We start from the raw sequence: 56,135 nt of genomic DNA, 5'->3' as shown, positions 1-56,135 counted from the left end.
CCGCGTCGCGGGGCCGGCACGACGTTTTCCACACCCCGCACGCCGAGCAAAGTCGACGGGAGGGGCAGGGGAAGCCGACCCTGGGCATCCGTTGCCAGGGTATGGAACTCGTCGTCGACCAGCAACAGGGCCGGGTCGGCGAGCTGCAACTGCGCGGCGAGCTCGCGTGGTGCGAGCCGCCACGACAGCGGAACGAGCACGAGGCCGGCCTGCGCGCAGGCGAAGAACAACACGACCTGGTCTGAGCTGTTGCCGGTGATGGTCGCCACCCGATCGCCGACGCCGTAGCCGGCGGCCCGAAAAGCCGCGGCGAGGTCGCTGGCCCGGTCGTCGAGGTCGCGGTAGCGCAGTGTGACGCCGCGATCGTCGACGGCGACTCGTTCGGGCGTGGCCCTGGCGCGGTCGCGGGTCCATCGGCCCAGCGTGTGCAGGCCATCATCGGTCATGTCGTCTCCTCTGAGTCAAGCATGCGCTCCCGACCTCGAGCCCGAGGCCGTTGCGGCCGGCCGTTGCGCCGGGTCAGCCCAGCCAGCCCACCCGGAAGAAACAACACCACGAGAATAAACAGTGTTCCGAGAATGAACAACGGCTGCGACAAAGGAATCCGCAGAACGTCGGGCAGGCCGGCGATAAATTCCGAACCGGCCAGGGCGGTCAGCCGCTGGTCGAGAAGCGTGTAGACCAGCGCGCCGAGGACGGCGCCCCAGCGCAGCCCGACGCCGCCGAGCACGACGATCACCAGCAGGGTCAGCGTGAAGTCGGGCGTGGCGACGCGCGGCGAGACCCCGCTCTGCAGCAACAGAAACGCGGCTCCAGCGAGGGCGGCGAGCGCCCCGGCAATGCTGAAGATCAGCAGCCGCACAAAATAGGGACGGATACCGATGACCCGTACCCGGAGTTCGTTTTCGCGAGTCGCGGCCACAACATGGCCCGCGCGGGATTTCTCCACCCACAACACCACGAGGTAGACCGTGACCAGAACAGCGAGCGACAGCCAGTACAGGTTGCGGGTGTTGAGTACGCCGACCAGTGCGTCTGGCACATGCGAGACGTCGAGGGTGAGCCCCTCGTCGCCGCCGGTCTGCCCGCCCGGATTGCGCCGTACCACGACCGAGCCGGCCTGCGCGAAGGCGAGCGTGACCATGGCAAAGGAGATGCCGGTGACCCGCAGGCTGACCGAACCCACGAGTGCGGCCAACACGAAGCCGATCAGCACCGTGATCAGAATCGACGCTACGAACGTCGCACCGGCTGGCAACCAACTCGGTGAGAAGTTGCGCAGCACGATGCCCAGGCCGTAGGCGCCGGCCGCGAAGAAGAGAGCGTGCCCGAACGAGAGCATGCCGGCCAGGCCGAACAAGAGGTGGTAGCTGAGCGCTAGAGCCGCGATGAGCATGGCGTAGGCGAGCAGTTGCAGGGTACCGGGCGTGTAGGTCGCGCCCGGAAAGACACCGGGAATCGTGATGTTCAGAAGCGGCAGCAGCACCATGAGCAGCACCAGCGCCGCGCTGGCCGTGATTTTGGTCATTGGTCTGGCCCGGAAGGCGCTCATGCTTTCGCTCCCATCAGTCCGCGCGGACGCAATAACAGCACCGCGGCCAGGGCCAGCACCACGGCCAGGTCGCCGGTTCCGCCCAGATAAAAGTTCGCGAACTGCTGCAGCACTGCCACCAGAACGGATGCGATGGCCGCCCCGGCCAGAGACCCTAACCCTCCGATGACCGTCACGATGAAGGCGAAGATCAGCAGGGACCCGCCGATGTGCGCCGAAACGTAGCCATAGTAGATCGAGGCGAGCACCCCGCCGAGTCCGGCGGCGGCACCACCGATCGCGAACACCAGGGTGAAGGCGCGGCGCACATCGATGCCGAGCGCGGTGACCATGAGACGGTTCTCGACGCCGGCCCGAATGATCAGGCCGTACCGGGTGAACTTGAGGAACAGCACGATCGCCACGAGCACCAGCACCGCCACCAGAATGAGCATGAAGCGGTTGTTCGGAATGCGCGCGCCGAGAATCTCGGTGGTCTGCCCGAGCCAGGACGGGCTCGTCACGTAGGTCGGGTCGGTGCCCCAGATTCCCTCGAACAGAGCTACAGAGGCCAGCGCGAGGCCGACCGTCACGAGTACCTGTTCGATGTGCCGGTTGTACAGCCGCCGGATCAGGAAGAATTCGGTCGCGGCGGCGACGAGCGCCCCGACCACGGCGCCGGTCAGCATGGCAGCGACCAGTGCCCACCACGACCCGTCACTGAGCCGACGGGCTACCTCCCAGCCGATGAAGGCGCCGATGGTCAGAAAGGAGCCGTGAGCGAAGTTGAGCACGCCCATCAGGCCGTAGATGAGGGAGAGCCCGGAGGCGACCAGAAAGTACAGAGCCCCGAGGCCGAGGCCGGTGATCAGCAGCAGAACGATGGTGCTCATGCCGGCACCTGCTCCGTGTTGCTGTGGTCGGTGCTGCTGTGGTCCGCGCCGCTGTGCACGCCCAGGTAACGCTGGATGCGTTCGGGGTCATCGAGCAATTCTGCGGCTTCGCCGGTGAAGACGACGCGGCCGCCGGAGAGCACGACCACCCGGTCGGCGAGTTGGCGAATCACCTGCAGGTTCTGTTCGACCAGAAGGATCGGCACTGTTTTGGCGGCGGCCAGTAGTGCCTGGGTGACCTCGGTGACGATTTTCGGCGAGAGTCCCTTGGTGGGTTCGTCGACCAGCAACAGCCGGTTTTGGTTGAGCAGGGCTCGGGCGAGCGACACCATCTGCTGCTGCCCTCCGGAGAGGGTACCGGCGAGTTGGGCGTGGCGTTGCACGAGGTCGGGAAAGAGTTCCTCGACCAGGGCGCGGTTCGGGTGGGCGGAGCGTTCGGCCAGTTTCAGGTTTTCGGCGACGCTGAGCTTGCCGAACACCTCGCGGTCTTCGGGCACGTAGCCGACGCCGAGCTGCACGACCTTGTGGGTGGGCAGCCGGTCGACGCGGCGCCCGGCGAGGGTGATCGCGCCGGTGCGGTCGTTCAGGCCGAGGATCGATTTGATGGTGCTGGTTTTGCCGACGCCGTTCCGGCCGAGCAGAGCGGTGACGCCGGTGTCTGGTACGTCGAACGAGACGTCTTCGACGACCTGCTGGCCCTCGATGCCTCCGTACAGGTTGCGCACGGTGAGGATATTGGTTCTTGATGTGGTGCTCATACCGGGTCTCCGAGGTAGGCGGACTGAACCGTGGGATTCTTCATCACGGCGTCGGGGGTGTCGCAGGCGAGCAGCTCGCCGTGGTGCATGACCGCAACGCGGTCGACCAGGCCGAGCACGACCTCCATGTGGTGCTCGACCATGAGCACCGTGCGGCCACCGTGGTGCAACGCGCGAATGACCTCCATCAGGCCGGGCACGTCGCCGGAGCCAACGCCGGCCATCGGCTCGTCGAGCAGGATGACGCTCGGGTCCATCGCGAGCAGCATGGCGATCTCCAGCTTGCGCTTGTCACCGTGGGAGAGGCCACCGGCTTTGGCTTCGGCAAGATCAGCCAGCCCCACCTCGTCGAGACGATCGGCGGCAAGCCGGGTGGCGGCATCCGTCCCCTTCGGAAACCGGGTGACCAGACTGCCGCCGCCGGCCTTGGCCTGTGCGGCCAGCCGCACGTTTTCGGTGGCGCTCAGCCCGTTGAACAGGCTCGAGGTTTGAAAGGTGCGACCGAGGCCGGCCCGTGCCCTGACGTGGATCGGTTCCCGGGTCATGGTGCGGCCGTTCAGTCGCACCACGCCTTCCGTGGCAAACAGCACACCGGAAATCAGGTTGAACAGGGTTGTCTTACCGGCCCCGTTGGGGCCGATCACACCGAGCATCTCGCCCCGCGGGATCGACAGCGACACATCGTTGAGGATGCGTGCACCGCCGATCTGCAGGCCCAGATGCTCGATGCTGAGCACGGGCTGGTCCGGCATCGCGATCTACTTTGCTGCGACGATGGGCGGCGCGACGGTCTTGGCGTCGACAGTCTCAATCAGTTCCGGCGCCCAGGTACCGTCGGTGCCTTCCTTAAGCGTGGCCTGGAACATCGGCTGCAGCACGGCGTGGTCTTCTGCACGAATGGTGATCGAACCCTTGACCGAGTCGAACGTGTAGCCCTCGAGCGAGGCGATCATGTCATCGACGTTGTCACCACCGCCCTCGCGAACGGCCTGAACGAGCATCTGCGCGGCCACGAAACCGTCGGGCGAGAACAGGTCTGCCTGTGCGTCGTTGGCTTTCAGGTAGCTGATCATGGCTTTGCTCTGCTCGTTGTCGGTGGCCGACGCAAAGTAGTGCGAGAGAAAGCTGATCTTGCCGCTCGCGGCACCGTACGCGCCGTAGGTCGAGACATCACCGAGGCCGGTGACAACCGGAACAGCATCGAACACGCCCTGCTGCTGCAGCGCGGTCCACATGGCACCGGTGCTGGCGCCGGCCCAGGCCACGAAGACGAGGTCTGGTGAGGCGTCGAGCAATTGCTGCGCGAAGGGGGTGAATTCGGTTGCGTCTTCGGCGACAAGTACACCATCGACGGTCGCGCCCTTGGCCCCGAGCACGGCCTTGACGCCGGCCAGGTTGCCCTGACCGAAGGCGTTGTCCTGGGCGAAGACGACGATCTTCTTGCCGCTCGGGTCGCCGATGAACGTTCCTGCCGTCGCAACGTCTTCATAGGTCTGGCGGCCGGATCGGAAGGTGTACTGGTTGAGGCCGGTGATGGCATCGGCGGCTGCCGGGCCCGAGATGTAGAGAATCTTGTTCTGCGCGGCCTGCTCGGCCAGGGTGACGGCGATTCCGGACACGACGGTGCCGGCCATAATCTGGTATCCCTGCCCGATCAGGTCTTTGGCGACCGAGACCGCGGTGTCGGGGTTGCCCTGGTCGTCTTTCCAGGTGATGTCCAGTTCGCGGCCGTCGACAGCGCCGGTGCCGTCGGTGGCGTAGTCGAGGCCGGCCTTGAACCCGGCGGTGTACGCGGCGCCGTAGGCGGCGAGCGGGCCGGTCGCTGAGGTGATCATGCCCACCTGCACCGCGAGCTTCGTGGTGGAATTATCGGTGGCTGCGCCGCCGGTCGTGGCCGTGGGGGCGCATCCGACCAGGGTCAGGGCGGCGACGGCGAGAATTGCCGGGGCCAGGAACATCTTTGTTACCCGCATGAAATTTGCCTCTCGTTCTACAAACCTGACAGGTGGTTCAGGTATCAGGAATCTATGGGCGATCGACGGTACTGTCAAGAGGCAGGAGTGAACCGATACCCAGACGTGGCCAATATGCTGGGGTGGCACGCATCAATTTTTTGACAAAGGAGTCCCGATGACCGAAACCGACGTCGTAATCCTGGCCGGATCACGCACCCCGCAGGGTCGCGTGAACGGGCAACTCTCGTCCCTCACCGCCGTCGACCTCGGCGCCGCCGCCATTGCCGGTGCCCTCGCCCGCGCTGGAGTGGCACCGGAGCAGGTCGACTTCGTGCTCATGGGTCAGGTCCTGCAAGCCGGGTGTGGGCAGAACCCGGCCCGGCAGTCCAGCGTGGCTGCAGGCATCCCATGGAATGTGCCGGCGATGACACTCAACAAGGTCTGTCTGTCCGGCCTCGCCGCGGTCATTGATGCCGCCCGCCTGGTGCGGCTCGGCGAAGCGGATGTCGTCGTGGCCGGTGGTCAGGAATCCATGTCCCGCGCGCCCCACCTGCTGCCTGGCTCCCGCCAGGGCTGGAATTACGGAACCGTGTCAGCGCTCGACCACGCCGCTCACGACGGACTCACCGACGCCTTCGATGGCCTCTCGATGGGGCTCTCCACCGAGCGCGCGAACGTTGAACTCGGACAGACCCGCCTCGAGCAGGACGAAATCGCCGCTGCCTCGCACCAGCGCGCTGCTGCCGCAGCCGCGAGTGATGTGTTCAGCGACGAGATCACTCCGATCAGCGTGCCGCAGCGGAAGGGCGAGCCGCTCCTGATCAGCACCGATGAGGGCGTTCGCGCCGAAAGCACGACCGAGACGCTCGGCCGCCTGCGCCCGGCATTCGACCCGGCGGGGAGCATCACTGCCGGCAATGCAGCCCCTCTCAGTGACGGCGCGAGCGCTGTCGTAGTGACCAGTCGCGCCTGGGCCGAGAAGCACGGCCTGCCTTGGCTCGCCGTGATCAACGCGAGCGGCCAGGTGGCCGGCCCCGACAACTCCCTGCACTCCCAGCCGGCCAATGCCATCGCGCACGCCCTCAAGCGCGAGGGCTGGACCGCCGCCGATCTCGACCTGGTCGAGATCAACGAGGCGTTCGCCTCGGTCGTGGCCCAGTCGTCGAAAGTGCTCGGCGTGTCGGCCGATGTCGTGAACATTCACGGTGGCGGCATCGCCATCGGCCACCCGATTGGGTCGAGCGGCGGGCGCATTGCACTGCACGCTGCCCTCGAACTGGCCCGGCGTGGCACCGGCAAAGCCGCCGTCGCGCTGTGCGGCGGCGGCGGCCAGGGTGAGGCGCTGCTGCTGTCCCGGTAACGGCTTCTAGGCGGGCGGTGCCTGACTGTCCGGGCGGTTGGCGCGCAGCACTTCGAGGCGGGCGCGGTACTCGACCTCGTCGATGTCGCCCTGGGCGAAGCGTTCGGCCAGGGTCTTCTCAGCGCTCGTGGCATCCGCCTGGCCTTGCCCGCCCGGGTGTCCGTGACCCTCCCGCATACCGCGACGCCAGCGCCGTCCGAAGATGGCGAACAGTACGGCGACGACGATGATCCAGAACAACGGGATCAGCAGGAACCACCAGCCGAACCCGAACCCGCCGTTCATCATTCCGCCATGGCCGTAGCTGTCGCCGTCGCCGGGACGTGCGGCGAGCTTGCTCATGATGCGGCCGGCGCCGACCCGTCGTCGGTGACCGTGAGCAGGTCGTCGCTGCTCTCGCGCGCCAACACAACGGATGCCTCCCCGATGCGCACGCGTTCCCGCTGTTCGGCCGACATACCACGGGCGTCCCCGTGCGCCGCAGCTCGGCAAAACGCTCCCGACGCGAGCGGATGGCCTCCCCGATTCCCATGAACACGGCCAGCGCCAGGGTGGTTCCGGCGATCCGCAGCGGATGCAGCCCCACCCCGAACGCGCCCGCGAGCACCAGCACCAGAACCAGAACCAGAACCAGAACCCAGGCCGCTGCGACGGAGCTGTACATCCAGACGCGCACGCCCCGCACGATGCCGAGAACGATCGCGAAAATCAGGGCAACATAGGGCAGGCCGATGTCGGAACGCACGAGGGTGAATGCACCGCCGCGGCGGCGACGACGGCCACGACCGGGCCGGGAAACCGCCGGGCGCCGATCAGGGCGAGCGGGCCGATCAGGGCCAAAACGACGGCGAGAAACCACCCGATCAGGGCCAGGCTTGGCCGGTCAGAATCCGGGAGTGGTCCGGGTCCGCGCATCATGTCAAACCGGTCGAAGCCGCCCCGGCCCCGGCCAGGCCAGCACGGCCACCGCCGGCACCTGGATCAGAAAGAAGATCACCACGAGCAACCACAATCGAACGGGCCGCGGCATGCCGTACCCGTTCCCGCTGTACTCCCCGTGTGGTGGCATGGCTTGATGCTACTTCCGTGCGCCGGGCGCCGCATCCGCCCGCGGAAGTACCTGCCGGCTACCCGAAGAAGTTGATGGGCTTGACGATGTCGGCGTAGATGAGCAACAGGCTCATCCCGCCGAGCAGAACCACGACCGCCAGCGTGAGCGGCATGAGCTTGGCCATGTCGACCGGTCCGGGGTCGGGCCGCTTGAACAGCTTCGCGAAGAATCGACGGATGCCTTCCCACAGTGCACCGGCGACGTGGCCGCCGTCGAGTGGCAGCAAGGGCACCAGGTTGAACACGAACAGGGCGATATTGAGCGATCCGAGCAGCTGCAGCATGCTGGCGACCTTCGTGGCGACCGGAATGGTGTCCATGCTCGCCAGTTCGCCGGCTACCCGGCCAACACCCACCACGCTGATCGGTCCGTTCAGGTCGCGCTCCCCCGGGCCGAACGCGGCCTTGGCCACGGCCACGAGCCGGTCGGGCAGGTTGAGAATCACGTGCGCGACGGCGGAGATGTTTTCGCCCACCAGGGGCAGCACTGCTGTCGCAGGCTGGGGCACCAGTTCGCTCGCCGCTCCGATGCCGACGAACCCGACCTCCTCGGTAATGGCAGCGCCGGAGGCGTCCGTTTTGATTTTGTTGTCGGCGGTATACACGTAGCGTTCGGTGAGTTTGGGGGTGAGCGAGAGGTCGACGTCGGCGCCGTCACGCTCGACCACCGCGGCGAGAGTGCGCCCGGGCGCCGAGCGGATGACCTCGGTCGACTGCTCCCAGCTCGTAATGGCTGTTCCGCCGATGCTGACCAATCGGTCACCAGGCTTCAACCCGGCAGCGGCACCGGGCGAGGCTTCATCGGTTGACTCGCAGGTCTGCCGGTCGCTCGAGGCGGGGAGCACGCACTGGCTCACGCTGCCGATGGTCGTGCTGATCTGCGGGCTGCCGAATCCCATGACCAGAATGGAGAACATCACGATGGCGATGAGTAGGTTCATGGTGGGCCCACCGAGCATGATGATCACGCGTTTGTAGACCGACAGCTGATAGAACGCGCGGTGCTCTTCACCATCGCCAATGGTCTCCGCGCTGGCCTTGCGGGCATCGTCGACCAGGGTGGACAGGGCGCTGGTCTTCTTCTCAGGTTCGCCCTCCTGAACCATCTGGTCGAAGAACCCGGTAGTGGTGGTGCGGGGAGCTCCGCCCTTTTTCGACGGTGGAAACATGCCGATCATGGCGATATAGCCACCGAGGGGCAGCGCCTTGACGCCGTACTCGGTCTCACCCTTGGTGCGCGACCAGAGCGTCGGGCCGAAGCCGATCATGTACTGGGTTACCTTGACGCCAAACAGCTTGGCGGGCACGAGGTGGCCGATTTCGTGCAGGCCGATAGACACGGCGAGTCCCACGACCACGATCGCGACGCCCAGTATGAACAGCAGTACGGTTTCCACTGTCGTAGAGTAACCGCACCAAGCTGCAAAGGGGCTGGCTGTGCGGCCGAACCTCCCTTTTAGGGTGCGCATGTGCTTTGCTAGAGGGTGGACGCACCAGGAGGTCCCCCTGTCTTACGAACCCATTCCCATCCAGCAGCTACCGACCCCCGGCCCGGTGGGCAGCCTACTTGGCGACCGTTTTCTGATCGAGACCCTTATCGGCACCGGCGGGATGGCATCCGTTTATCGGGCAACGGATACCGCGCTCGGCCGTACAGTGGCCGTCAAACTCTTTCGCGCTGATGGTGGCGCCGCAGAGCCGGAGCGTCAGAGCGGCGAGATCGCCCTGCTGGCGAGCCTGAACCATTTCGCCCTGGTCACCCTGTTCGACGCCGGCACCGCCACCGTCGACGGCGTGCCGCGCACCTTCATCGTGATGGAACTCGTGGACGGCCCCGATCTGCGCGCCCGCATCGCGAGCGGCCCGCTGCCAAGCCTCGAGGTGGCCGTGATGGGTGCCGATCTGGCCGAGGCGCTGCACTACGTGCACGAGCAGGGCATCATCCACCGCGACGTCAAGCCAGCCAACGTACTGCTGTCGCCCTCCGGCTTTCCCGGGCGCAGCATGCACGCCAAGCTCGCCGATTTCGGCATTGCCCGGCTGCTCGATGAGTCAAGGCTCACCGCGACCGGTTCGCTGCTCGGCACCGCGAGCTACCTGAGCCCCGAGCAGGCGCTCGGAGCTTTGATCGGTGCACCAACGGATGTCTATTCCCTCGGTCTCGTGCTGCTCGAATGCCTCACCGGGGTGCGCGCCTACCCCGGAACCGCCGTGGAGTCGGCGATGGCCAGGCTGCAACGCCAGCCGGAGATTCCGAGCACGCTCGGCCGGGACTGGACCGAGGTACTCGCAGCCATGACCGCCCGCGACACCGGCGACCGGCCCACCGCTTCCGAGGCGTCCCTGCTGCTCCGCGCGCTCGCGACCGGAGCCGAAGACCAGGCCGTGGCCACGCTGCTGCTACCCGCTCGCGCAGTTGAGGCGGCTGCGACCGAGGTGCTGCGTGCCGATCCGGCCCCCACGCCCAAACCCGCAACTGCGGCCATCTCCAGGAAGCAGACGGGGACCACGCCTGCACCGCGCCGCAACCGGGTCATCCTCTGGATCGTCCTGGCGGCCCTGGTGGTCACCGCGATCGTGCTCGGTGCGTTGTTTCTGGGCAGCGGAGACGATCCGCCAGCGGTTCCGCCGAGTTATCCGGCGGTCGACGGCACCCTCGGCACGCACCTCGAACAGCTCCAGGAAAGCGTGAACCCGTGATGCGCAAACGACTGACCCTCGCGCTCGTTTCCGGATTGCTTCTGCTCCTGCCGCTGGCCGGTTGCGCGGCTGAGCCGGTCGAACTTCAGGCCGCCACGGCCGAAAATCTGCAGTCTGCGATGCTCGGCATCACCGAGGCGGCGGCCGGCGGCGACTTCACCGAAGCCCAGTCGCTCCTCACCGCGATGCAGGGTAATTTGCGCACCGCGGCCGCCGCCGGCCAGGTCAGCGCCGAACGGTCGGCGTCGATTCAGACCGCGATCAACCTGGTCAGCACCGATCTGACGGTTGAGATCGAAGCTGCTGCTATCGCTGCTGAAGCCGCAGCCGAAGCGGCGGCCCTCGCCGAGGAACAGAATGCCAAGGACGCCGCCGAAGACGCGCGCGACGCGGAGAAAAAGGCCGCCGAGGATGCCAAGGACGCACGCGAAGAGTGCCTGGACGACAAGGACCGGGTCAAAGCGGGCGAGTGTAATTAGGCCGTCAGCCTGCCGCGATGAGCTGATCGGCGGCGGCACGCGCCCAACGTTCAGCCTCGGCGAGTGACTCGAGGGTGAGCTCGGAATCGTACTCGTGGCTCTCGACCACGCGCAGCACCGTGTCGACGATGTTCAAAAAGCCGATGCGCCCGGAGTGAAAAGCGGCGACGGCCTGCTCGTTGGCCGCGTTGAACACGGCCGGATAGGTGCCGCCTAGTCGGCCGACCTTCTTGGCGAGTTCGACCGCGGGAAAAGCCGTGTCGTCGAGGGGCTCGAAGGTCCAGCTCTGCGGTAAGGTCCAGTCGATCGGAGCGCCGACCGCAGCCACGCGGTTCGGCCAGTCCAGCCCGAGTGAGATCGGCAGTCGCATGTCGGGCGGGCTGGCCTGGGCGATGGTCGATCCGTCCACGAATTCGACCATAGAGTGCACCACGGATTGCGGGTGCACGACGGCGTCGATGCGGTCATATTCCACGTCGAACAGAAGGTGCGCCTCGATGATCTCGAGTCCCTTGTTCACGAGGGTGGCCGAGTTGGTGGTGACCACCAGGCCCATGTTCCAGGTCGGGTGGGCCAGGGCCTGCGCGGGCGTCACGCCGGCAAGCTGTTCCCTGGTGTAACCGCGAAACGGCCCACCGGATGCCGTCAGCACGAGTCGACGCACCTCGTGCTGGGTTCCCGAGCGCAATGCCTGCGCGATGGCGGAGTGTTCGGAGTCGACCGGAACGATCTGGCCTGGTGCAGCAAGATTCTTCACGAGTTCGCCGCCGACGATCAGCGACTCTTTGTTGGCCAGAGCCAGGGTGCGACCAGCTTTCAGCGCGGCCAGGGTCGGCCCCAAGCCGACCGAACCGGTGATGCCGTTGAGCACGACGTCGACGTCGACGTCCCGCACGAGCTGCTCCGCAGCATCCGCTCCCAGGGCGGTGTGCTCGACCTGAAAGTCCAGGGCCTGCGCATCGAGCAGTTCTCGGTTGCTTCCGGCCGCGAGGCCGACCACCTCAAACCGCTCCGGATTGGCACGAATGACGTCGAGCGCCTGGGTTCCGATCGAGCCAGTGGACCCGAGAATGATTACTCTGCGCATACCTCCATGCTAGGTGCCGGGCGCGGCGTATGTTCGATGCTGGCCAGTGGTGGCGTAGTGTCGACGGGTGACTGGTGCCGATGCAGAACCCAAAGACAACGCCGAAACCATCACGATCGATAGTTCTGATCAAGGCGTTCCGGCCGAACAGGCCGACGATCAGGAGCGTGTCAAGCGACCGGGATTCGTCTATTTTCTCGGCTACGGCATCATGGCCCCCGTCGCCCGAATCGTTTTTCGACCGAGCATTATCGGGCGCGAGAATATTCCGGCCACCGGCCGCGTCATTCTCGCCAGCAACCACCTCTCCTTCATCGACAGCATCGTCATTCCCCTCGTCGCGACCCGCCGCGTGCAGTTTCTGGCCAAGTCGACCTACTTCACCGGGACCGGATTCCAGGGCTGGGTGTCACGAACATTCTTCACCGCCATCGGCGCCATCGGTGTGGAACGCGGAGCCGGCCAGGCCGCGCAGGTCGCTCTCGACGCCGGCCGTGCCGTGCTCGAGGCCGAGGGCGCATTCGCGATCTACCCGGAGGGCACCCGCTCGCTCGACGGCCGCCTCTATAAGGGCCGCACGGGCGTCGCCTGGCTCGCCCTCACCACGGGCGCGGTCGTCGTTCCGGTCGGTTTGATCGGCACCCAGGAGATTCAGCCGGTCGGCACCAAGGTGCCGCGTATTCGCAAGGTCACTGTCACCTTCGGTGAACCGCTCGACCTCGGCCATCACGGCCCGGCCACCTCCGGTAAGGCACGCCGGCAGGCAACGGATGAGATCATGGCGGCCATCCACCGACTGTCCGGTCAGGAATTGGCCAACGCCTACAACGAATCGCCACCAGTCGGTACCCTCAATCGCCTCGCCCACCGGGTCTTTCCGCGCGAACGCCTGTAGCCGCGGTCTTACCGTCGAGCTGGCGGTCATAGGCTGGAGCAATGACTGCTACGTATTCGGTGCCCCAGAAACGCAAGCTCGTGACGGCTCTCCCCGGCCCCAAGTCGGTCGAGCTTCAGGCCAGGCGAGAGAAAACGGTTGCCCGCGGCGCCGGAACGCTCGCCAACATTTACATGGACCACGGCGCCGGAGCGATCCTGGTCGACGTTGATGGCAACCAGATCATCGACCTCGGCTGCGGTATCGGGGTGACCACGATCGGTCACGCGCATCCCGACGTCGCGGCGGCAGCATCCGCTCAGGCAGCGAAACTGACCCACACTCTTTTCACGGTCACGCCCTACGAGAACTACGTGGCGGTCGCCGAGAAACTTAGCCAGATCACCCCCGGCGATTTCGAGAAGCACTCGGTGCTCGTGAATACCGGCGCGGAAGCGGTGGAGAACGCGGTGAAGATCGCCCGCAAGTTCACCGGACGCCGGGCCATCGTGGCCCTCGACCACGCTTTTCACGGTCGTACCAACCTGACCATGGCGATGACCTACCGGCCGTGGCCGGAGCGCGCCGGAATGGGCCCGTTCCCCGGCGAGATCTACAGCGTGCCGACGAGCTACCCGTTCCGTGACGGCCTGAGTGGTCTGGAAGCGGCTGAGAAGACCATCGACTACATCAATACCCACATCGGCGCGACCGAGGTCGCGGCGTTCTTCGTCGAGCCGATCCAGGGCGACGGCGGCATCGTTATTCCTGCACCCGGCTATTTCAAGCGCATTCGCGAATTTTGCACTGAGAACGGCATCGTCTTCGTGGCCGATGAGATTCAGGCCGGCATCGCCCGAACCGGCGTCTGGTACTCGATCGAGCACCACGATGTCGTTCCCGACCTGGTCACGACCGCCAAGGGCATCGCCGGCGGCTTTCCGCTGGCCGCCGTCACCGGCCGCGCCGACATCATGGACTCCGTGCAGCCCGGCGGCATCGGCGGCACCTTCGGCGGCAACCCGGTCTCCACCGCGGCCGCCCTCGCAGTGTTCAACCTGATCGAGCGGGACAATCTGCTCGGTGAGGCCAAGCGGGTGGAAGCCGCCCTCTGGGCGCGAATCGGCGACTGGGCCGAGAAGTTCTCCATCGTCGGCGAAGTCCGCGGCAAGGGCGCCATGTTCGGCGTCGAGCTCGTGCACCCGGGAACCAAGAAGCCCTACCCCGAGGCCCTGACCGCCGTGATCAAGCACGCCACCACGAACGGTGTCATCGCGCTCGACGCCGGCAGCTGGGATTCGGTGCTGCGCATCATGCCGAGTGTCGTGATCTCTGACGAGCTCATCGACGATGCTGCCACCGTGCTCGAGGAGGCCCTCGCTGCGCTGGTAGCCGCCTACCCCGCGTAGTCGCCCCTCACCCAGTCCGTGATGTCGACGGACTGGGTCGGCGGCAGGTCGATGTCCGAGGGGCTGATGACCGCCGCCCCACCGCCGGCCGGGCGCATCATGGTCCGGCCGTTGGCGAAGCGGATGCTGTCGGCACCGGCACGAGCGTGGGTGACGGCGATGGTGTCGGCTCCCCCGTTTCGGACACCGGCACGAGGGGCCGTACCTGGGCGAACGGAAACGGCGACGGTGCGGCATCCGCCTGGTAGGCCTGGCCAAGAAAGTCGTAAGCGTAGTCGATATCGCCTGACGCCACCAGCCGGAGCGGAAACACATTCCAGCCGCCGCCGGGCACCAACAGGCTCGGCACCACCATGTCCTGCTCGCCGGCCGCATCAAGCTGGGGCAGGTAGTTCGTATTGACCGGGTCGTTGACCACGTTGAGGGCACGACCGCTCTGGTCGAACAGCTGCACGTCGGTGAGCGGCTGGCCGTCGGTATCGTAGGCGAACACGTTGGTCACCTGCTCGCCGCTCTGCATGAGTCCGGGCGTCGGAGCCGGGTTGTAGTCCACGTACGCAGTGTTCTGCGTTCCGGCCTGGTTGGCCGTGACCATCAGCACGATCGGCAGCACCAGAACCGCGCACACGCTCACCACCGTGCGAAAGCCGGGAAGCCAACGCCAGGGCAGCCACCGGCCGCGCCCCCACTGCACGCTCAAGACCACAAAAGCAGTGAGCACAACCCACCTCAGTGGATCGGTCGGCACAGTGCTGATCCCGCCACCTGCGAAAACCTCCGCGACCGCATAGACAACCCAGCCGCGCAGCACCCACCACGCGGGGCGCAACGCGAGCACAAAGTCGAGCACCGCCGCACCGGCCGCACTCGAACGAATGCGCCGGGCCGCGCCAGCTCGCGCGGCACCGACCCGGGTGCGCAGCCGGCGCAGCCGCGGCACGCGGGCTTCGGGCGTCGCTCCCCGCACGGGAAGCCCGGCCGCGCCACGCAACTCGCCGGCGTAGGCGACCGGATCGCCGAGGTCAACCTCGGGCGCCGCGGCATCGCCGGCATCCACGTCGGCGGCCTGCTCGGTGAGGTCGGCTTCGAGGCCGTCGGTGAGGTCGTCGACGTCATCAGCGGGAAGATCGTTCAGGGCCGCTCGCACGGCCAGGGCAAAGTCGCGAATGGACTGCGGAGTCGTAGCTGTTTCGCTCATGAGTTGTCGCCGATCGTGGGTAGGAGAGCGGAGCGCTGCGGATTCTCGAGCAGCTGGGTGAGAGTGTCGGCAAAGTGGGTCCAGTTCGCGCACTGTTCGGCGAGCATGGCCCGGCCGTGCGGGTTCATTCCGTAGTACTTGCGGTGCGGCCCGCCGTCCGACGGCACCACGTAGCTCGACAACGCCCCCGCGCTGTACAGCCGCCGCAGGGTGCCGTAGACCGAAGCGTCGCCGACCTCGTCGAGTCCGGCGGCGCGCAATCGGCGCACGATGTCATAGCCGTAGCCGTCGTCGTCAACGATGACGGCCAGAACGGCCATGTCAAGCACCCCCTTGAGTAACTGGGTGGTATCCATCGGCATCCCCTTCATCGGCTCGAGCGTTCGCTCACACCTTCAACGGATCCCACACTACTACGCAAACCGCACTACCGCGCCATGCGCAATTTCTGTCCTTCCGGGACGCTGCTAGACCGTGGTGACCGGCTCGTGCACGACCGGAAAGTTCATCGAGGCCCCGATGAAGCACTCCCGCGCCGCCTCGGCGTGCAGCGACTGCGCAAAATCGACCTGGGTGGGGTCACTTATCGTCACGCGCGGGCGCAGGGTAGCGGATGCGAAACTTCCGCCGCCGCCCGGCCGCTGGCGCATCACTCCGACCGCGGAGTCGGTATAGGCGGTGACCGTCACCCCGTGCCGCACGGCCACGTGCAGGTAGGAGAGCATGTGGCACTGGCTGAGCGCGGCGAGCAGCAGCTCTTCCGGGTTCCAGCGTTCGGCATTTCCGTGAAAAGTCGGGTCGCTCGATCCCTTGATGACGGCCTTGACCTCGGCTCCCTTGCCCACCGGCGTGATCGTGTGCTGTCGGCCGTAGGCCCGATAGCTGCTCGTACCACTGCCCTCATTGCCGGTCCAGTCGACCCGTACCGCGTAATTGTGCTCGCCGAGCATGATTCCCCCTCGAAATCGCTATCTCCTTCAGTAATTCTGACAGCACAACCAGCCTCGTGGGGAATGAGATCGGTAAAGTGGAAGCATCATGACTGACACCCTCACAAACTCTGCTACCACTGCCGCCGCGACCACGTACTCCGTCGCGCAAGAACGAAAGATCGTCACGGCCATTCCCGGTCCGATCTCTGCAGCGTTGCAGGAGCGGCGTCGAGCGGTCGTCTCCGACGGCGTCAGCTCCATGCTCCCCGTTTACATTGCCAAGGCCAACGGGGCGATCCTCGTTGATGTTGACGGCAACCAGTTCATCGACCTCGGTGCCGGAATCGGCGTCACCACGATCGGCCACGCCGAGACCAGCGTCGTTGCCGCGGCCATCGAACAGTCCCAGGACTTCATCCACACCCTGTTCACCGTCACCCCCTATGAAGAGTACGTGCGCGTCGCCGAGCTGCTCGCCGAGCACACCCCGGGTAATTTCCCGAAGAAGAGCGTGCTCATCAACTCCGGCGCCGAAGCCGTCGAAAACGGCGTGAAGATCGCCCGCAAGTACACCGGTCGCCGCGCCGTCGCGGTACTCGACCACGCCTACCATGGCCGCACCGTGCTGACCATGGCCATGAACTACAAGGCCATGCCCTACGCCACCGGCTACGGTCCCCTCGCGAGCGATGTCTACCACGCCCCGAGTTCCTACCCCTATCACGACGGCCTGACCGGTTCCGAGGCGGCCGCCCGCACCATCGCCTACCTCGACAAGGTGATCGGGGCATCCGATCTGGCCTGTCTGGTCGTCGAACCCATCCAGGGTGAGGGCGGTTTCATGGTGCCAGCGGATGGATACCTGCCCGCCCTGCAGGAATGGTGCACCAAGAACGGTGTCGTCATGATCGCCGATGAGATCCAGAGCGGCATGGCGCGCTCGGGTAAGTACTACGCGAGTGAGCACTTCGGCTGGATCCCCGACCTCGTGCTCAGTGCCAAGGGCATCGCCGGGGGCTTCCCGCTCGCCGCCGTCACCGGCCGCGCTGAAATCATGGATGCTTCCCAGCCCGGCGGCCTCGGCGGCACCTTTGGTGGCAACCCGGTCTCCTGTGCCGCTGCGATCGCTGTGTTCGAGGCCATCGACGCGAACAACCTGCTCGGCGAAGCACAGCGCATCGAGCGGTCGCTCACGGCGGGCCTGACCGCGCTCAAGAACAAGTACGACATCATCGGCGAGATTCGCGGGCACGGTGCCATGATGGCGATCGAGCTGGTGCAGCCCGGTACCGGCGACACGACGAAGGCGCCCAACGCCGCCGCGGTGAGCGCGATTTCGACCTACGCCGGCCAGCACGGCGTGCTGCTGCTCACCGCCGGCACCTACGGCAACGTGCTGCGTTTTCTGCCGAGTCTCGCGCTGTCTGATGCCCTGATCGTCGACGCCCTCTCGGTGATCGACGACGCCATGGCCGCGCTGTAGCCACTGTGTCTGAAACCTTTACGGTCGACGATTCCGTCGAGCTCGCCGTCGTGGAGCGCAGCGGCTTCGTCGAATCCCGCCACGCCGGTTCGGCGATCGTGCTCGGCACCAACGGCGAGGTGTTGCGGGCGCTCGGCGACGTCACCAGCGCGGTCTTTCCGCGCTCGGCGATGAAACCGTTCCAGGCCGTCGCGGTCATGGCCAGCGGCGCCACCCTGCGGGGAGCGGATGCCGCCATCGCTACCGCGAGTCACAGCGGCACCGCCGCCCACATCGAACTCGTTCGCGGCCTGCTCTCCCGGGCCGGAGTTCCGGAAACGGCGCTCGCGTGCCCTGCTGCCTGGCCGATCGACTCCGCCGCCCGAGACGCTCTCGTGCGCCTCGGTGCCACCAAGGCACCGGTCTACATGGAGTGCTCGGGCAAGCATGCGGCCATGCTCGTGGCCTGCCAGCAGAACGGCTGGGCGCTGGACGGCTATCTGGACCCGGCGCATCCGCTGCAAAAGCGCATCCTCGACGTGCTCGAACGCTTCACCGGCGAACGACCGGTCGCCTCCGGTATCGACGGCTGCGGCGCCCCGGTCCACGCGATCTCCCTCGGGGGCCTGGCGCGCGGGATCGCGCGCATTGCCACCAGCAAGTCCAACTCCCCGTTCGCGATCTACCGCGAGGCCGGTTTTCTGGCCGAAGCGGTGCGCGCCAATGGCTGGGTGGTGGCCGGTCCCGGCCACTCCGACAGCATCGTGATCGACCGGCTCGGCCTGTTCATGAAGGGCGGCGCGGAGGGAATCATGGTCGCAGCCGCCGAAAACGGTACCACCGTGGCATTGAAGATACTCGACGGCAACCTGCGGGCCGCCGCTGCGGTTGCAGTCAGCCTGCTGGCGGACGCTGGGGCGATCCAGCGAGCTGACGTCGCGCAGTTGCTGCCCGAGCTCGGCCTCACGGTTACCGGCGGCGGCCGTCCGGTCGGAGAGATTCGCGCCAGCTACATTTAGCTCAGCTTGGCCAGCCGCCGCGCCTTCGCCGCCCCGGACACCTGCACTGTCACGACCACGACAAGCGCGAGAATGAACACGGCCGACGCGAGCACGTTGGCCTCCGCCGGAATTCCGCGTGCCGCCGAAATGTAGATGTACTTGGGGAACGTCGTCACCGCCCCGGAGTTGAAGTTCGTGATGATGAAGTCGTCAAAGGACAACGCGAACGACAACAGAGCGGCCGCGAGAATGCCGGGCAGCAGCAGCGGAAAGGTGATGCGCGCGAATACCTGCCAGGCGGAGCCGTACAGGTCGCGGCCGGCTTCTTCCAGAGCCGGGTCGAGGCTGGCCACCCGGGCCTTCACCGTGACTACGACGAAGCTGATGCAGAACATGGTGTGCGCCAGAATGATCGTCAGCATGTCCTTCGGCACACCGAGCGACAGAAACTGCGCCGCCAGGCCGGCGCCGAGCACGACCTCCGGGGTGGCCATCGGCAAAAACAGCAGCAGGCTGGTCTGTGACCGAAACTTGAACCGGTAGCGCACGATGGCGATCGCGATCATGGTGCCGAGGGTGGTCGCGACGACCGTGGCCACGGCGCCGATGAACAGGCTGTTGCCGAAGGCTTGACAGACAGCACCATTTTGTACGTTGCAGACATTGAGCCACTTGTCGAAGGTGAATCCGCGCCAGGTGATGTTGGATTTGAGGGAGTCGTTGAAGGAGTAAACGAAGGTGTAGCCGATAGGAATCATCAGGAACAGCAGCGCCAACCCGCTGTAGGCGGGCAGCAGCCATTTGCCGAGGGAGAGTTTCACAGCAGTTCCTCCGTTCCGGATCGCTTGACGTAGATACTGACGATCACCAGGATGACGGTCATCAGAATGATGGACAGGGCCGCCGCCGAGGGGTAATTCTGCAGCACGAGGAAGTTCGCCTCGATCACGTTTCCCATCATCTGGGTGCCGGTACCACCGAGAAAGTCCCGACTGGCGTTGATATAGTCACCGGCCGCAGGGATGAAAGTGAGCAGGGTGCCCGCCACGATGCCGGGCATCGACAGCGGAATGGTGATCTTGCGGAACACCTGGAATGGGCTCGCATAGAGGTCGTTGCCGGCCTCGAGGTAACGCACGTCGAGCCGCTCCAGCGTCGTGTACAACGGCAGGGTCATGAACGGAATGAAATTGTAGGTCAGGCCGAAGATCACCGAAAACGCGGTGCCGGTCACGTGTGCTTCCGGTCCCAGCAGCGAGAGCGCTTTGAGCGACTGCACCACGAAAGACTCGTCGGAGAACAGCTGCTTCCAGGCCAGGGTGCGCAGCAGAAAGCTGATGAAAAACGGTGCGATCACGAGTACGAGCATGAGGCTCTGCAGTAGCGGCCATTTGCGGGCTTTCACGCCGATAAAGTAGGCCAGCGGGTAGCTGATCACGAGCGCGAAGAACGTCGCGGCCAGTGCGTAGCTGAACGATCGCACGATGTGAGGCCAGTAGGTCGTGATGACCTCGGTGTAGTTCTGCCAGCGGAAGGCATAGTCGTACTGGCCGATGTCACCGAACTCCCGGGGCGTCTGAAACGACGTCAGCAGCAGCGAGACCAAAGGGGTCAGAAAAAACAGCACCAGATAGAGGATGCCCGGCAACAGCAGAAACAGCGCCACCGGGCTGCGACGCCGGGCGACGGGGTCGGTCGACGGCGCAGTCGCGGTCGAGAATGCGGCGAAGGCCATCCTTAGGCCTCCTCAAGCTCCGTGACGAGCAACGACCGACGCTGCTGCGCGATGGTCTTGGTGTCGAGATCCGCCTCGAACCGCGGAGCATCGGCTGGATCATCGTCGAGTCCGAAGCCGTGGTCGACGTTCCAGCTGAGCCACACTTCGGCACCGACGTGCGCGGCCGGGCCGAAAGCCACGTTCTGGGCGAACACGACGAGTGTTCCGACGCCGGGAACGGCGACAAGGTACTGCGTGCTGACGCCGCTGAACGACACATCGATGACCTTGCCCGGGCCCATCGTATTGCGTCCGGCGTCGTAGGCCGGTTCGTCGGCGTGCAGGGTGAGTTTTTCGGGGCGCACACCGATCGTGACCTCGCCCGAGATTCGGTGCGCGCGCTCAAGCGGCACCACGATCTTCTGCCCGGACACGTCGACCGCGATGGCGGTACTCGTGGTGGACACGACGGGGCCGGTGAACAGGTTGGACTGGCCGAGAAAGTTCGCCACGAAGGCGGTCTTGGGCAGTTCGTAGAGCTGCTGCGGTTCACCCATCTGCTCGATGCGCCCCTTGTTCATGACCGCGATGGTGTCGGCCATGGTCATGGCCTCCTCCTGGTCGTGGGTCACGTGCAGAAAAGTGAGGCCGACCTCCTCCTGGATGGTCTTCAACTCGAGCTGCATCTGGCGCCGCAGCTTGAGGTCGAGGGCCCCAAGCGGTTCGTCGAGCAGGAGCAATGCCGGCCGGTTGACGATGGCGCGGGCCAGGGCCACGCGCTGCTGCTGACCGCCGGACAACTGCTGCGGTTTGCGGTGGGCCAGGTGATCGAGCTCCACTAGCAGCAGCGCCTCGTGCGCTTTGGCCACCGGATCGCCGATCTTGCGGCGGCGGAGACCGAAGGCGACGTTCTCGAGCACGGTCATGTGCGGAAACAGGGCGTAGCTCTGGAACACGGTGTTGACCGGGCGCTGGAAGGATTTCTGATTGGTCACATCCGTTCCCCCGATCAGGATGCGGCCGCTCGTGGGCTCTTCGAGGCCGGCGACCAGACGCAGGGTGGTCGTCTTGCCGCAGCCCGAGGGGCCGAGCAGCGCGAAGAACGACCCGGCCGGAATAGTGAGGTTGAGATTTTCAATAGCGGTGAACCCGGGGAAACGTTTCTCGATGCCGACCAGCTCCAGGTCGGCGCCACGATCAGCGAACGCACCGATGACCATCAGGCTGCACCCAGCAGGATCGCTTGGAACTGAGCGTTGAAGGTCTGCTCCTCTGTGCCGTCGAGCCCCCGGAACACGTAGGCGTTGGCGAGGGTCGCGTCGTCGGGAAAGATCAACGGATCTTCGGCCAGCGTCGGGTCGATGGCCATCATGGCTTCTTTGGCACCGGCGACGGGGGTGATGTAGTTGACGTAGGCGGCGACCTCGGCGGCGACGGCCGGGTCGTAGTAGTAGTTGATGAGTTCTTCGACGTTCTTCTTGCCCGGCGAACCGATCGGCACGACGAAGTTATCGTTCCAGAGCGTTCCGCCCTTTTCGGGAACGATGAAGCCCCACTTGTCGCCATTTTCGGCATTGAGCTGCACGATATCACCGGACCAGACGATCGCGGCCAGGGTGTCTTCGTTGGCGAGGTCTTCCTTGTAGGAGTTGCCCTTGATGTTGCGGATCTGGCCGTCGGAGACCTGCTTCTTGAATTCGTCGATGGCGGCGGTGTATTCATTTTCGCCCCATTTTCCGGAGATGTCGACGCCGTGATCGAGCATGATCAAGCCCATGGTGTCGCGCATTTCGGAGAGTACGCCGACGCGACCCTTCAGCTCGGGGACCCAGAGGTCTTCAACCGATTTGAGGCCCTGCGGGTACTTTTCCTTGTTCCAGGCCAGGCCAGCGAAGCCGCCCTGCCAGGGGATGCTCATAGCCCGGCCCGGGTCGAAGTCGACGTTCTGCAGTGACGGCAGGAGATTGGAGAGGTTGGGGATATTGGCGTGGTCGAGTTCCTGGGTGTAGCCAAAACGGATCATGCGGCTGACCATCCAGTCGGTCAGGCAGGCGACATCGGCTCCGATGTCCTGGCCGAGGGCGAGCTGGTCTTTGACCTTGCCGTAGTACGAGTTGTTGTCGTCGACGGCTTCGGTGTACTTGACCGAGATGCCGGTTTGCGCTTTGAACGCGTCGAGGGTCGGGTAATTGCCGGCATCGTCGACGTCGATGTACAGCGCCCAGTTGTCCCAGCGGATGGTCATGTCAGTAGCCGACGTGTCGGCCGCAGCGGTGGGCTTGGCCGCAGCTCCGGTGGAGCACGCGGCGAGCGCGAGAGCTGTTGCACCGGCACCGGCACCGGCGAGGAGAGTTCGGCGACCCAGCTGCGCCTTCTGCGCCTGGCGAATGAGCTGGCGAATCATGGGATCGGCGGGCAGCGGCTTGGACTTCATCATGGTTCTCCTAGCATTCTGGGCACGCACACGGTCAGACTCGCTGCGTTGCGAGTTGGTCGATAATTGCACATATCGGTGGTGGAAACACCTAAAAGAGTTCAAAACATTGATCTTGCAACCGATTTGTCACGAAATCAGCACAAACTCGCAACATTCGCCCTCGAAATCGTCGGTGCGCCACGACTAGGGTGGTGGCGATGAGCCGCTGGACCTCGGCCGAGGAGCGCGCTTCGAGAGAGGAACACCATGAGGATCGCCATTCCCACCGAGATCAAGAACAATGAGTTTCGGGTCGCGATCACCCCGGCGGGGGTGTACGACCTCGTGCTGCACGGTCACGACGTGCTCGTGCAGTCCGGCGCCGGCGTCGGTTCCTCCATCAGCGATGAGCAGTATGTCGCGGCCGGCGCGACGATTCTGCCGGACGCAGCGAGCATCTGGGCGGCCGCCGACCTGCTGCTCAAGGTCAAAGAGCCAGTCGACAGCGAGTACGGCTACTTTCGCGCCGACCTGGTGCTGTTTACTTACCTGCATCTCGCCGCAGAACCCGAGCTGACCCGGGCCCTGCTCGGCAGCGGAGTCACCGCGATCGCCTACGAGACCGTGCAGTTGCCCTCGCGAGCTCTGCCGTTGTTGGCGCCGATGAGTGAGGTCGCCGGCCGCCTCGCGCCGATCGTGGGGGCCAATGCCATGCTCAAGCCGAATGGCGGCCCCGGCCTGCTGGTGCCCGGCGTCCCTGGCACTCACCCGGCAAAGATCGCTGTGCTCGGCGGCGGGGTGGCCGGCACGGCCGCGATGCAGGTGTCGCTCGGGCTCGGCGCTGAGGTGACCGTGCTCGATACCAACCTGTTCCGGCTGCGCGAGATCGATGCCCTGCATTTTGGGCGGGTCAAAACCATTGCTTCGAACAGCTTTGAGATCGACAAGGCCGTCGTCGGAGCTGACATGGTCATCGGTTCGGTTCTCATTCCGGGAGCCAAGGCCCCGAAACTGGTCAGTAACGAGCTCGTGTCGCGCATGAAACCGGGCAGCGTGCTCGTGGATATCGCCGTGGACCAGGGCGGTTGCTTTGCCGACAGTCATCCCACCACGCACGCCGACCCCACCTTCACCGTGCACCGGTCGTTGTTCTACTGCGTCGCGAACATGCCCGGCGCGGTGCCGCACACCTCGACCTATGCTCTGACAAATGCGACCCTGCCCTATGTGCGCGCACTCGCCACGCTCGGCTGGGTCAATGCGTTGCGCGCGGATTCCGCCCTGGCCCAGGGGCTCAATACTTTCGCCGGGCACCTGACCAGCGCTCCCGTGGCGCTCGCTCACGGGTTGCCGCACCAGCCTGTCGCCGAGGTGTTGGTCTAGTCGGGGAGGATCGCCCTGGTCACCTCGCCGTTCGGGTGCAATACCCAGACCCGCCCGCGCCCGGGTGCCAAGGGCGGCGGCAACTCCCGGCGGTGGCTGATCAGCCGAAAATCCGACAGGCTGCACCGGTCGAAGACCAGGCTGGCCGCAGTGTTGTTGGCCGTTGGGCCCCGCAGCCGGGCCAGCAACGTCCAGTGCGTCTGCCAGGTTTCGGCGTCACCGACAACGATCAGCTGACCCGCAGCATCCGTCTGGCCTGCCTCACCGGAAACCAGCAGAGCGGATGCCGCCGGCCCGCTCGTTCCCTCCAGTTCCAGAACCGGCACACCGAGGACGGTGCGCAGGCGGGTGGCTGCGCTCGTCGGCGACGATGACACGATCAGGAGCGGGCCACCAGTGGGAAGCGAATTGGGCAGGGCATCGGATTCCGTATCAAGCGTCGTGGCGGCAGGAACGGCCAGGGCCCAAACGGGAGCCAGCAGTTGCACGCGCAGGCCGCGCCACACTCCCCCGCCCGGAGGTAGCGCGGCGGTGTAGCTAGCCGATTGCCCACCGGCCGCGAGGTGTTCCTGCACGCTCGGCAGTTTCAGCAGCAGGGAGCTCTGGCAGAGCGCAGCCAGCCCGGGAACCACGCTGGTGTGCCGTTGCACGGCGACAACGACGTGTACCCCCGCTGCCGGGCCGTCCCGCAGCAGGCCGACGAGCAGGTCGACGGCGGCCAGCCGGTGCTCGGGCTGCCAGCGGGCGCAGACGGAATCAAAATCATCGAACAGTACCAACCGGGGTGAGGCCGCGGTCTGCTGCCCGGTTTCCACGCTGGTGCTGAGTCTCGCAAGGGCATCCCAGGCCGATTCGACGTCGGCGGTGACGAGGTAGATCCCGGTGTGAGATTCGGCCGCGCCGGCGACTGCCTCAGCCAGTGTGTGCAGCAGGGCGGATTTGCCCGAACCGGCTCCGCCGATAACGAGCAGATGCCCGTCAATCTCGGGATCGTAGGAGAACACACGGTACCGCTGGCGCTCGGGTTCGTCGAGCAAGCCCAGCGGAAAACCGGATGCGGCGGCCTCCGCGCTCGCCAGGTCGGCCGCCGTGACCACCGGCGGGAGCGCATCGAGCCAGGGCCGCCGCGGGACGAATCCGCCCGCTGCCGACGGTGTCGACAGTGCCGCGGCAGCGATGCCAGCGATGTCGAGTTCCCGGGTCGTCGCGACCTGGCAGAGCACCGGTTCTCCGGTTTCGGTGGCGATCAGGCACCGTCCGGGCTGATTCGGTGCCAATTCGGCCGCAGCATCCGTGCCGATCACCGCCTGGCTGTCGGCACGGTTGTTCACCCGCAAGGACAGGCGCAGGCTGCAGTTGGCCAGCAGGGCGTCTCGCACCACCCCGGCCGGTCGTTGGGTACAGAGGATGAGGTGCACACCGAGCGACCGTCCACGCGCGGCAATGTCGACGAAGAGGGCGTGCAGCTCGGGAAACAGCCCGAGCATGGTGGCGAATTCATCGACGACAATGACCAGTCGGGGCAGCGGATGCGTCAGGCGCACGTCGGTCACGTCCCGCGCCCCGGCCGAACTGAGGGTGCGCTCCCGGTAGCGAAGTTCTGCTCCCAGGCTGGCCAGGGCTCGGGTAGCCGTGGCCGCGTCGAGGTCGGTGATGAGGCCAACGCAGTGCGGCAGCCGAGCCAGCGGTTGAAAAGCCGCGCCGCCCTTGAAATCGACCAGCAGAAAGTTCACCTGGCCCGGCGAATAGGTCGCGGCCAGAGCTGCCACCCAGGTGGTCAGGAGCTCGCTCTTGCCGCTGCCGGTAGTTCCGCCGACCACGGCGTGCGGCCCGGATCGCACCAGGTCAACGTGCACCGGCCCGTCTCGGCCGACACCGATCGGGCAGTCGAGGCTCGGCGGAGCTGTCCCACCGGTGATTGCCGGGGCATCGGTGCCGTCTTCGAGCAGTTCCGCCAGGGTGAGCGTGGTCGGGAGCGCCCCGGATTCCCTTGCCATCCCGGCGGCACGGGCCTGCTCGGTGAGGGCCACCGCGAAGTCGATCGCCTCAGCTTGGGCGAGCAGCTCCGGGCAAAAGTCGAGGGGCGGCGCTCGATTGGGCGCACGGATGATCTGCGCCCTGGTCGGCCCAGCGATGCGCACGACCGTTCCGCAGCCTGGGGGCAGGTCCTCGAGCCGCGTTGCCACGGCCAGGAGCAGCCGCCCGCGATCGGGTTCGCCTCCCAGCGGATGCACGGAGGTGACCGTTCGCAGCAGTAGCGTGAGCCGTCGCGGCGTTACTCCGGCCTGCGGCAGCTGCGCCGCCCAGTCCCAGTCGGTGGCCTGAGCGTCGGTGGCGATTGTGACGCCAAGGTCGGTCGGCGGCAGAGCGAAACACAGTTGCACGAGCACGGCGCGGGCAACGCCCGCTGCGAGCGGCATCGGTCCGACGATACCGAGTCCGGGCGTCAGGTCGACGACGACCGGAGCGCCGGTGACGGTCGAGGCCCACTCCCGAAGTTCCCGGTGCTCGTTTGGGGCGCTCGCACCGCCCAGTCGGATACCACTCGGGGCCGGGCCGACGCCCAGCGCGACGAGCGTGGCATCCGTTTGCCGCCAGCGCGCGGCAGCAGCACACCCTCGCACAATATTTCGGGCTGATGGGGTGTGCTGCCAGGCCTCGTCGCGCCAGCGGGACTGGCGGTCGGTGATGACCGTACGCAGCAGCGCCAGGGCTTCGGCGTGAGCGGCCGATTCAGTCCGGCGGCGTTTGCCACCTGAGCGCTTGGAATCGAACATGCTGGCCACCGCGATGATCGGGCTGAGAACGGCGAAGATCAGCGCGAAAGCCGAGCCGGTGATCATCCAGATCAGCCCGGCAGCAACCAGGGGCGCCACGCTGGCGAGCAGGGGGAATCCCGCCGGAGGCAGACTAGCTGGCGCGGGTGGCAGCGCGAGGGTTTCATCGACGGTGGACACGCAACCAGCAGACCAGAATGCTGACCTAGGACGATCCTCGACGGGGCTATCGGTGCACGATCGCAGGTGGTGCGTAGCTGTGGAGGAGGCGGCTCAGCTGATGCTGAAGGACTGGTCGGCGATCTCCACCCGGGTGCCGCTCGGAAGAACGTACCGTCGCCCCGGTTCGAGCGCCTCGGCCGTTTCACCGGGGCGGCGAATCACCGTGCCGTTGCCCGAGACGCGGTCGCTGACCCAGAACTCGCCGTCGTGCTGGCCGAACTCGAGGTGAGTCTTGGAGACCGAGCGGTCGGCATCCGCTACCCGTATGAGTTCGTCGAAAATCTCATCGGGTTGGGCCAGGGGTTTACGGCCGATCAGGCCGGAGCCCTGCACGGATACCCGCTGGCCGGTGCTGAAGGTCAACACGAAGGTCGCCCGGGTCGGCATCACTGCGGCGGGGAGCGCGGCCCGTGATGCAGGCGGTGCAGCGCTCACGACAGCCACGGCCCGCACCGGAGCCGGCACCTCAGCGGGAATCGATACGGAGATGACGACGGGCGCGCGCGGCAGGCGCGCAATGATCGTCGTGTCGTTCGGGCGAGGGTCCGGGCGCTTGCGCGATTCCACGGTGGCTGTGCGGGAACTGCCGCATTCGCCGCAGAACATGGCCCCGACTGGCAACCAGGCCCCGCAAATCTGACACGTCACGATCACTCGGCCTAGACCTTCTTGACCACGCTGGACTTGAGCTGCATGAATCCGAAACCATCGACCTTGCAGTCGATGTCGTGACCGTCGACCGGGTCAACGAGGCGAATGTTGCGCACCTTAGTTCCGACCTTGATCGACAACGTCTGGCCCTTGACCTTGAGGTCTTTGATGATCGACACGGTGTCACCGTCGGTCAGCACGGTTCCGAACGCGTCTTTGACCTGGGCTTCCTGCTCTTCCTCGACCGGCTCGTTCGACCACTCGTGGGCGCAGAGCGGGCACACCAGCAGGGCACCCATTTCGTAGGTCAGGTCGCTGGAGCATTCAGGGCACTTGGGCAGGGTCTCATTCACTCGTTCCATAATACGCGACTGATGCTTTGCGACTATCGGCGGCCGACCCGCACGCGCCAGAGCCGCCCGGCGATGATGGCCGCAGCGACCATGACCATCAGCGGAATGTAGGCGACGACAGAGGAGGCTTCCCAGCCGATCCCAATTCCGGACTTCCGGTTGAACGCCGATACCGGCAGCCCGAGAAAGTACGACTCGGCCGACTCGGCTCCGCTGTCCAGTAGGGCCGAGAGCATACCGGCCGTGTAGGTGAAGGCCAGGGTCCACCAGAGCAGCAGCAGGCCGGTGAACCAATAGATCGCCCGATTCCAAGAGGGCCGGCTGTCGCGGCCGGTTTCGGCGAAACTTCGGGCCAGGGTGCGGGGTGAGCCGAGCGAGTCGAGGGCGGCGGCGATGCCGCGGGCTGCCGCATCCACCGTGATGTTGTCGCGAATCTCGCGCAGGATCGATCGGCGCTCGCGCGACGACAGGGACTCTTCCAGCCAGAGGTCGAGCCGGAACAAATAGGACTCGCGGCGACGCCAGACTCCGAAGGAAGATCTGGCCTCGATGGTTTGCGTGTTCATTTCTGATCCTCTCCGGCTAAAGCTTCTGTGGGGGTGACGCCGAGGCCCGTCTGCACGATCGCCGTCAGGGAGTGCCAGCGCGCCGTGGCGAGCACGAGGGCCGCCTCCCCCGCCGCACTCAGCGAGTAATACTTGCGCGCCGGGCCCGCAGTGGATGCCACCAGGCGGCTGGTGAGCGAGCCGTCCTGTTCCAGGCGCGACAGCACCGGGTAGACCGTGCCGGTCGCGAGGTCTCGAAGGCCGATGTTCTGCAGCCGAACAACGAGTTCGTAACCGTACGACTCGGCAGACTGCAGCTGGCTCAGAATGAGCATGGGCAGCACCCCACGCAGGGACTGCGCGTCTTGTGGCACGGCCGGTGTGCTCGGTGGGTGGGCCATAGCTACTACCTTACGACAGGTAGTAGGTCATGCCTAATAGCTACGATCAGGTCTCTGGCACCTCGTAGGGCTCGACCGCGAGCACATCGACCACGATTGCGGTGACATTGTCGCGACCGCCATTGTCGAGGGCCGCCTCAACCATCGCGGCGATGGCATCCGCTGCCAGCTTCTTCTCGAGCAGGAAATGCCGGATGCCGTAGGACGTGAGCTCCTTAGTGAGCCCGTCGGAGCAGACCAGAATGCGCATGCCGGCCTGAATCGGCAGGATGCGGTAGTCGGGAATCGGTGGTTCGTGAAAGCCGACGGCGCGCGTGATGATGTTGCCGTGCGGGTGAACGTCGGCCTCTTCCCGGGTGATGCGCCCAGCGTCGACGAGTTCCTGCACGACCGAGTGGTCATTCGTGACCTGCTCGAGCACACCGTCAGTCAGCTGGTACACCCGAGAGTCACCGATGTTGTAGACGATCCAGCTGACCGCATCCGAGACCAGGGCCAAGGCGACACCGGTCACCGTGGTTCCGGTGCCTTGGTCGGTGACGCCGACCCCCTGCGCCATATCCTCGACCGCGAGCGCGAGCGCCCGGTCGATCGAACCGGCCTCGGCCACGAGGGTTCCGGAAAGTTCGGCGAGTCGGGTCACCACGGCAGCGCTGGCGACGTCACCGGCCGAGTGACCGCCCATGCCGTCAGCGACGGCGAACAGCGGCGGTAGGGCGAGCAGGCTGTCTTCGTTCACCTCACGGCGATGACCGACATCGGTCAGGACTGCCCACGCCAGCGTTAACGTCGTTGCAACGCTGGGCAGTTCGACACGAAATTCGGTCGAACCTTGACCAATCTGGGTCACGGGTGGTGCCTTCCGAGTGTGGTTCCAACGTTCGCCGAAGGACTTGGACCATAATAACGTCACCGCTTGGCGCCACCGCACCGCCTAGTGTCCGATGTAGCTCATCACGTGCTTGATCCGGGTGTAATCCTCGAACCCGTACATCGAGAGATCCTTGCCATAGCCGGAGTGTTTGAAACCGCCGTGTGGCATCTCGGCGACGATGGGGATGTGAGTGTTGATCCAGACGCAACCGAAGTCCAGATGCTTGGCGAAACGCATCGCACGACCGTGATCGCGCGTCCACACCGACGAGGCCAGACCGTACTGCACGTCGTTCGCCCAACGCAACGCCTCGGACTCATCGGTGAAGCGCTGCACGGTCATCATCGGGCCGAAGATCTCCTGCTGCACCGCCTCATCCGTCTGCTTGAGGCCACTGACAATGGTCGCTTCATGAAAATACCCGGTGCTGCCGACCCGGTGTCCGCCAAGTTCGAGCACGGCGTGGTCGGGCAGCCGGTCGACGAAGCCGGACACCTGGGCGAGCTGGTTGACATTGTTGACCGGTCCGAACAGGATTCCCTGCTCGCTCGGGGCTCCGGTGCGAGCGTTGTCCCTGGCATAGGCGGCGAGCGCTGCGACGAATTCGTCGTGGATGCCGCCCTGCACGAGCAACCGGGTAGCCGCGGTGCAGTCCTGGCCGGCGTTGAAGAAGCCGGCGGCGACGATCCCGGCAACGGCGAGCTCGATATCGGCGTCGTCGAACACGATCACCGGTGCCTTGCCGCCCAATTCCAGGTGCACCCGCTTGAGGTCGTGTGACGCAGCCTCGGCAACGGCCATTCCGGCTCGTACCGAACCGGTGATCGAGACAAGTTGCGGGGTCTTGTGATCGACCATCGCGGCACCGGTGGTGCGGTCCCCGGTGATCACGTTGAGCACGCCGGCCGGCAAAAATTCCGCCGCGACCTCGGCGAGCAGCAACGTCGCACTCGGGGTGGTGTCCGAGGGCTTGAGCACGGTTGTATTACCGGCGGCGAGCGCGGGCGCGAACTTCCAGACCGCCATGTTCAACGGGTAATTCCACGGAGTGACCTGGCCGACGACACCGATCGGCTCACGCCGGATGAACGAGGTGTGGTCCGTCATATACTCGCCGGCCGCACGCCCTTCGAGGTTGCGCGCGGCGCCGGCGAAGAAGCGGATCTGGTCGACCGAAAGCAAAATCTCGTCGTCTACCAGGGTCGAGCGCGGCTTGCCGGTATCGAGCGACTCGGCATCGGCGAATTCCTCGGCACGCGCCTCAATCGCGTCCGCTATGCGAAACAGCGCGAGCTGCCGCACGGCCGGGGTGCTCTCGCCCCAGATTTCAAAAGCGGATGCCGCGGCCCGGTAGGCCGTATCAACATCTGCCGCGGTCGACACCGGGCTGCTTCCGTAGATCGCTTCGGTGGCAGGGTCGATGAGGTCGAACCGATCCGTCGCGGTGGAGTCGACGTACCGGCCGTTGATAAAGTTACGTAGTTCGGGGGCACTCATGCGGCCCAGTGTACCTATTTCAATGTGAGATGCACCCAGATTCACAAATGAAATCCGCAGTGATTTGCATAATGTGCGACGGATTCGCTTGCCGAAGTGCATTTTGACTGACACAATCGATGCATGAATGGACAAAGGCGCGGTCACCCGCCCAAGCTGGCCCAGCTCGACGATGTGTCGAAAAAGATCATCGAACAGCTGCAGGCCGACGGACGTCGGTCGTACGCAGAGATCGGCAAAGCCGTCGGTCTCAGCGAGGCGGCCGTGCGTCAACGGGTGCAGAAGCTCACTGACTCGGGCGTCATGCAGGTCGTCGCCGTGACGGACCCGATGCAGCTGGGCTTCTTTCGCCAGGCCATGATCGGAATTCGCGCGTCGGCCGATACCCGCATACTGGCCGAGCAGCTAGCCGAGATCGATGCCGTGGACTACGTCGTGCTCACGGCCGGCACCTTTGACATTCTTGCCGAGGTCGTCTGCGAAGACGACGACGAACTGCTCGAACTGCTCAACTCCAAGATCCGCAATCTCGATGGAGTCCTCTCCACCGAGACGTTCGTTTATCTCAAACTCCACAAACAGTTCTATAACTGGGGAACACGGTAAAAAAATGACTCTCACCACACCCATCGATTCACCGACCGCGTACAGCGACGCCCACAACGCCGAGCTGCAGCAAAAGGCCAAGGATCACCTCTGGATGCACTTCTCCCGTCAGTCGGTGATGGAATCCGGCGCTGGAGTTCCCATCATCGTCAAGGGCCAGGGCCATCAGATCTGGGATTCCAAGGGCAAGAAGTACATCGACGGCCTGAGCGGTCTGTTCACGGTCAACGCCGGCCACGGCCGCAAGCGTCTCGCCGAGGTCGCCGCCAAGCAGGCCGAAGAACTCGCCTTCTTCCCGATCTGGTCCTACGCCCACCCGAACGCGATCGAACTCGCCGACAGGCTCGCCAGCTACGCCCCGGGTGACCTCAACCGCGTGTTCTACTCCACCGGCGGCGGTGAAGCCGTGGAGACCGCATTCAAGCTTGCCAAGTACTACTGGAAGCTGATGGGGCGCCCGACCAAGCACAAGGTCATCTCCCGTAACGTTGCCTACCACGGCACCCCGCAGGGAGCGCTGGCCATCACCGGCATCCCGGCGATGAAGGAGATGTTCGAACCGGTCACCCCGGGCGGTTTTCGCGTTCCCAACACGAACTTCTATCGGGCCGACGAGATGAGCCCTGGCCTCGGCCTCGGCGACAACCTCGAGGTGTTCGGCCAATGGGCCGCGAACCGCATCGAAGAGATGATTGAGTTCGAGGGCCCCGAAACCGTTGCGGCTGTCTTCCTGGAGCCGGTACAGAACTCCGGCGGCTGCTTCCCGCCGCCCCCCGGCTACTTCAAGCGCGTGCGAGAAATCTGCGACAAGTACGACGTGCTCCTGGTCGCCGACGAGGTCATCACAGCATTCGGCCGCATCGGCAACATGTTCGCCTCGACGACCTATGACATCCAGCCCGACATGATCACCTGTGCCAAGGGCATGACCAGCGGATACTCGCCCATCGGCGCGACCATTGTCAGCGACCGCATCTACGAACCGTTCAAACACGGCGACACGACGTTCTACCACGGCTACACCTTCGGCGGCCACCCGGTCTCCTCGGCGGTTGCCCTGGCCAACCTCGACATCTTCGAAGAGGAAAAGCTCAACGAGAACGTTCGCGAGAATTCGCCGCTGTTCCGCAAGGAACTGGAGAAATTGCTCGACCTGCCGATCGTCGGTGACGTGCGTGGTGCCGGTTACTTCTTCGGCATCGAACTGGTCAAGGACAAAGGCACCAAGGAAACCTTCAACGACGAAGAGTCCGAGCGTCTGCTGCGCGGGTACCTGTCGAAGGCGCTCTACGAAGCCGGCCTGTACTGCCGCGCCGACGACCGCGGCGACCCGGTTATCCAACTCGCTCCGCCGCTGACCGTGGGCCCAACGGAATTCGCCGAGATCGGCGAGATTCTGCACGGCGTGCTGTCGGAGGCTCCGAAGTACATCTAGTGCGCCTCGCAACCGGCGGCCCGGTCTGGCATTCAAACGGATGCGAGACCGGGTCAGGTCGTGCTGCACCCGCGTCATCCGTCAGCTGCCCGCGCGTCGTCATCGTCAGCGTCGTCGTACTCCTCGTTCTCGCCTTCGAAGAACCACACGGCATCGTCGCTGAGCGCAGCGTCTTCGCCGAAGTCCTCATCGTTTTCGTAGCCCTCGTCCGCCGCGTCGTCGTCGTCACCGCGCGGCACTGCGAACGCCCATTCCGGCAGATGCCCAGACGTGAGCAGCAGGTTAAGCAGGGTGGCCATGCTGTACTGCGAGTCGATGGCGAGTGCCTGGTCAACGAAGAATCCGGCCACAGACCCACTGCCGAGCGCCCAGGACAGCCACGCCAGCATGCACAGCGGCGCCGGCCTCGCCGAACGCGGCGCCATGGCGACGACGGTGCGGAGCAGGGTGATCGCGATGCGAATGCGGTCTACGTCGGGTCGTTCCGTCTGCAGGCCGAGCATGATGTCACCGGTGTGTTCGGCGGTCGGGTCGCCCGAGTCGATCTCTGCGGCCACCAGGTCGTCAAGGCTTCGCCCGGTTTCGTACTGGAGCTGCGCGTACCGCCGGTTGATTTCGTGAGCGCGCACGCCTTCCTCACGCCCGAACGCGAATTGCACCATGATCTGGTCGCGGTTCGGCGGGGACTGCACGAGCACGAGCAGCGCTGCGGCGTTCTCTTCGGTGGGTGGGTTCGGCCAGGTCAGCGCGTCCTCGGCAATCGCTACCGGGTCGAGCGCAACGCTGAGGGCGGCGAACAGCTGCGGAGTGTTCTCGCCCCGCGCGAGCAGATGCCGATACCGCCGGTAGAGGCGGGCCAGGCGTTCCTTGGTCGCCAGGTTGACACCGATCGGGTCAGCGCCGGTCTGCAGTGTGCCCAGCGGGCGCGGCAAGTCGGGCGCGGCCTCCGGGGGCACCGCCTCGAAAATCGGTGACTCCGTGATATCGCTGAGTGGGTGCCCAGCGGCCGGGCAGTTCGGGTCGAGGTAGCTGCCCCAGACATCCGCTGCAACGCACAGGGAATCACGCAACAGAAATCCGCTCAGCTCGAGTCGCCGATTCAGAATCTCGGCGAACTGTTCGCGCGGAATGCCGACTGCATCGTTGAAGGAATCATCGGTGTAGATCACCGGGACGACGGCGTCGACTCCGGGGATCTTGCACAGCATTCCGGCGAGGGTCGTCGCAATGCGCTTGTATACCTTGTGGGGTGCGTCGTCGTCGGGCAGGTTGAAACGCAGCGCGCCGCAGGTGCGGTTGCCACGAAACGCCACCAGAACGGCGCTGGACTCGGCAACGAAACCGAGCAGCTGGGGAACGAGTGCCAGAAAGTCCTGAGCCTTCTGGGCTTTGACAATGGTCGGATGCATGCCGCCACTGTGCCAGCGCGGTCCGCACCGCCGCCGGTGCCTGCCCGAATCTGGGGATGACACGGGCAGGCGACGGGTTGGGGAGGAGCCGGGGCTAGACCTCGTCGGCGACGGGCGCGGCGAACTGTGCGGCGTACAGCGCCTGGTAGGCACCGTTGGCGGCGAGCAGCTGCACGTGGTTGCCCTGCTCCACGATGCGCCCCGATTCCATCACCAGAATCAGGTCGGCGTCCCGAATAGTCGAGAGCCGATGCGCGATGACGAAGCTCGTGCGCTCGGCCCGCAGAGCGCCCATCGCCTTCTGCACCAGCACCTCGGTGCGGGTGTCCACCGAGCTGGTCGCCTCGTCGAGGATGAGCACGCTCGGCTTCGCCAGGAACGCCCGCGCGATGGTGAGCAGCTGCATTTCACCGGCACTCACGTTGTTGCCCTGATCGTCGAGCACGGTGTCATACCCGTCGGGCAGCGAGTGCACGAACCGATCGACGTAGGTCGCGGTGGCGGCTGCGAGAATATCCTGCTCCGTCGCATCCGGTCGACCGTAGGCGATGTTGTCGCGGATCGTGCCACCGAACAGCCAGGTGTCCTGCAGCACCATGCCCATGCGGCTGCGCAGGTCGTGCCGGGTCATGGTGGCCACGTCGACTCCGTCGAGCAGGATGCGCCCGGAGTCGATCTCGTAGAACCGCATCATGAGGTTCACCAGTGTGGTCTTGCCGGCTCCGGTCGGGCCAACGATGGCAATGGTCTGCCCGGGTTCAGCCACGAGGCTGAGTTCTTCGATCAGCGGCTTGTCCTCGGTGTACCGGAACGACACGTTCTCGAAGACGAGACGGCCGTGCACCACTATTGGGGTCTCGGCCGGATCGGGGTCTCCACTCTGTTCGTCGGCGTCGAGCAGGTCGAACACGCGTTCAGCGGATGCGACACCCGACTGCAGCAGGTTCGCCATCGACCCGAGTTGCGCGAGCGGCTGGGTGAACTGGCGGGAGTACTGAATGAATGCCTGCACGTCGCCGAGCTGCATGGCACCCGAAGCCACCTGCAAGCCTCCCACAACAGCGATGGCGACATAGACGAGGTTGCCGATGAAGGTCATCGCCGGCATGATCATGCCGCTGATGAACTGGGCACCGAAACTGGCCTCGTACAGGTCATCATTCTTCTGCTTGAACCGGGCGTCGACCTCCTTTTGGCGGCCGAACACCTTGACCAGGGCGTGGCCGGTGAACGTCTCCTCGATCTGACCGTTCAGCTCGCCGGTGTTGGCCCACTGGGCCACGAACAGTTTCTGCGAACGCTTGGCGATGAACGCCGTGATCACCAGCGTGAGCGGCACCGTCACGAGGGCGATCAGAGCCAGTAGCGGCGAGAGGATGAGCATCATCACGATCACGCCGATCACCGTTAGCAGGCTCGTCACCACCTGGCTGAGCGACTGTTGCAGGCTCTGCGAGATGTTGTCGACGTCGTTAGTGACCCGGCTGAGAAGTTCACCGCGCGGCTTCTTGTCGAAGTAGCTCAGCGGCAGGTGGTTGATCTTCGCCTCAATCTCCTCCCGCAGTCGATACACCGTGCGCTGCACGACACCGTTCAGCACATACGCCTGCATCCAGCTGAACACACTCGACAGCACGTAGAGTGCGAGCGCCCAGAACAGCACGGTGGAGAGCATGGCAAAGTCGATGCCGAGGCCCGGGGTCAGCGTCATGCCGCTGAGCATGTCGGCCTGGGTACTGTTGCCGGATGCCCGCAGCCCCGCGATCACGTCGGCCTGGCTGCTGCCGCTCGGCAGGGACTTCGACACGATGCCGGAGAAGATCAGGTTGGTGCCCTCACCGAGCAGGCGCGGGCCCAGCACCGAGAAGGTCACGCTGATCACAGCGAGGGCCAGCACGAGCATCAGCCAGAGGCGCTCAGGACGCAACTTGCCGAGCAGGCGCTTGCCCGACGCGGTGAAATTCATCGACTTCTCGGCCGGCAGACTCATACCGCCGAACGGGCCGCCTCCGCGCTGCGGACGCGGAGCCGGCTTGTCGTCGGCGTGAGTCTCGCTCATGCTGCTTCCTCCGCGGTGAGCTGGGATGACACAATTTCCTGGTACGTGGTGTTCGAGTCGAGCAGTTGCTCGTGGGTTCCGCGGCCGACGATGCGGCCGTCTTCGAGCACGAGGATCTGGTCGGCGTCGATGATGCTCGACACCCGCTGGGCGACGATGACCATGGTGGCGCCATCGGTGCTCTGCTTGAGGGCAAGCCGCAGTCGGGCATCCGTGGCGAGGTCGAGGGCTGAGAACGAGTCGTCGAAGATGTACAACTCCGGCCGTTTCACCAGGGCGCGCGCGATGGCGAGGCGTTGGCGCTGACCGCCCGATACGTTCGTGCCGCCCTGGGCAATCTTGGCATCGAGCCCGCCATCCATTTCGGTGACGAAGTCCCGGGCCTGCGCGATCGTGAGGGCCTGCCAGAGTTCGTCTTCGCTCGCGTCGGGTTTGCCGTAGAGCAGGTTGCTGCGCACCGTTCCGGAGAACAGGTACGGCTTTTGCGGTACAAGGCCGATGTGGCCCCAGAGCAGGTCGGGGTTCAGCTCGCGCACGTTGACGCCGTCGACCAGTACGGAGCCGCTGGTCGCGTCGAACAGCCGCGGCAGCAGGTTCACCAGGGTGGTCTTTCCGCTGCCGGTACTGCCGATGATCGCGGTGGTCTCGCCGTGCCGGGCGATGAAACTCACGTTGCGCAGCACGGGTTGTTCCGCGCCCGGGTAAGCGAAGCCCACGTCGAGCAGTTCGAGTTCGCCCTGACCGACCGTTGCGTTCACCGGGTTGGCCGGCGGTACGACGCTTGATTCGGTGGCGAGAACCTCACCGATGCGGTCCGCCGACACGGCCGCGCGCGGAATCATGACGGCCATGAACGTGGCCATCATGACGGCCATGAGAATCTGCATGAGATAGCTGAGGAACGCGATGAGCGTGCCCACCTGCATCGATCCGTCTTCAATGCGGAACGCGCCGAACCAGATGACGGCGACGCTCGAGACGTTGAGCACGAGCATGACGATGGGAAACATGAGCGCCATCAGGCGCCCGGAGCTGAGTGCTACCTCGGTGACGTCCCGGTTGGCCTGGGCGAACCGTGCCACCTCTTGCGTCTCCCGCACAAACGCGCGCACCACACGGATGCCGGTGAGCTGCTCCCGCAGCACCCGGTTGACGGTGTCGATGCGGATCTGCATCTTGCGGAACAGCGGCACCATCTTCACGACGATGAGGCCGACCCCGGTGAGGAGAATCGGCACGCTCACCGCGATGAGCCAGGACAGTTGCACGTCCTGGCGGATCGCCATGATCACACCGCCGATGCTGAGGATGGGTGCGGAGACCAGCAGGGTGCAGGTGGTCAGCACGAGCATCTGCACCTGCTGCACGTCGTTGGTGGAGCGGGTGATGAGTGAGGGAGCCCCGAACCGGGTGACTTCTTGTTCCGAGAATTCACCGACCCGGCTGAACACGGCCCCGCGCAGGTCACGGCCGACCTTCATGGCGACTTTGGCTCCGAAGTACACGGCCACGATCGCGCAGATGATCTGGGCGAGGGTGATCAGCAGCATGAGGCCGCCCACGCGCAGAATGTAGCCGGAGTCACCGGTTGCCACACCCTCATCGATGATGTCAGCGTTGAGGGTGGGCAGAAAGAGCGAGGCGATCGACTGGGCCAGTTGAAAGACGATCACCCCTAGAAGCAGTTGCCAGTATGGGCGCAGGTAACGCACGAGCAAGGACCACAGCACGAAGTTCTCCTATTAAAAGACGGATGCCCGCCCGACCGGATGGGTCGGGCGCAGCAACCACTGAAGCAATAGTGCACTCTTACCGTCACGTCGTCGACTAAAAATATTGCGCTCTGCGCAGAAAACACCGACTCGTGCGCCGACTTCACCTGCTGCGTTCAGGCGAAAAGGTTTGAAATGTAGGCAACTTCATCGACCGACGGCTGCCACGACGTCGCCGCGTCCGAGTTTTGTCGAATCTGCTCGGGTTTGGTGGCGCCGGCGATAACGCTGGTCAGGCCGGGCTGGGCCAGAAGCCAGGCGAACGTCGCCGCCAGCATGGTCACGCCGCGCGCGTCGCACCATTCCTGATACTGCTCGATCACGTCCCACGGGGCATCGTCGGCGAGATGGCGCCTGATCATCATGATGCGGCTGTCGGCTGGCCCGCCCGTGCGGGAGAATTTGCCGGTGAACAGGCCGTTGTAGAGCGGGAAGAAGGGCAGAAACCCGAGACCGAAGGCGTTCACCGCCGGCAATACCTCGTCTTCGACATCGCGCACGAGCAGACTGTATTCGTTCTGGCTTGAAATGAACGCTGGGTGCCCGTTCATGCGAGCGGTGAAGTCGGCCTCGGCGATCTGCCACCCGGCCAGGTTGGAGTGACCAATGTAACGGATCTTGCCCTCGGTGATGAGGTCGTGCAGGGTGGACAGCGTCTCTTCGATGGGTGTTGACGAGTCGGGAACGTGCAGCTGGTAGAGGTCGATCCAGTCGGTCTGCAGCCGACGCAGCGATGCCTCGACGGCCAAACGGATGTACCGGCGTGAGCCCCGCGCGCCCCAGTCCGGACCGTTCAGGCCGCCCATATCCATGCCGAATTTCGAGGCGAGCACGATCTGGTCGCGCTTGCCGCGCAGCGAGTGCCCCATGAGCGTTTCGCTGAGGCCACGCTCGGCACCGTAGATATCGGCGGTGTCGAACAGCGTCACCCCGGCTTCGAAGGCAGCATCGATAACCGCCGTCGTGCCGTCCTGGGTTTCTGACGCGGTTCCGGTGCGCCCGAAATTGTTGCACCCGAGCCCGATCGTCGAGACGGTCAATCCGGATGAGCCAAGTCTGCGATATTCAATTTGAGCCATCCTTACAGACTAGGGGCGCAGCCACCTCCTGCACAGGAGAAGGTAGTCGGCGGTTGTGCACCGATGTCCGAAACCCGCGAGGCGACGCCGAGGGTGGCAGCTACAGTCGAATCATGGACAGCATCCCGACTGCACTCACTCCCGCGCACCTACTCCGCCTCCCCAGCCCGATCGGCCGGCTCGAACTCACCGCCGACGATGAGGGCATCCTTTCCCTTTCCATCGAAACCGACGGCCAGCTGCCGCTCGACGCGACCCCAGAGGAGCCCTCCCCGGTATTGCAACGGGCGGCCGAACAGCTCGGCGAGTACTTCGCCGGAACCCGGCAGACGTTCGACCTGCCCGTGCACCTCACCCGCGGCACCGAATTTCAGCGCAGCGTCTGGGCGAGGCTGGCCAGCCTCACATTCGGCGATGTCATCTCGTATGGTGCGCTCGGCAACGACATTGGACGGCCCGGATCGGGCCGCGCCATCGGTGGGGCCGTTGGCGCGAATCCGGTGCCGATCATCATCGGCTGCCACCGAGTGCTCGCGACCAGTGGCCAGATCACCGGCTACAGCGCAGGAGAGGGCATCCCGACCAAGGCCTGGCTGCTCAGCCACGAGGGCATCGCACACCGGTAACCGACCAGTGAAGCCGCGGTTTCAGCGGCGGCCGACTGGCAGCAGGCCGAGGGCCCGTACCGCGTCGCGTTCCTCCACGAGTTCGGCAACAGAGGCCGCAATTCGACTGCGGGAGAATTCGCCTTGTTGCAGCCCGGTCACGATGCGCCACTGCCCATCAACGGAGCGCACCGGAAACGAGCAGACCAGTCCGGGCGGAACGTCGTACGAGCCGTCTGAGACTACCCCGGCGCTGGTCCAATCCGTGCCGCGGCCGGTGACCCAGTCTCCGACGTGGTCGATGGCCGCGTTGGCGGCGGAGGCGACCGAGGAGCCGCCCCGCACGGCGATGATCTCCGACCCGCGCTGGGCGACGCGCGGAATGAACGTCTCCGCGAGCCACTGCTCGTCGACCAGCTCACTCACCGCTCGACCCTGGGCGGTCGCGTGGAAGACATCCGGGTATTGAGTCGCCGAGTGGTTTCCCCACACGGTCAATCCGTGAATCGCCCCGACGGCCACGTCAAGGTGGTTGGCCAATTGCCCGACGGCGCGGTTGTGGTCGAGCCGGGTCATGGCGGTGAAGCGGTCACTCGGCACGTCGGGCGCGTGTGCGGCCGCGATGAGGGCATTCGTATTGGCGGGGTTGCCCACCACGAGCACGCGCACGTCGTCGGCGGCGCCGGCGTTGATGGCCGCACCCTGCGGCCCGAAGATGCGACCGTTGGCGCCCAGCAGGTCGGCACGTTCCATGCCAGGTCCTCGCGGGCGGGAGCCGACCAGAAGCGCAATGTTTACTCCGTCGAACGCCACCGTGGGGTCATCGGTGACCGTTACCCCGCGCAGCAGGCCGAAGGCACAGTCCTCGAGTTCGAGCGCGGTGCCCTCCGCGGCTTTCAGCCCCTGGGGTATTTCCAGCAGGGTGAGGCGGATCGGCGTCGTCGGTCCCAGCAAGGCGCCAGCGGCAATGCGAAACAACAGCGCATAGCCAATCTGTCCGCCGGCACCGGTGACGGTGACATTAACCGGTTGCCGAAGAATGGGAACGTTGACCGCTGGGGAAAAGGTGCTGGCGTCTGTACTCACGCGCCCAGCCTAACCCCAGAATAGATCGTGGATGCGGCCGGCCGGCCGGCCGCAGCGAGGTGTTGTTCAACGACGAGCTCCAGTTCGCCGGGTGCGCCCTGACCGAGGCGAATTCCGACCGATTGGGCCCAGTCGATCAGTTCGCTCGCCGTCGTGAACTCGTGTTCGTGTTGAAGCAGGGCGCGCGTGAATTCGCCCTTGGATTTCTTGTTGAAGTGGTTCAGGGCACGCTTCTGCCCGTCTTCGGAATCGGCGACCACCCGCAGGTACAGCGAATCCGGCCGCACGGGCTTCGCTCCTAGCGCCACATAGGCCTCGGATCGCAGGTCGAGCAGCAGTCCGTCGGTCTGGCTGAGGAGCGTCGCCACCGCGGCACTCCAGTGCTGTTTGAGCGTGTGGCTGGCCAGGGTCACGTTCGGCACTCGTGAATCGTGCGACAGCCGGTACGCCGGAATGGGGTCGAGGGCGGCGAGCGGGCCGAGCAGTGCGGAGTGTACGACCAGGTGGGCGTGCGCGAACTGGCGCTGCGCAGCCGACAGGGTGGCAGCATCCAGCCCGTCGAAGAGCACGCCGGTGTAGCGGTCGATGACGGGAAGCGTCGGAGACGTCAGCAGCTCGCGGTTGCGGTCGATTTCGAACAGCTGGGTGCGGCCCAGCTTGAGGGCGGCACGGGCGTCCTCGGGATGCCGCGCCAGGGAGACCAGCGCCCGCGCGAGCACCCGACGTTTCACCGTCAGGGCCGGATAAGCGAGTGTGGTCCAGTCCAGGGGTACAGCTTCGCCGCCGGAGCGTTTCGTCTCCGACGGCGGAAGCAGTATCAGCACTGGTGGTTCAGACGGGTTATTTGGAACCCACGAGTTCAGCCTTGCGCGCCACGATGGTGACCATGTCGTTGTCGACCGACAGGAATCCATCCTCGGCCTGGGCCAGAACTTTGGAGCCATCAGGCAGGGTGAGACGAACGTCACCCACGGCCAGGATCGCCAACATCGGTTCGTGACCGGCCAGGATGCCAATCTCGCCCTCGACGGTCTTGGCGACAACCATCGTCGCCTCGCCCGTCCACACCTGGTGGTCGGCCGAGACAACGCTGACGGACAGCGACTTCGCCATGCTTAGTCGTTCTCCTTCTGAATCTGAGCCCACTTCTCTTCGACGTCGTTGATGCCACCGACGTTGAAGAAAGCCTGCTCAGCTACGTGGTCGAAGTCACCGTTGGCGATTGCCGTGAACGATTCAATGGTGTCCTTGAGCGGAACAGTGGAACCCTCGACACCGGTGAACTTCTTCGCCATGTAGGTGTTCTGGGAGAGGAACTGCTGAATACGACGGGCACGCGAAACTGTGACCTTGTCTTCTTCAGAGAGCTCGTCAACACCGAGGATCGCGATGATCTCCTGGAGTTCCTTGTTCTTCTGCAGAATCGCCTTGACGCGTACGGCCGTGTTGTAGTGATCGGCACCCAGGTAGCGGGGGTCGAGGATACGGCTGGTCGAGGTGAGCGGGTCGACGGCCGGGTACAGGCCCTTCGACGCGATTTCACGAGACAGCTCGGTGGTCGCGTCGAGGTGGGCGAAGGTGGTCGCCGGTGCCGGGTCGGTGTAGTCGTCGGCGGGAACGTAGATCGCCTGAAGCGAGGTGATCGAGTGGCCACGGGTCGAGGTGATGCGCTCCTGCAGGATGCCCATCTCGTCGGCCAGGTTCGGCTGGTAGCCCACTGCGGAAGGCATCCGGCCCAGCAGGGTCGACACCTCGGAACCGGCCTGGGTGAAGCGGAAGATGTTGTCGATGAAGAGCAACACGTCTTGCTTCTCCACGTCGCGGAAGTACTCAGCCATGGTGAGGGCGGAGAGCGCGACACGCAGACGCGTTCCCGGCGGCTCGTCCATCTGGCCGAAGACCAGGGCGGTCTTGTCGAAGACGCCGGCTTCCTCCATCTCGGCGATGAGGTCGTTGCCCTCACGGGTACGTTCGCCAACGCCGGCGAACACTGATACTCCACCGTGGTCCTGCGCAACACGCTGGATCATTTCCTGGATGAGTACGGTCTTGCCGACGCCGGCACCACCGAACAGGCCGATCTTTCCACCGAGAACGTACGGCGTGAGAAGGTCGATGACCTTGATGCCGGTTTCGAACAGTTGAGTCTTGGACTCGAGCTGGTCGAAGGCCGGCGGCTTGCGGTGGATGGGCCAGCGCTCGGTGATCTCGATCTTCTCGCCCGGCTTGGCGTTGAGGACATCGCCGATGACGTTGAAGACCTTGCCCTTCGTGACGTTTCCAACCGGCACCGTGATGGGGCTGCCGGTGTCGCGCACTTCCTGGCCGCGGACAAGTCCGTCGGTCGGGTTGAGCGCGATGGCACGAACCAGGTCGTCACCGAGGTGCAGGGCAACCTCGAGGGTGATCTCGTTCGACTCGTCGCCGATGGTGATCGTGGTCTTCAGGGCGTTGTAGATGCCGGGGATCGAGTCGTGCGGAAACTCGATGTCGACAACGGGGCCCGTGACACGGGCGATGCGGCCAACAGAACCGGCCGTATCCTCCGCGCGGACTGGCGCGGTTGCGGTGTCAGTCATTGCTCTCTCTTCTCTGGTTACTTCTTGGCGGATGAGAGCGCATCGGCTCCACCCACGATCTCGGAAATCTGCTGGGTGATCTCGGATTGCCGCGCGTTGTTGGACAGGCGGGTGTAGTCCGTGATCAGCTTGTCGGCGTTGTCGCTGGCCGACTTCATTGCCTTCTGGCGGCTTGCATGTTCAGATGCCGCCGACTGCAGCATCGCGTTGAACAGGCGACTCTCGATGTACACCGGGAGGAGGCTGTCCAAAACCGTTTCGACGTCGGGCTCGAACTCGTAGAGCGGAAGAACCTTGTTGTCGCCTGGTTCTTCCACACCCTCGACAACTTCGAGGGGCAACAGTCGAACGACCTCTGGCACCTGGGTGACCATGCTCACGAAACGGTTGTAAACGATGTGAATCTCGTCGACGCCGCCGTCGGAAGCGTCCCGCAGGAACGATTCCAGCAGGGCCTCACCGATTTCCTTGGCAGTCTCGAACTGCGGCTGGTCGGTGCCGCCGGTCCAGATTCGCTCCGACGCGCGGCCCCGAAAGCTGAAGTAGGCGATGGCCTTACGGCCGACCAGGAAGTAGACGATGTCCTTGCCCTGGCTGCGCAGCAGTTCGCTGAGCGACTCTGCCTCACGCAACACCTGGGAGCTGAAGGCACCCGCCAGGCCACGGTCCGAAGCGAAGATGACCACCGCAGCACGGCTGATCGTCTCCGGCTCGGTTGTGAGCACGTGTTCCACGTTGGAGTACGTGGCCACGGCCGATACGGCGCGGGTGACCGCTCGCGAATACGGGGTTGACGCAGCGACTCGCGCCTGCGCTTTCTGGATGCGCGAGGCGGAGATCAGCTCCATGGCCCGAGTGATCTTCTTGGTCGTCTGGGCAGACTTGATCTTCTGCCGGTAGACCCGAAGTTGCGCTCCCATGTGTCTGCTTCCTTGTCTTTCAGTTTGGCGTCGTCAGTTGCTGCAAGTCGTATCGACTAGCGGCGGTGCTTGACGATCTTTTCCTGGTTGACGTCTTCAACTGCGATGGCTTCAAACTTTTCTTTGCTGACCGAGGCGAGCGGCTTACCCTCGCCGGTCTGGAACTCGAGCTTGAACTTGTCGACACCGGCCGTGAGAGCGGTGACGGTCTCGTCGGAGAGAACGTTCGTCTCGCGCAGGGTCTTGAGAACCTCGGTGTTGCGACCGAGGAAGTCAAGCAGTTCGCGTTCGAAGCGCAGCACGTCGGGAACCGGAACCTCGTCGAGCTTGCCGTTGATGCCGGCCCAGATCGAGACGACCTGGTCCTCAACGGGGTACGGCGAGTACTGCGGCTGGCGCAGCAGTTCGGTGAGGCGGGCGCCGCGGGCGAGCTGACGACGGCTGGCCGCGTCAAGGTCGGAGGCAAACATGGCGAAGGCTTCGAGCGAACGGTACTGGGCCAGCTCGAGCTTGAGCGTTCCGGAGACCTTCTTGATCGACTTGACCTGAGCGTCGCCACCGACACGGGAGACCGAGATGCCGACGTCGACTGCCGGACGCTGGTTGGCGTTGAACAGGTCGGACTGCAGGAAGATCTGGCCGTCGGTGATCGAGATCACGTTGGTGGGGATGTACGCGGCAACGTCGTTCGCCTTAGTCTCGATGATCGGGAGACCGGTCATTGATCCGGCGCCGAGCTCGTCGGACAGCTTGGCACAACGCTCGAGCAGACGGGAGTGCAGGTAGAACACGTCTCCCGGGTACGCTTCGCGTCCCGGCGGACGACGCAGCAGCAGCGACACGGCACGGTAGGCCTCGGCCTGCTTGGACAGGTCATCGAAGACGATGAGAACGTGCTTGCCGGCGTACATCCAGTGCTGGCCGATGGCCGAGCCGGTGTACGGGGCCAGGTACTTGAAGCCGGCCGGGTCAGAGGCGGGAGCGGCGACGATGGTGGTGTACTCCATCGCTCCGGCATCCTCGAGCGCACCCTTCACCGAGGCGATGGTGGAGCCCTTCTGGCCGATGGCGACATAGATGCAACGAACCTGCTTGTTGCTGTCGCCGGACTCCCAGTTGGCCTTCTGGTTGATGATGGTGTCGATGGCGATCGCGGTCTTGCCGGTCTGGCGGTCACCGATGATCAGCTGACGCTGGCCGCGGCCGATCGGGATCATGGCGTCGATGGCCTTGATGCCGGTCTGCATCGGCTCATGAACCGACTTGCGGCTCATGACGCCGGGGGCCTGCAGCTCGAGGGCACGACGGCCTTCGGTCGCAATGTCGCCGAGTCCGTCGATGGGGGCGCCGAGCGGATCGACAACACGGCCGAGGTAGCCGTCGCCGACCGGAACAGAGAGAACCTCGCCGGTGCGGTGCACCTCCATGCCCTCAACGATGCCGCCGAACTCGCCGAGTACGACGACGCCGATCTCGTCTTCGTCGAGGTTCTGGGCCAGGCCCAGGGTGCCATCGGCGAATTTGATGAGCTCGTTCGCCATCACGCCGGGCAAGCCCTCAACGTGGGCGATACCGTCGCCGGCCGTGGTGACGTAGCCGACCTCGGTCGTTGATGTTTTGTTCGGCTCGTAGGACTTCACGAAGTCCTGGAGAGCGCCACGGATCTCATCGGGGCTGATCGTTAGTTCTGCCATCATCTTCCCTTTTCTGTACGAAAGTACAGGTTCTGTCTGTTCGAGGACGCTGCCGCCCTGAGTCATCTGGTACTGCTGGGTTTTTGGTGCTGCTGAGGTGACTCAGCGAGCGAGCTGGAGTCTCAAATCTGCCAGGCGGGTTGCAATGCTGCCATCGATGACCAGGTCGCCGATTTGCACGCGCACTCCGCCGACCAATTCCGGGTCAACGACCTGGTTGATGGTGAGTGCTCGTCCGTGACGCAACTGGAGGTTCTTCTGCAAGCGAGCGAGCTGATCGGCCGTGAGAACGCTCGCCGACGTGATGGTGGCGATCGACGTGCCGGACTCGTCCGCGACGACTGCTGCTGCGTGTCGCAGCAGTTCGCCGATGCGGCGGCCGCGAGGCTGCTGCACCAGGTGACGAACAATGGCGAGCGTCTGACCGGAGACTTTACCTTCCAGCAGCTTTTCGACCAGGGCTGCCTTGGCGCCAGGCTTGCCGAGCTTGCTGGCCAGGGCCAGCTCCAGCTCAGCGTCCGAGGACACCGTCTTACCGAAGGCGAAGAGCTCGCCCCCGATCGACGTTCCGGCCGGAGTAGAGAGGGCGGATGCCCGTAGGCCCAGTTCTTCGATCCCGGCGAGCAGGTCGTCGTGGCTGGACCAGCGTTCGGAGACGGCCGCTGCGAGCAGGTCGAGTGCCCGAGGCGTCACGTTGGCACCGAAAACGGCGCGTACGAGGGTGACCTTGGCCGCAGCATCCGCTGAGGCGTCGCCGAGTGCTGACAACAGCTGGGACGACGACCCGATTACTCGACCGGCGCCGAACAGGCTTTCGCCCGTCGCCAGATCAGTCGTGCCGCCCGGGACGGACAGGGCCGCCCTCGACGTGGCGAGTGCTTCTCTGGTGGCGCTTCCCATTTGCTAGATCTTTCCTGCTGCTGGTGCTTCGCTGGCTTCGAGTTCTGCCAGGAAACGATCGACGATGGCGCTGGCCTTTGCGTCGTCGGACAGGCTTTCACCGATGACGCCCGAAGCGAGGTCAATGGCAAGGGTGCCGACCTCACTGCGAAGCGAGACGACGGCGGCCTGGCGTTCGGCTTCGATCTGCGTCTTGGCACTGGCCGCGATGCGACCGGCCTCGGCCGCAGCCTGCTCCTTGTGCTCAGCGACGATGCGCTGGCCGTCGGTGCGGGCCTGATCACGAATGGCACCGGCTTCGGCACGGGCGTCAGCCAGCTGGGCTGTGTACGCCGCGAGTGCAGCTTCAGCCTTGCGCTGGGCGTCGTCGGCCTTGGCGATGTTGCCCTCGATGGCTTCTGCACGGTCGTCAAGAAGCTTCTGCATTCTGGGCAGCACAAGCTTCCAGAAGAAGAACAAAATCACGACAAAGCAGACCGCCGACCAGATGATGTCGTACCACTCAGGGATGAGCGGGTTCTTTGCCGCTTCTTCGGTCGCGGCTGCAATTACTGCGTGAAGCATCATGCCTCCTAACTAGTTAGTGAAGAGGTTTAGACGCCGGTGAAAATGAAGTAGGTGGCGATGCCGATGAAGGCGAGTGCCTCGGTGAAGGCGATACCGATGTACATCAGTACCTGCAGTCGGCCGGCCAGCTCAGGCTGACGAGCGACACCCTCGATGGTCTTGCCAACGACGATACCTACACCGATTGCCGGGCCGATGGCTGCGAGGCCATAACCGACGGTCGCGATGTTTCCGCTGATTTCCGCGAGAACGGTTGTTGCGTCCACGTGTGTTTCCTTCCGTAGTGGTGAATGCGGCGAATGCCGGATTCCTAAAGTGTCTAGTGTTCCTCAGCCAGCGCGAGCTGGATGTAGACGGCGGTGAGTAGGGCGAAAATGTAAGCCTGGAGGACGGCGATCAGCACTTCGAAGAGCGTGAAGGCGAAGCCGAAGACGAGGGTGCCAGCGCCGAAGAGCTTGAACCCGCCATCCGCAGTGAAGAAGAAAAACTGGGTGGCGCTGAAGAACAGCACGAGCAGGAGGTGCCCGACGATCATGTTCATCATCAGTCGGAGCGTCAGGGTGACCGGTCGCACCAGGAACGTCGAGATAAATTCGATCGGCGTCACGATGAGGTATAGGCCCTTGGGCACTCCGGGCGGGAAGAGCGAGTTGCGGAAGAACTTCGCTGGACTCTTCTTGACGCCGGCGTAGATGAACGTTCCGTAGGAGATGACACCGAGAAGCAGCGGCACTCCGATCACCGAGGTTCCGGCAATATTCAGGAACGGAATGATTCCGGTGATGTTCATGAATAACACCATGAAAAAGATGGTCGTCAGAAGCGGCAGAAAACGCTTGCCGTCTTTCTTTCCGAGCAGGTCTTCGGCGATGTTGACGCGAACGAAGTCGAGTCCCATTTCGGCCAGGCTCTGGCCGCGGGTCGGAATGATCTTCATGCGGCGGGTGCCGAGCCAGAAGACCAGCATCAAAACCGCGACCGCGAGGAAACGAATCAGAATGATGCGGTTGATCTCGAACGGAGTATCCGCAAAGAAAATTACATCGGGGAAGAACTCATTGATGGAGGGACCGTGAAATTCACCGTCGCCGGTGGCAGACGGGACCATCAGGTTTACGGCGATTTCTAGCAGCGCTTTCTCCTGTTTCGGGGCGGTGAGCTCTGCTCGCGCATCGACGAATATGGGCAGGTTTACGACGCTGTAAAGCATGTGCAAACCGGGGTGGGATCGCTGTTTACTCTAGCAAAGATCAGGCGCTGAGCCGAATCGTGAGCGGGATCCGTGGGCAGATGGGTCGTAGGGTTACTCGTCGACCGGGGCCGGGGGCAAGGTGGCGTCGCTGGCGTAGGGCATCCGGCTCTTCATGACGACGACGGCGTCGACGACGAGCGACCCGACAACCCCGGCAATAATGCAGAAGAACAGCACCATCGGCTGGATCCACTCGCGGTCCTGCAGCACGACCAGCAGCACGAGGAACACCACGAACTTGAGCAGCCAGCCGCCCATGATGATGCCGAAGAAGCCACCGATGGCGGACTCGTTGCCGGCGACCCGATTGGCCAGCAGAATGCTGCCAGCCGTGATACCCATGAACGCGACCGACATGGCCGTACCGATCAGCGCGCTGAGCACACCGGTACCGCCGTCGACGAGGTAGCCGATAACCGATCCGACAACAGCGATTGCCAGGGCGACCCAGCCCCCGTAAATCAGGATGCGGCGCAGCACCGGGATCGATGTGGGCTGAGTGCGGACGGTGTCGTTGGTGCTCATACGTTCTCCTCGGCAGGCGCCGCCACAATGGCGGTCGCTCGTGTCGTGTGTGGTTCTGGTGTGGCTGGGGCGGGCTGGACTTGGGCGGCCTCGTCGAGTGGGTCGAGCTCGTCCAGTACTGCCAACTGCACTGGTGCGGACTGGCTAAGCCATTCCCCGGTCTTGCGGCGGCCGAGCGGTGCGAGCGTGACGATGGTGCAGATGAGCAGCGACGTCACCAGAAAGATGGTCGCGTACCAGGTCGGCAGACCGAAGTAGACCGGCAGTATGTAATACAGCAGGCAGCCAATGGATGCTGCGGCCGTCCACCCATAGAAGATCAGAACGGCGTGCAGGTGGGAGTGCCCCATATCGAGCAGCCGGTGGTGCAGGTGTTTTCGGTCGGCGCTGAACGGCGATTTACCGGCGTGCACCCGGCGGATGACCGCGAGCCCAAAGTCGAGCAGTGGAATGATCATGATCGCTACCGGCAGCAGGATGGGGATGAAGGCCGGGAACAGCTGCGAGCGGCTGGTAGCCGTCGGGTCGATCTGACCAGTGATCGCGATCGCGCTGGTCGCCATCAACAGGCCCACCAGCAGCGCGCCGGCATCACCCATGAACATCTTGGCCGGATGCCAGTTCAGCGGGAGGAACCCCACGCAGGCGCCGACCAGAATGGCGGCGATCAGCGATGCCAGGTTGAAGTAGTTGGTCGGTGAGGTGTCGCGCACGAGCAGATAACTGTAGAGAAAGAACACCCCGTTAGCGATGAGGGCGACACCGGTGACCAGGCCGTCGAGCCCGTCGATGAAGTTGATCATGTTCATGACCACGACGATGGCGACGACCGTGACAACGATCGACGTCCAGCCGCTCCAAACCGTCAGACCGCCAATCGGTAGAGAGTAAATCTGAACGCCCTGCCAGGCCACGAGGCCGGCAGCGATGAACTGGCCGGCGAGTTTGGTCATCCAGTCGAGGTCCCAGATGTCGTCGGCGACGCCGACCAGCACGATCAGCAGGGCAGCACCGAGAATAGCTAAAATCTGCTGCGGGTCAGCGAAGACAAGTCGCAGGGGCGCGAAGGCCCCCGCAGCGAGGTAGGCCACGCCAAAGGCGATGACGATGCCAAGGAACATGGCGATACCGCCGAGGCGCGGAGTGGGCCGGGTGTGCACGTCGCGTTCGCGAATCTTCGGGTACAGGCGGTACTTGTGGCTGAGTTTGTAGACCACGATCGACAGCACGAAGGTGACGATCGCCGAAACGAGCGCGAGCAGGAGGAAAAGAGTCATGGGCTACCGGTCGGCATCCGTTTCGTCCTGAGATGGGGCGGCGAGGGTGGGTGTCGCTTCCGCTTCGGCCGAGATCGCCGGGAACCCGGGAACGGCCGGCGCGGCAGCGAGCACATCGCCCACGACGGCCACGATCGCGTCGCGGGAGATGACGCCGCTACGCACGATGTGCAGAAAACCGCCGTTGGTCTCGAAACCGGTGGCGTCCACGATCGTCGATGAGCCGTCGCCGGTCTGACCAAACACGCTCTCATAGGTACTGCCGGCGGTGCCGCCGTCGAGGTACACGTCGACGCTCTCGCCGAGGGCCGCTTCAGCAGCCTGGGCGTCGGTGGTGGCCGGCATCCCGCTCAGGTTGGCGCTGGAAACGGCGAGCGGGCCGGTTTCGGCGAGCAGATCGAGTGCAACTTGGTTGCTCGGCATGCGCAGTGCCACCGTGCCGCGGGTTTCGCCGAGATCCCAGACCAGCGAGGGCTGGGCGTTGACGATGACAGTGAGTCCGCCGGGCCAGAACGCTGCGACCAGGTCGCGGACCGGCTGCGGCACGTCGACGGCGAGGGCGTCGAGGGTGGGAATTCCGGGAATGAGAACCGGTGGCGGCGACTGCCGGCTGCGGCCCTTCGCGTCGAGGAGCAGCTGAACGGCTTCAGCGTTGAACGCGTCAGCGGCCACTCCGTAGACCGTGTCGGTGGGGATGACGACGAGCGCCCCGCGACCGATGGCCGTGCGCGCCAGAGCGATATGCGCGCTGTAGTTTTCGCTCGTGGTGGATTCGTCCGTGGTCGAGTCGCTCGTGCAATCGTAGATGCGTGTCATTTCCGGCAATTCTAACCCAGTGCTGTCGTGAAGAGCGGATGCGCCGACTGGCGGGGTTCCGTTTAAGGGTGCAGTGCTGTCGTGGCCCGGTCCCGGCTGGTGTAGTCGCGGTGGGTGGCCGGGGCACGCCATCCGTCGGCTGCCAGCAGCTGGCGGATCGCGGCGCCCTGCAGCTCGCCGTGCTCGATCACGAGCACACCCCCCGCGCGCAGCAGGCGCAGCCCAGTTGCTGACACGCTGTGCACCACGTCGAGTCCGTCCGGGCCGCCGAACAGGGCCTGGGCTGGGTCGAACAGGCGCACCTCGGGGTCGCGGGGAATAGCATCCGCTGGAATGTAGGGCGGATTGGAGATGACGACGGCCACCGTGCCGTCCAGTTCGACGAACGCGTCGGCGAGGTCACCGAAGGCGAGGGTGGCGTTGGCGGCGCCGATCTCGTCGAAGTTGCGGGTGGTCCAGGGGAACGCTTCCGGCGAGTTTTCGATCGCGAAGATGCGCGCGTGCGGCACCTCGGTGGCCAGGGCCAGGGCGATCGCGCCGCTTCCGGTGCCGAGGTCGATGCCGATCGGCTCCGGATCGGGCATGGAACGCAGGGCGTCGATGGCGAACTGGGCGACCTGCTCGGTTTCGGGTCTCGGCACGAACACGCCGGGGCCCACATTCAGGGAGAGGGAGCGGAACGGGGCCCGCCCTGTTATGTGTTGCAGGGGTTCGCGCCCGCTGCGGCGGGCCAGTAGGGCGATGATGGTGGCGGCATCCGCTTGGCTAACCGGTCGATTCAGGAAGCTGCCGGCCTGCACTTCGCCGCGGCTCTGGCCGAGCACGTGGCCGATCAGCAGGTCGGCGTCGACCTCGGGGTCGGTGATGCCGGCTGCGGTCAGTACGCTGATCGCTCGTTTTCGCAAGGAAGTGATGGTCTGGGGCAAGTCAGAATCTGAAGAAGGCACGTAGTGAAATGTAACGCACCAACTGATTTTCGGCCGGGAGACATAGGCTGGAGCCGGCCCTCACACCGAATTTCACCGAATGAAAACCGAATGAAAGTTGCCCTCGTGCCCAAGATCTATTCCGACATCACCGAAGCCGTTGGTGGGACCCCCCTCGTCAAGCTGAACCGTTTGACCGCCGGCCTCGGCGCCACCGTGCTCTTGAAGCTCGAGTTCTACAACCCCTCCAGCAGTGTCAAGGACCGCATCGGCGTCGCGATCATCAACGCCGCCGAGAAGGACGGCTCGCTGAAGCCGGGCGGAACCATCGTCGAAGCTACCAGCGGTAACACGGGTATCGCCCTCGCTATGGTCGGCGCCGCCCGCGGCTACACGGTCATTCTGGCTATGCCGGAGACTATGAGCAAGGAACGCCGCGTCATGATGCGCGCTTATGGCGCCGAAATTGTGCTGACGACTGGTGCCGACGGCATGCGCGGCGCGGTCGAGAAGGCCGCCGAGATCGTCGCGAACACCCCGGGCGCGGTTCTGGCCAGCCAGTTCACAAATCCGGCCAACCCGGCCATCCACCGCGCCACGACCGGCCCGGAAATCTGGAATGACACCGAGGGTGCCGTTGACATTCTCGTCGCGGGCATCGGTACCGGCGGAACGCTTTCCGGCACCGGCGGGTACCTCAAAGACCAGAAGCCGGGCCTCAAGGTTGTCGGCGTCGAGCCGATCGACTCCCCCATTCTCACCGGCGGAAAGCCCGGCCCGCACAAAATTCAGGGCCTCGGCGCGAACTTCGTTCCGGAAACCCTGAACCGCGAGGTCTACGACTCGATCACCGATGTGACCCTGGCCGACTCGCTCGCGACGGCGCGTTCACTCGGCACCGATGAGGGCATCCTCGGCGGTATCTCCGGCGGCGCCGCTGTCTGGGCTGCGCTCGAGCAGGCAAAACTACCCGAGAACGCTGGCAAGACCATCGTCGTGATTGTTCCCGGCTTCGGCGAGCGGTACATTTCGACGGTGCTGTACGAAGACCTGCTGGACTAAGAGAACGCTGTCTGCCCTTCAATGAATCCCTTACGGCGCCTCCGCGAAGACATCGCGGCTGCGCGCACCCACGACCCCGCCGCGCGCAGCAACACCGAGGTTTTTCTGGCCTACAGTGGGCTGCACGCGGTCTGGTCGTATCGGGTCGCTAACCGGTTATGGCGCGCCGGGCTGCACCTGCCCGCTCGTCTGCTGTCCCAGGTGACCCGGTTTCTGACCGGGATTGAGATTCATCCGGGCGCGACCATTGGCCGCCGGTTGTTCATCGACCACGGCATGGGCGTCGTGATCGGTGAGACGGCAATTCTCGGCGACGATGTCATGTTGTACCACGCGGTGACGCTGGGCGGCAAGAGCCGTCACGGGCATGCGCGCGGTGTGCGGCGGCATCCGTTTCTGGAAGACGGTGTCACGGTGGGGGCCGGCGCCAAGGTTCTCGGCCCGATCACGATCGGTGCCTGGAGCACGATCGGCTCCAACGCCGTAGTGACCAAGGGCGCTCCACCGCGGTCGCTGCTCGTGGGTGTGCCGGCGACGATTCGCCCGCAAACCCCCGCTACGGTCGAGTCCGCGCGCGGCGGCACCCTCGAACCCGAGTACTACCTCTAGTCGGTCGAAACTGCGGACGGGGCCAGGGCCCCGTCCCTGGGCCAAGTTTATAAACTGGGCCCGTGGACGGGGCCTGGGCCCCGTCCACGTGGGGGTTACTCGGGGTCGCCCAGCTCGGCCAGGCGGGTTTCCTCGTCGGCGTGGATACAGGAGTCGATGACGGGGCCGAGGGCTCCGTTCATGACGGCGTCCAGGTTATACGCCTTGTAACCGGTGCGGTGATCGGCGATGCGGTTCTCCGGAAAGTTGTACGTGCGGATGCGCTCTGAGCGGTCCATCGTACGAATCTGTCCCTTGCGCACGAGCGACGCTGCCGCATCGATCTCTTCCTGCTGACGGGCCAGAACGCGGGCGCGCAGCACGCGCATGCCGGCTTCCTTGTTCTGCAGCTGCGACTTCTCGTTCTGCATGGCCACCACGATTCCGGTGGGAAGGTGGGTGATGCGCACGGCAGAGTCGGTGGTGTTGACCGACTGCCCGCCAGGACCGCTCGACCGATACACGTCGATCTTGAGGTCGTTCGGGTGAAGCTCGACCTCTTCGGGCTCGTCGACTTCGGGGAAGACGAGCACACCGGCCGCTGAGGTGTGGATGCGTCCCTGCGACTCGGTGGCCGGCACGCGCTGAACGCGGTGCACACCCCCCTCGTACTTGAGGTGCGCCCACACGCCTTCGGCCGGGTCGCTCGAAAAGCCCTTGATGGCGAGCTGAATGTCTTTGATACCGCCGAGGTCGCTCGAGGTCTGCTCGATGATCTCGGTTTTCCAGCGGTTCGACTCGGCGTAGTGCAGGTACATGCGCAGCAGATCGGCGGCGAACAGTGCCGATTCGGCGCCGCCCTCCCCCATCTTGATCTCCATGATCACGTCGCGGGCGTCGAGTTCGTCGCGCGGGATCAGCAGACGGCGCAGCTTTTCAGCCGTGACGTCCAGCTGTTCGACGAGCTCCGGGATCTCTTCGGCGAAGGCAGCGTCTTCGTCGGCGAGCTCACGAGCGGCCTCGAGGTTGTCTTCAACCTCTTTCCACTCGTGGTACGCCGCGATGATGCGACTCAACTCGGCGTAGCGCCGGTTGACCTTCTTCGAACGGGCCGGATTCGCGTGCAGCTCCGGATCCGCCAACTGCGACTGCAGGTCGTCGTGCTCGGCCAGCAGCGTGAGGACGGATTCGAACATTACTTGTCCTTGTCTGACCCGTTCAGGGTCGGCATCGACTTCTGAACCTGCATGAGGAATTCAACGTTCGACGCGGTCTCCTTGAGACGGCCGAGGATGAGCTCAAGCGCCTGCTGCTGTTCGAGCCCGGCGAGGGCGCGGCGCAGCTTCCAGGTGACCTTGACTTCATCGGCGCTCATCAGCATTTCTTCACGGCG

The 56,135-nt window shown here is 64.8% G+C and carries 58 protein-coding genes (2 of these 58 cut by a window edge); 13 read left to right on the top strand and 45 right to left on the bottom strand.

The window, feature by feature from the left end; genetic code table 11:
• The 6 genes in view from CXY78_RS07050 to CXY78_RS07025 are tightly spaced (at most 20 nt apart) and all read right to left on the bottom strand, a layout consistent with a single transcriptional unit that may run on beyond the window.
• On the bottom strand, positions 1-446 hold the beginning of the coding sequence (locus tag CXY78_RS07050) for a class I adenylate-forming enzyme family protein (RefSeq protein WP_092340912.1). Its footprint begins 1,117 nt before the window's first position; the window shows 446 of its 1,563 coding nt (coding positions 1-446); the start codon lies at positions 444-446; its stop codon lies beyond the left edge, outside the window.
• The gene (locus CXY78_RS07045; RefSeq protein ID WP_233206120.1) at positions 443-1,528 is read right to left on the bottom strand and encodes a branched-chain amino acid ABC transporter permease; all 1,086 of its coding nucleotides are present in this window, start codon (positions 1,526-1,528) and stop codon (positions 443-445) included. Before CXY78_RS07045 ends, CXY78_RS07050 begins: the two co-directional genes overlap by 4 nt.
• Before the next feature lie 20 nt (positions 1,529-1,548).
• On the bottom strand, positions 1,549-2,424 hold the full coding sequence (locus tag CXY78_RS07040) for a branched-chain amino acid ABC transporter permease (protein ID WP_104088769.1): 876 nt from the start codon (positions 2,422-2,424) through the stop codon (positions 1,549-1,551).
• The gene (locus tag CXY78_RS07035) at positions 2,421-3,182 is read right to left on the bottom strand and encodes an ABC transporter ATP-binding protein (protein ID WP_104088767.1); all 762 of its coding nucleotides are present in this window, start codon (positions 3,180-3,182) and stop codon (positions 2,421-2,423) included. The genes CXY78_RS07040 and CXY78_RS07035 overlap by 4 nt, the downstream gene beginning before the upstream one ends.
• The gene (locus CXY78_RS07030) at positions 3,179-3,934 is read right to left on the bottom strand and encodes an ABC transporter ATP-binding protein (RefSeq protein ID WP_092340908.1); all 756 of its coding nucleotides are present in this window, start codon (positions 3,932-3,934) and stop codon (positions 3,179-3,181) included. The genes CXY78_RS07035 and CXY78_RS07030 overlap by 4 nt, the downstream gene beginning before the upstream one ends.
• 6 nt (positions 3,935-3,940) lie before the next feature.
• On the bottom strand, positions 3,941-5,155 hold the full coding sequence (locus tag CXY78_RS07025) for a substrate-binding domain-containing protein (protein WP_092340907.1): 1,215 nt from the start codon (positions 5,153-5,155) through the stop codon (positions 3,941-3,943).
• A gap of 157 nt (positions 5,156-5,312) precedes the next feature.
• Here CXY78_RS07025 and CXY78_RS07020 point away from each other — a divergent pair, with 157 nt between their 5' ends.
• Positions 5,313-6,497 carry an acetyl-CoA C-acetyltransferase gene (locus CXY78_RS07020; protein WP_092340905.1) on the top strand — a complete coding sequence of 395 codons (1,185 nt, stop codon included), beginning with the start codon at positions 5,313-5,315 and terminating at the stop codon, positions 6,495-6,497.
• 6 nt (positions 6,498-6,503) lie between these two features.
• Here CXY78_RS07020 and CXY78_RS07015 read toward each other — a convergent pair whose 3' ends face one another.
• From CXY78_RS07015 to CXY78_RS07005, 4 genes are all read right to left on the bottom strand, one after another.
• The gene (locus tag CXY78_RS07015) at positions 6,504-6,839 is read right to left on the bottom strand and encodes an SHOCT domain-containing protein (RefSeq protein ID WP_233197328.1); all 336 of its coding nucleotides are present in this window, start codon (positions 6,837-6,839) and stop codon (positions 6,504-6,506) included.
• 366 nt (positions 6,840-7,205) lie between these two features.
• Entirely contained in the window at positions 7,206-7,415 is a 210-nt protein-coding gene (locus CXY78_RS07010) for a hypothetical protein (RefSeq protein WP_104088766.1), read from the bottom strand.
• A 1-nt stretch (position 7,416) separates the two neighbouring features.
• Positions 7,417-7,566, bottom strand: coding sequence for a hypothetical protein (locus tag CXY78_RS20980; RefSeq protein WP_158253287.1), 150 nt, complete (start codon positions 7,564-7,566; stop codon positions 7,417-7,419).
• 58 nt (positions 7,567-7,624) lie between these two features.
• Entirely contained in the window at positions 7,625-9,004 is a 1,380-nt protein-coding gene (locus CXY78_RS07005; protein ID WP_167552435.1) for an RIP metalloprotease, read from the bottom strand.
• Between the two features lie 70 nt (positions 9,005-9,074).
• On the opposite strand from CXY78_RS07005, the gene CXY78_RS07000 reads away from it, so the two are divergent.
• Both CXY78_RS07000 and CXY78_RS06995 read left to right on the top strand, forming a co-directional pair.
• Positions 9,075-10,307 carry a serine/threonine-protein kinase gene (locus tag CXY78_RS07000; protein WP_092340902.1) on the top strand — a complete coding sequence of 411 codons (1,233 nt, stop codon included), beginning with the start codon at positions 9,075-9,077 and terminating at the stop codon, positions 10,305-10,307.
• Positions 10,304-10,786, top strand: a complete 483-nt coding sequence (locus tag CXY78_RS06995; protein ID WP_134505290.1) for a mucin-associated surface protein — start codon at positions 10,304-10,306, stop codon at positions 10,784-10,786. Before CXY78_RS07000 ends, CXY78_RS06995 begins: the two co-directional genes overlap by 4 nt.
• Before the next feature lie 4 nt (positions 10,787-10,790).
• On the opposite strand, the gene dxr is transcribed toward CXY78_RS06995, so the two are convergent.
• Positions 10,791-11,873, bottom strand: coding sequence for a 1-deoxy-D-xylulose-5-phosphate reductoisomerase (gene dxr / locus CXY78_RS06990; protein WP_104088764.1), 1,083 nt, complete (start codon positions 11,871-11,873; stop codon positions 10,791-10,793).
• A 109-nt stretch (positions 11,874-11,982) separates the two neighbouring features.
• On the opposite strand from dxr, the gene CXY78_RS06985 reads away from it, so the two are divergent.
• Together CXY78_RS06985 and CXY78_RS06980 are read left to right on the top strand one after the other, a co-directional pair.
• Positions 11,983-12,768, top strand: a complete 786-nt coding sequence (locus CXY78_RS06985) for a lysophospholipid acyltransferase family protein (protein WP_369827278.1) — start codon at positions 11,983-11,985, stop codon at positions 12,766-12,768.
• A 41-nt stretch (positions 12,769-12,809) separates the two neighbouring features.
• Positions 12,810-14,156: an aminotransferase class III-fold pyridoxal phosphate-dependent enzyme gene (locus CXY78_RS06980; RefSeq protein ID WP_092340899.1), complete on the top strand. Its 1,347-nt coding sequence runs from the start codon at positions 12,810-12,812 to the stop codon at positions 14,154-14,156.
• Between the two features lie 97 nt (positions 14,157-14,253).
• Here CXY78_RS06980 and CXY78_RS06975 read toward each other — a convergent pair whose 3' ends face one another.
• The 3 genes from CXY78_RS06975 to CXY78_RS06965 all read right to left on the bottom strand — a co-directional run bounded on the left by CXY78_RS06975 (position 14,254) and on the right by CXY78_RS06965 (position 16,307).
• The gene (locus CXY78_RS06975) at positions 14,254-15,354 is read right to left on the bottom strand and encodes a hypothetical protein (RefSeq protein ID WP_104088763.1); all 1,101 of its coding nucleotides are present in this window, start codon (positions 15,352-15,354) and stop codon (positions 14,254-14,256) included.
• Positions 15,351-15,710: a PadR family transcriptional regulator gene (locus tag CXY78_RS06970; RefSeq protein ID WP_092340897.1), complete on the bottom strand. Its 360-nt coding sequence runs from the start codon at positions 15,708-15,710 to the stop codon at positions 15,351-15,353. Before CXY78_RS06970 ends, CXY78_RS06975 begins: the two co-directional genes overlap by 4 nt.
• A 111-nt stretch (positions 15,711-15,821) precedes the next feature.
• The gene (locus CXY78_RS06965; protein ID WP_092340896.1) at positions 15,822-16,307 is read right to left on the bottom strand and encodes an OsmC family protein; all 486 of its coding nucleotides are present in this window, start codon (positions 16,305-16,307) and stop codon (positions 15,822-15,824) included.
• 85 nt (positions 16,308-16,392) lie between these two features.
• Here CXY78_RS06965 and gabT point away from each other — a divergent pair, with 85 nt between their 5' ends.
• Both gabT and CXY78_RS06955 read left to right on the top strand, forming a co-directional pair.
• Positions 16,393-17,769 carry a 4-aminobutyrate--2-oxoglutarate transaminase gene (gabT, locus tag CXY78_RS06960; protein WP_104088761.1) on the top strand — a complete coding sequence of 459 codons (1,377 nt, stop codon included), beginning with the start codon at positions 16,393-16,395 and terminating at the stop codon, positions 17,767-17,769.
• A gap of 5 nt (positions 17,770-17,774) precedes the next feature.
• Positions 17,775-18,767 carry an asparaginase gene (locus CXY78_RS06955; RefSeq protein WP_104088760.1) on the top strand — a complete coding sequence of 331 codons (993 nt, stop codon included), beginning with the start codon at positions 17,775-17,777 and terminating at the stop codon, positions 18,765-18,767.
• Here CXY78_RS06955 and CXY78_RS06950 read toward each other — a convergent pair.
• From CXY78_RS06950 to CXY78_RS06935, 4 genes are read right to left on the bottom strand one after another with little or no spacing between them, the layout of a single operon-like run.
• Positions 18,764-19,570, bottom strand: coding sequence for an ABC transporter permease (locus tag CXY78_RS06950; RefSeq protein ID WP_233206115.1), 807 nt, complete (start codon positions 19,568-19,570; stop codon positions 18,764-18,766). The genes CXY78_RS06955 and CXY78_RS06950 overlap by 4 nt on opposite strands.
• A complete protein-coding gene (locus tag CXY78_RS06945) occupies positions 19,567-20,484 on the bottom strand; it encodes an ABC transporter permease (protein ID WP_092340893.1) in 918 nt (305 codons plus the stop codon). The genes CXY78_RS06950 and CXY78_RS06945 overlap by 4 nt, the downstream gene beginning before the upstream one ends.
• Before the next feature lie 2 nt (positions 20,485-20,486).
• The gene (locus CXY78_RS06940; RefSeq protein ID WP_104088758.1) at positions 20,487-21,686 is read right to left on the bottom strand and encodes an ABC transporter ATP-binding protein; all 1,200 of its coding nucleotides are present in this window, start codon (positions 21,684-21,686) and stop codon (positions 20,487-20,489) included.
• Entirely contained in the window at positions 21,686-22,900 is a 1,215-nt protein-coding gene (locus CXY78_RS06935; protein WP_104088897.1) for a PotD/PotF family extracellular solute-binding protein, read from the bottom strand. Before CXY78_RS06935 ends, CXY78_RS06940 begins: the two co-directional genes overlap by 1 nt.
• Before the next feature lie 249 nt (positions 22,901-23,149).
• Between CXY78_RS06935 and ald the strand changes: the two genes are divergently transcribed.
• Complete coding sequence (ald, locus tag CXY78_RS06930; protein WP_092340889.1) at positions 23,150-24,265, top strand: alanine dehydrogenase; 1,116 nt, start codon at positions 23,150-23,152, stop codon at positions 24,263-24,265.
• Here the strand turns inward: ald and CXY78_RS06925 are convergent.
• From CXY78_RS06925 to CXY78_RS06895, 7 genes are all read right to left on the bottom strand, one after another.
• On the bottom strand, positions 24,262-27,222 hold the full coding sequence (locus CXY78_RS06925; protein ID WP_104088756.1) for an FtsK/SpoIIIE domain-containing protein: 2,961 nt from the start codon (positions 27,220-27,222) through the stop codon (positions 24,262-24,264). The two genes, ald and CXY78_RS06925, sit on opposite strands and share 4 nt — an antisense overlap.
• A 93-nt stretch (positions 27,223-27,315) precedes the next feature.
• Entirely contained in the window at positions 27,316-27,831 is a 516-nt protein-coding gene (locus CXY78_RS06920; RefSeq protein WP_233206114.1) for an FHA domain-containing protein, read from the bottom strand.
• 92 nt (positions 27,832-27,923) lie between these two features.
• Entirely contained in the window at positions 27,924-28,277 is a 354-nt protein-coding gene (locus CXY78_RS06915) for a zinc ribbon domain-containing protein YjdM (protein WP_140425673.1), read from the bottom strand.
• A gap of 23 nt (positions 28,278-28,300) precedes the next feature.
• Positions 28,301-28,834, bottom strand: coding sequence for a hypothetical protein (locus tag CXY78_RS06910; RefSeq protein ID WP_092340885.1), 534 nt, complete (start codon positions 28,832-28,834; stop codon positions 28,301-28,303).
• Entirely contained in the window at positions 28,831-29,214 is a 384-nt protein-coding gene (locus CXY78_RS06905; RefSeq protein ID WP_092340883.1) for a PadR family transcriptional regulator, read from the bottom strand. Before CXY78_RS06905 ends, CXY78_RS06910 begins: the two co-directional genes overlap by 4 nt.
• Positions 29,215-29,260: 46 nt before the next feature.
• Entirely contained in the window at positions 29,261-30,064 is an 804-nt protein-coding gene (locus tag CXY78_RS06900; RefSeq protein ID WP_369827267.1) for a PP2C family serine/threonine-protein phosphatase, read from the bottom strand.
• An 84-nt stretch (positions 30,065-30,148) separates the two neighbouring features.
• Positions 30,149-31,585: a gamma-aminobutyraldehyde dehydrogenase gene (locus tag CXY78_RS06895; protein WP_092340881.1), complete on the bottom strand. Its 1,437-nt coding sequence runs from the start codon at positions 31,583-31,585 to the stop codon at positions 30,149-30,151.
• Between the two features lie 123 nt (positions 31,586-31,708).
• Here CXY78_RS06895 and CXY78_RS06890 point away from each other — a divergent pair, with 123 nt between their 5' ends.
• Together CXY78_RS06890 and CXY78_RS06885 are read left to right on the top strand one after the other, a co-directional pair.
• Positions 31,709-32,191 (top strand): Lrp/AsnC family transcriptional regulator, encoded by a 483-nt coding sequence (locus CXY78_RS06890; RefSeq protein ID WP_092340880.1) that lies wholly within the window; start codon positions 31,709-31,711, stop codon positions 32,189-32,191.
• 4 nt (positions 32,192-32,195) lie between these two features.
• Positions 32,196-33,626: an aspartate aminotransferase family protein gene (locus CXY78_RS06885; RefSeq protein WP_092340879.1), complete on the top strand. Its 1,431-nt coding sequence runs from the start codon at positions 32,196-32,198 to the stop codon at positions 33,624-33,626.
• A gap of 74 nt (positions 33,627-33,700) precedes the next feature.
• Here CXY78_RS06885 and CXY78_RS06880 read toward each other — a convergent pair whose 3' ends face one another.
• The 4 genes from CXY78_RS06880 to CXY78_RS06865 form a co-directional block, all read right to left on the bottom strand.
• Complete coding sequence (locus tag CXY78_RS06880) at positions 33,701-35,035, bottom strand: DUF4192 domain-containing protein (RefSeq protein ID WP_104088753.1); 1,335 nt, start codon at positions 35,033-35,035, stop codon at positions 33,701-33,703.
• A gap of 94 nt (positions 35,036-35,129) precedes the next feature.
• Positions 35,130-37,094, bottom strand: coding sequence for an ABC transporter ATP-binding protein (locus CXY78_RS06875; RefSeq protein ID WP_092340877.1), 1,965 nt, complete (start codon positions 37,092-37,094; stop codon positions 35,130-35,132).
• Positions 37,091-38,824 (bottom strand): ABC transporter ATP-binding protein, encoded by a 1,734-nt coding sequence (locus CXY78_RS06870; RefSeq protein ID WP_104088751.1) that lies wholly within the window; start codon positions 38,822-38,824, stop codon positions 37,091-37,093. Before CXY78_RS06870 ends, CXY78_RS06875 begins: the two co-directional genes overlap by 4 nt.
• Positions 38,825-38,982: 158 nt before the next feature.
• Complete coding sequence (locus CXY78_RS06865) at positions 38,983-39,945, bottom strand: aldo/keto reductase (RefSeq protein ID WP_092340873.1); 963 nt, start codon at positions 39,943-39,945, stop codon at positions 38,983-38,985.
• A 113-nt stretch (positions 39,946-40,058) separates the two neighbouring features.
• Here CXY78_RS06865 and CXY78_RS06860 point away from each other — a divergent pair, with 113 nt between their 5' ends.
• Positions 40,059-40,571 (top strand): methylated-DNA--[protein]-cysteine S-methyltransferase, encoded by a 513-nt coding sequence (locus tag CXY78_RS06860; protein ID WP_092340871.1) that lies wholly within the window; start codon positions 40,059-40,061, stop codon positions 40,569-40,571.
• Between the two features lie 21 nt (positions 40,572-40,592).
• Here the strand turns inward: CXY78_RS06860 and CXY78_RS06855 are convergent, their stop codons facing one another.
• The 14 genes from CXY78_RS06855 to prmC form a co-directional block, all read right to left on the bottom strand.
• The gene (locus CXY78_RS06855) at positions 40,593-41,591 is read right to left on the bottom strand and encodes a malate dehydrogenase (protein WP_092341094.1); all 999 of its coding nucleotides are present in this window, start codon (positions 41,589-41,591) and stop codon (positions 40,593-40,595) included.
• A gap of 41 nt (positions 41,592-41,632) precedes the next feature.
• On the bottom strand, positions 41,633-42,460 hold the full coding sequence (locus CXY78_RS06850; protein ID WP_104088750.1) for a YaaA family protein: 828 nt from the start codon (positions 42,458-42,460) through the stop codon (positions 41,633-41,635).
• Between the two features lie 16 nt (positions 42,461-42,476).
• Positions 42,477-42,749, bottom strand: a complete 273-nt coding sequence (locus CXY78_RS06845) for a F0F1 ATP synthase subunit epsilon (RefSeq protein WP_092340869.1) — start codon at positions 42,747-42,749, stop codon at positions 42,477-42,479.
• Positions 42,750-42,751: 2 nt separating this feature from the next.
• The gene (atpD, locus tag CXY78_RS06840; protein WP_092340868.1) at positions 42,752-44,215 is read right to left on the bottom strand and encodes a F0F1 ATP synthase subunit beta; all 1,464 of its coding nucleotides are present in this window, start codon (positions 44,213-44,215) and stop codon (positions 42,752-42,754) included.
• Between the two features lie 17 nt (positions 44,216-44,232).
• On the bottom strand, positions 44,233-45,135 hold the full coding sequence (locus tag CXY78_RS06835; protein ID WP_092340867.1) for a F0F1 ATP synthase subunit gamma: 903 nt from the start codon (positions 45,133-45,135) through the stop codon (positions 44,233-44,235).
• Between the two features lie 56 nt (positions 45,136-45,191).
• Complete coding sequence (gene atpA, locus CXY78_RS06830; RefSeq protein WP_092341093.1) at positions 45,192-46,829, bottom strand: F0F1 ATP synthase subunit alpha; 1,638 nt, start codon at positions 46,827-46,829, stop codon at positions 45,192-45,194.
• 102 nt (positions 46,830-46,931) lie between these two features.
• Positions 46,932-47,729 (bottom strand): F0F1 ATP synthase subunit delta, encoded by a 798-nt coding sequence (locus CXY78_RS06825; RefSeq protein WP_104088748.1) that lies wholly within the window; start codon positions 47,727-47,729, stop codon positions 46,932-46,934.
• 3 nt (positions 47,730-47,732) lie between these two features.
• The gene (locus tag CXY78_RS06820; RefSeq protein ID WP_104088893.1) at positions 47,733-48,293 is read right to left on the bottom strand and encodes a F0F1 ATP synthase subunit B; all 561 of its coding nucleotides are present in this window, start codon (positions 48,291-48,293) and stop codon (positions 47,733-47,735) included.
• Between the two features lie 29 nt (positions 48,294-48,322).
• Complete coding sequence (atpE, locus tag CXY78_RS06815; protein WP_092340865.1) at positions 48,323-48,562, bottom strand: ATP synthase F0 subunit C; 240 nt, start codon at positions 48,560-48,562, stop codon at positions 48,323-48,325.
• A gap of 53 nt (positions 48,563-48,615) precedes the next feature.
• A complete protein-coding gene (gene atpB, locus CXY78_RS06810) occupies positions 48,616-49,404 on the bottom strand; it encodes a F0F1 ATP synthase subunit A (protein ID WP_233197337.1) in 789 nt (262 codons plus the stop codon).
• Between the two features lie 195 nt (positions 49,405-49,599).
• Positions 49,600-50,073, bottom strand: a complete 474-nt coding sequence (locus tag CXY78_RS06805; protein ID WP_104088747.1) for a hypothetical protein — start codon at positions 50,071-50,073, stop codon at positions 49,600-49,602.
• Entirely contained in the window at positions 50,070-51,350 is a 1,281-nt protein-coding gene (locus CXY78_RS06800) for an MraY family glycosyltransferase (protein WP_104088745.1), read from the bottom strand. The genes CXY78_RS06805 and CXY78_RS06800 overlap by 4 nt, the downstream gene beginning before the upstream one ends.
• Before the next feature lie 3 nt (positions 51,351-51,353).
• Positions 51,354-52,166 (bottom strand): L-threonylcarbamoyladenylate synthase, encoded by an 813-nt coding sequence (locus CXY78_RS06795; RefSeq protein WP_092340861.1) that lies wholly within the window; start codon positions 52,164-52,166, stop codon positions 51,354-51,356.
• A 62-nt stretch (positions 52,167-52,228) separates the two neighbouring features.
• Positions 52,229-53,092: a peptide chain release factor N(5)-glutamine methyltransferase gene (gene prmC / locus CXY78_RS06790; protein ID WP_092341091.1), complete on the bottom strand. Its 864-nt coding sequence runs from the start codon at positions 53,090-53,092 to the stop codon at positions 52,229-52,231.
• Between the two features lie 111 nt (positions 53,093-53,203).
• On the opposite strand from prmC, the gene cysK reads away from it, so the two are divergent.
• Together cysK and epsC are read left to right on the top strand one after the other, a co-directional pair.
• Entirely contained in the window at positions 53,204-54,154 is a 951-nt protein-coding gene (gene cysK, locus CXY78_RS06785) for a cysteine synthase A (RefSeq protein WP_104088744.1), read from the top strand.
• A gap of 21 nt (positions 54,155-54,175) precedes the next feature.
• Positions 54,176-54,763, top strand: a complete 588-nt coding sequence (epsC, locus tag CXY78_RS06780) for a serine O-acetyltransferase EpsC (RefSeq protein WP_092340860.1) — start codon at positions 54,176-54,178, stop codon at positions 54,761-54,763.
• 95 nt (positions 54,764-54,858) lie between these two features.
• Here the strand turns inward: epsC and prfA are convergent, their stop codons facing one another.
• Positions 54,859-55,938 (bottom strand): peptide chain release factor 1, encoded by a 1,080-nt coding sequence (gene prfA, locus CXY78_RS06775; RefSeq protein WP_104088742.1) that lies wholly within the window; start codon positions 55,936-55,938, stop codon positions 54,859-54,861.
• Positions 55,938-56,135: the 3' portion of a transcription termination factor Rho gene (gene rho, locus CXY78_RS06770; protein WP_233206112.1), read on the bottom strand. The gene runs 2,745 nt beyond the window's last position; the window shows 198 of its 2,943 coding nt (coding positions 2,746-2,943); its start codon lies off the right edge, out of view — the gene reads right to left on this strand; the stop codon is at positions 55,938-55,940. Before rho ends, prfA begins: the two co-directional genes overlap by 1 nt.

Source organism: Cryobacterium sp. N19, from assembly GCF_002929595.1.
Taxonomy (GTDB): Bacteria; Actinomycetota; Actinomycetes; order Actinomycetales; family Microbacteriaceae; genus Cryobacterium; species Cryobacterium flavum.
The sequence above is the reverse complement of the archived record's forward strand: the minus strand, read 5'-3'. Positions and strand labels throughout refer to the sequence as shown.

Coding starts and splice junctions, on each gene's coding strand:
- CXY78_RS07045 (WP_233206120.1), bottom strand. CDS start 1,528: ATGACCAAAATCACGGCCAGCGCGGCGCTGGTGCTGCTCATGGTGCTG.
- CXY78_RS07040 (WP_104088769.1), bottom strand. CDS start 2,424: ATGAGCACCATCGTTCTGCTGCTGATCACCGGCCTCGGCCTCGGGGCT.
- CXY78_RS07035 (WP_104088767.1), bottom strand. CDS start 3,182: ATGAGCACCACATCAAGAACCAATATCCTCACCGTGCGCAACCTGTAC.
- CXY78_RS07030 (WP_092340908.1), bottom strand. CDS start 3,934: ATGCCGGACCAGCCCGTGCTCAGCATCGAGCATCTGGGCCTGCAGATC.
- CXY78_RS07025 (WP_092340907.1), bottom strand. CDS start 5,155: ATGCGGGTAACAAAGATGTTCCTGGCCCCGGCAATTCTCGCCGTCGCC.
- CXY78_RS07020 (WP_092340905.1), top strand. CDS start 5,313: ATGACCGAAACCGACGTCGTAATCCTGGCCGGATCACGCACCCCGCAG.
- CXY78_RS07015 (WP_233197328.1), bottom strand. CDS start 6,839: ATGAGCAAGCTCGCCGCACGTCCCGGCGACGGCGACAGCTACGGCCAT.
- CXY78_RS07010 (WP_104088766.1), bottom strand. CDS start 7,415: ATGATGCGCGGACCCGGACCACTCCCGGATTCTGACCGGCCAAGCCTG.
- CXY78_RS20980 (WP_158253287.1), bottom strand. CDS start 7,566: ATGCCACCACACGGGGAGTACAGCGGGAACGGGTACGGCATGCCGCGG.
- CXY78_RS07000 (WP_092340902.1), top strand. CDS start 9,075: ATGTGCTTTGCTAGAGGGTGGACGCACCAGGAGGTCCCCCTGTCTTAC.
- dxr (WP_104088764.1), bottom strand. CDS start 11,873: ATGCGCAGAGTAATCATTCTCGGGTCCACTGGCTCGATCGGAACCCAG.
- CXY78_RS06980 (WP_092340899.1), top strand. CDS start 12,810: ATGACTGCTACGTATTCGGTGCCCCAGAAACGCAAGCTCGTGACGGCT.
- CXY78_RS06975 (WP_104088763.1), bottom strand. CDS start 15,354: ATGAGCGAAACAGCTACGACTCCGCAGTCCATTCGCGACTTTGCCCTG.
- CXY78_RS06970 (WP_092340897.1), bottom strand. CDS start 15,710: ATGGATACCACCCAGTTACTCAAGGGGGTGCTTGACATGGCCGTTCTG.
- gabT (WP_104088761.1), top strand. CDS start 16,393: ATGACTGACACCCTCACAAACTCTGCTACCACTGCCGCCGCGACCACG.
- CXY78_RS06945 (WP_092340893.1), bottom strand. CDS start 20,484: ATGGCCTTCGCCGCATTCTCGACCGCGACTGCGCCGTCGACCGACCCC.
- CXY78_RS06940 (WP_104088758.1), bottom strand. CDS start 21,686: ATGGTCATCGGTGCGTTCGCTGATCGTGGCGCCGACCTGGAGCTGGTC.
- CXY78_RS06935 (WP_104088897.1), bottom strand. CDS start 22,900: ATGAAGTCCAAGCCGCTGCCCGCCGATCCCATGATTCGCCAGCTCATT.
- ald (WP_092340889.1), top strand. CDS start 23,150: ATGAGGATCGCCATTCCCACCGAGATCAAGAACAATGAGTTTCGGGTC.
- CXY78_RS06915 (WP_140425673.1), bottom strand. CDS start 28,277: ATGGAACGAGTGAATGAGACCCTGCCCAAGTGCCCTGAATGCTCCAGC.
- CXY78_RS06910 (WP_092340885.1), bottom strand. CDS start 28,834: ATGAACACGCAAACCATCGAGGCCAGATCTTCCTTCGGAGTCTGGCGT.
- CXY78_RS06905 (WP_092340883.1), bottom strand. CDS start 29,214: ATGGCCCACCCACCGAGCACACCGGCCGTGCCACAAGACGCGCAGTCC.
- CXY78_RS06895 (WP_092340881.1), bottom strand. CDS start 31,585: ATGAGTGCCCCCGAACTACGTAACTTTATCAACGGCCGGTACGTCGAC.
- CXY78_RS06890 (WP_092340880.1), top strand. CDS start 31,709: ATGAATGGACAAAGGCGCGGTCACCCGCCCAAGCTGGCCCAGCTCGAC.
- CXY78_RS06885 (WP_092340879.1), top strand. CDS start 32,196: ATGACTCTCACCACACCCATCGATTCACCGACCGCGTACAGCGACGCC.
- CXY78_RS06880 (WP_104088753.1), bottom strand. CDS start 35,035: ATGCATCCGACCATTGTCAAAGCCCAGAAGGCTCAGGACTTTCTGGCA.
- CXY78_RS06875 (WP_092340877.1), bottom strand. CDS start 37,094: ATGAGCGAGACTCACGCCGACGACAAGCCGGCTCCGCGTCCGCAGCGC.
- CXY78_RS06865 (WP_092340873.1), bottom strand. CDS start 39,945: ATGGCTCAAATTGAATATCGCAGACTTGGCTCATCCGGATTGACCGTC.
- CXY78_RS06860 (WP_092340871.1), top strand. CDS start 40,059: ATGGACAGCATCCCGACTGCACTCACTCCCGCGCACCTACTCCGCCTC.
- CXY78_RS06845 (WP_092340869.1), bottom strand. CDS start 42,749: ATGGCGAAGTCGCTGTCCGTCAGCGTTGTCTCGGCCGACCACCAGGTG.
- atpD (WP_092340868.1), bottom strand. CDS start 44,215: ATGACTGACACCGCAACCGCGCCAGTCCGCGCGGAGGATACGGCCGGT.
- CXY78_RS06835 (WP_092340867.1), bottom strand. CDS start 45,135: ATGGGAGCGCAACTTCGGGTCTACCGGCAGAAGATCAAGTCTGCCCAG.
- atpA (WP_092341093.1), bottom strand. CDS start 46,829: ATGGCAGAACTAACGATCAGCCCCGATGAGATCCGTGGCGCTCTCCAG.
- CXY78_RS06825 (WP_104088748.1), bottom strand. CDS start 47,729: ATGGGAAGCGCCACCAGAGAAGCACTCGCCACGTCGAGGGCGGCCCTG.
- CXY78_RS06820 (WP_104088893.1), bottom strand. CDS start 48,293: ATGCTTCACGCAGTAATTGCAGCCGCGACCGAAGAAGCGGCAAAGAAC.
- atpB (WP_233197337.1), bottom strand. CDS start 49,404: ATGGTCCCGTCTGCCACCGGCGACGGTGAATTTCACGGTCCCTCCATC.
- CXY78_RS06805 (WP_104088747.1), bottom strand. CDS start 50,073: ATGAGCACCAACGACACCGTCCGCACTCAGCCCACATCGATCCCGGTG.
- CXY78_RS06800 (WP_104088745.1), bottom strand. CDS start 51,350: ATGACTCTTTTCCTCCTGCTCGCGCTCGTTTCGGCGATCGTCACCTTC.
- CXY78_RS06795 (WP_092340861.1), bottom strand. CDS start 52,166: ATGACACGCATCTACGATTGCACGAGCGACTCGACCACGGACGAATCC.
- cysK (WP_104088744.1), top strand. CDS start 53,204: ATGAAAGTTGCCCTCGTGCCCAAGATCTATTCCGACATCACCGAAGCC.
- epsC (WP_092340860.1), top strand. CDS start 54,176: ATGAATCCCTTACGGCGCCTCCGCGAAGACATCGCGGCTGCGCGCACC.
- prfA (WP_104088742.1), bottom strand. CDS start 55,938: ATGTTCGAATCCGTCCTCACGCTGCTGGCCGAGCACGACGACCTGCAG.